Origin of the sequence: Mesorhizobium sangaii, from assembly GCF_014207355.1 — a bacterium.
GTDB classification, from domain to species: Bacteria; Pseudomonadota; Alphaproteobacteria; order Rhizobiales; family Rhizobiaceae; genus Mesorhizobium; species Mesorhizobium sangaii.
Genome location: NZ_JACHEF010000001.1, coordinates 1,249,524 through 1,307,194 on the forward strand (window position 1 = coordinate 1,249,524; position 57,671 = coordinate 1,307,194).

General features: G+C 61.4%; 41 protein-coding genes and 1 pseudogene (2 of these 42 cut by a window edge). 30 read left to right on the forward strand and 12 right to left on the reverse strand.

Features of this window, described 5'->3' with window-relative positions; translation table 11 throughout:
- The 16 genes from tssF to HNQ71_RS06260 all read left to right on the forward strand — a co-directional run.
- Positions 1 to 1,823, forward strand: the 3' portion of a protein-coding gene (gene tssF, locus HNQ71_RS06185) for a type VI secretion system baseplate subunit TssF (RefSeq protein ID WP_184871651.1). The gene continues 52 nt to the left of window position 1, outside the view; the window shows 1,823 of its 1,875 coding nt (coding positions 53–1,875); its start codon lies beyond the left edge, outside the window; it ends in the stop codon at positions 1,821 to 1,823.
- Positions 1,787 to 2,854 carry a type VI secretion system baseplate subunit TssG gene (gene tssG, locus HNQ71_RS06190; RefSeq protein WP_184871652.1) on the forward strand — a complete coding sequence of 356 codons (1,068 nt, stop codon included), beginning with the start codon at positions 1,787 to 1,789 and terminating at the stop codon, positions 2,852 to 2,854. Before tssF ends, tssG begins: the two co-directional genes overlap by 37 nt.
- The gene (tagH, locus tag HNQ71_RS06195) at positions 2,851 to 4,320 is read left to right on the forward strand and encodes a type VI secretion system-associated FHA domain protein TagH (RefSeq protein ID WP_184871653.1); all 1,470 of its coding nucleotides are present in this window, start codon (positions 2,851 to 2,853) and stop codon (positions 4,318 to 4,320) included. Before tssG ends, tagH (HNQ71_RS06195) begins: the two co-directional genes overlap by 4 nt.
- Positions 4,321 to 4,323: 3 nt before the next feature.
- The gene (tssJ, locus tag HNQ71_RS06200; RefSeq protein WP_184871654.1) at positions 4,324 to 4,776 is read left to right on the forward strand and encodes a type VI secretion system lipoprotein TssJ; all 453 of its coding nucleotides are present in this window, start codon (positions 4,324 to 4,326) and stop codon (positions 4,774 to 4,776) included.
- A 39-nt stretch (positions 4,777 to 4,815) separates the two neighbouring features.
- Positions 4,816 to 6,150 carry a type VI secretion system baseplate subunit TssK gene (gene tssK / locus HNQ71_RS06205; RefSeq protein WP_184871655.1) on the forward strand — a complete coding sequence of 445 codons (1,335 nt, stop codon included), beginning with the start codon at positions 4,816 to 4,818 and terminating at the stop codon, positions 6,148 to 6,150.
- Between the two features lie 4 nt (positions 6,151 to 6,154).
- The gene (gene icmH, locus HNQ71_RS06210; protein ID WP_184871656.1) at positions 6,155 to 7,477 is read left to right on the forward strand and encodes a type IVB secretion system protein IcmH/DotU; all 1,323 of its coding nucleotides are present in this window, start codon (positions 6,155 to 6,157) and stop codon (positions 7,475 to 7,477) included.
- Position 7,478: 1 nt separating this feature from the next.
- On the forward strand, positions 7,479 to 11,018 hold the full coding sequence (gene tssM / locus HNQ71_RS06215; RefSeq protein WP_184871657.1) for a type VI secretion system membrane subunit TssM: 3,540 nt from the start codon (positions 7,479 to 7,481) through the stop codon (positions 11,016 to 11,018).
- A complete protein-coding gene (gene tagF / locus HNQ71_RS06220; protein WP_184871658.1) occupies positions 11,000 to 11,542 on the forward strand; it encodes a type VI secretion system-associated protein TagF in 543 nt (180 codons plus the stop codon). The genes tssM (HNQ71_RS06215) and tagF overlap by 19 nt, the downstream gene beginning before the upstream one ends.
- Before the next feature lie 158 nt (positions 11,543 to 11,700).
- Complete coding sequence (locus tag HNQ71_RS06225) at positions 11,701 to 12,687, forward strand: DUF2169 family type VI secretion system accessory protein (protein ID WP_184871659.1); 987 nt, start codon at positions 11,701 to 11,703, stop codon at positions 12,685 to 12,687.
- Positions 12,688 to 12,698: 11 nt separating this feature from the next.
- Complete coding sequence (locus tag HNQ71_RS06230; RefSeq protein ID WP_184871660.1) at positions 12,699 to 13,787, forward strand: beta-ketoacyl synthase N-terminal-like domain-containing protein; 1,089 nt, start codon at positions 12,699 to 12,701, stop codon at positions 13,785 to 13,787.
- Positions 13,787 to 14,173: a PAAR-like domain-containing protein gene (locus HNQ71_RS06235; RefSeq protein WP_184871661.1), complete on the forward strand. Its 387-nt coding sequence runs from the start codon at positions 13,787 to 13,789 to the stop codon at positions 14,171 to 14,173. Before HNQ71_RS06230 ends, HNQ71_RS06235 begins: the two co-directional genes overlap by 1 nt.
- Positions 14,166 to 14,684, forward strand: a complete 519-nt coding sequence (locus HNQ71_RS06240) for a hypothetical protein (protein ID WP_184871662.1) — start codon at positions 14,166 to 14,168, stop codon at positions 14,682 to 14,684. Before HNQ71_RS06235 ends, HNQ71_RS06240 begins: the two co-directional genes overlap by 8 nt.
- 28 nt (positions 14,685 to 14,712) lie before the next feature.
- Complete coding sequence (locus tag HNQ71_RS06245; protein WP_184871663.1) at positions 14,713 to 15,177, forward strand: hypothetical protein; 465 nt, start codon at positions 14,713 to 14,715, stop codon at positions 15,175 to 15,177.
- Between the two features lie 27 nt (positions 15,178 to 15,204).
- Positions 15,205 to 16,185, forward strand: coding sequence for a hypothetical protein (locus HNQ71_RS06250; RefSeq protein WP_184871664.1), 981 nt, complete (start codon positions 15,205 to 15,207; stop codon positions 16,183 to 16,185).
- 60 nt (positions 16,186 to 16,245) lie between these two features.
- Entirely contained in the window at positions 16,246 to 16,707 is a 462-nt protein-coding gene (locus HNQ71_RS06255; RefSeq protein ID WP_343068110.1) for a DUF6484 domain-containing protein, read from the forward strand.
- Positions 16,708 to 16,716: 9 nt separating this feature from the next.
- Positions 16,717 to 17,967 carry a TIGR02270 family protein gene (locus tag HNQ71_RS06260; protein ID WP_184871665.1) on the forward strand — a complete coding sequence of 417 codons (1,251 nt, stop codon included), beginning with the start codon at positions 16,717 to 16,719 and terminating at the stop codon, positions 17,965 to 17,967.
- A gap of 85 nt (positions 17,968 to 18,052) precedes the next feature.
- On the opposite strand, the gene HNQ71_RS06265 is transcribed toward HNQ71_RS06260, so the two are convergent.
- Complete coding sequence (locus HNQ71_RS06265; RefSeq protein ID WP_184871666.1) at positions 18,053 to 19,141, reverse strand: HEAT repeat domain-containing protein; 1,089 nt, start codon at positions 19,139 to 19,141, stop codon at positions 18,053 to 18,055.
- A 109-nt stretch (positions 19,142 to 19,250) separates the two neighbouring features.
- Entirely contained in the window at positions 19,251 to 21,578 is a 2,328-nt protein-coding gene (locus HNQ71_RS06270; RefSeq protein ID WP_184871667.1) for a type VI secretion system Vgr family protein, read from the reverse strand.
- Positions 21,579 to 21,827: 249 nt separating this feature from the next.
- On the opposite strand from HNQ71_RS06270, the pseudogene HNQ71_RS35635 reads away from it, so the two are divergent.
- The 9 genes and pseudogenes from HNQ71_RS35635 to HNQ71_RS06310 form a co-directional block, all read left to right on the forward strand.
- Positions 21,828 to 22,049: pseudogene (locus tag HNQ71_RS35635) on the forward strand (FHA domain-containing protein); the annotation flags it as partial.
- A 48-nt stretch (positions 22,050 to 22,097) separates the two neighbouring features.
- Complete coding sequence (gene tagH, locus HNQ71_RS06275) at positions 22,098 to 22,889, forward strand: type VI secretion system-associated FHA domain protein TagH (protein WP_343068111.1); 792 nt, start codon at positions 22,098 to 22,100, stop codon at positions 22,887 to 22,889.
- Positions 22,890 to 23,222: 333 nt separating this feature from the next.
- Positions 23,223 to 24,710 carry a type VI secretion system protein TssL, long form gene (gene tssL, locus HNQ71_RS06280; RefSeq protein WP_184871669.1) on the forward strand — a complete coding sequence of 496 codons (1,488 nt, stop codon included), beginning with the start codon at positions 23,223 to 23,225 and terminating at the stop codon, positions 24,708 to 24,710.
- Between the two features lie 22 nt (positions 24,711 to 24,732).
- Positions 24,733 to 28,296 (forward strand): type VI secretion system membrane subunit TssM, encoded by a 3,564-nt coding sequence (tssM, locus tag HNQ71_RS06285; RefSeq protein WP_184871670.1) that lies wholly within the window; start codon positions 24,733 to 24,735, stop codon positions 28,294 to 28,296.
- Between the two features lie 130 nt (positions 28,297 to 28,426).
- On the forward strand, positions 28,427 to 29,200 hold the full coding sequence (locus tag HNQ71_RS06290; protein ID WP_184871671.1) for a protein phosphatase 2C domain-containing protein: 774 nt from the start codon (positions 28,427 to 28,429) through the stop codon (positions 29,198 to 29,200).
- Positions 29,201 to 29,205: 5 nt separating this feature from the next.
- A complete protein-coding gene (locus tag HNQ71_RS06295) occupies positions 29,206 to 31,698 on the forward strand; it encodes a serine/threonine-protein kinase (RefSeq protein ID WP_184871672.1) in 2,493 nt (830 codons plus the stop codon).
- A gap of 111 nt (positions 31,699 to 31,809) precedes the next feature.
- On the forward strand, positions 31,810 to 32,220 hold the full coding sequence (locus HNQ71_RS06300) for a DUF1036 domain-containing protein (RefSeq protein WP_184871673.1): 411 nt from the start codon (positions 31,810 to 31,812) through the stop codon (positions 32,218 to 32,220).
- Entirely contained in the window at positions 32,217 to 34,547 is a 2,331-nt protein-coding gene (locus HNQ71_RS06305) for a peptidoglycan DD-metalloendopeptidase family protein (RefSeq protein ID WP_184871674.1), read from the forward strand. Before HNQ71_RS06300 ends, HNQ71_RS06305 begins: the two co-directional genes overlap by 4 nt.
- 202 nt (positions 34,548 to 34,749) lie before the next feature.
- The gene (locus HNQ71_RS06310; RefSeq protein ID WP_184871675.1) at positions 34,750 to 36,396 is read left to right on the forward strand and encodes a caspase family protein; all 1,647 of its coding nucleotides are present in this window, start codon (positions 34,750 to 34,752) and stop codon (positions 36,394 to 36,396) included.
- Positions 36,397 to 36,435: 39 nt separating this feature from the next.
- Here HNQ71_RS06310 and HNQ71_RS06315 read toward each other — a convergent pair whose 3' ends face one another.
- The gene (locus HNQ71_RS06315) at positions 36,436 to 36,972 is read right to left on the reverse strand and encodes an OmpA family protein (protein WP_184872254.1); all 537 of its coding nucleotides are present in this window, start codon (positions 36,970 to 36,972) and stop codon (positions 36,436 to 36,438) included.
- 191 nt (positions 36,973 to 37,163) lie between these two features.
- On the opposite strand from HNQ71_RS06315, the gene HNQ71_RS06320 reads away from it, so the two are divergent.
- Positions 37,164 to 37,742 carry a DUF6931 family protein gene (locus HNQ71_RS06320; protein WP_184871676.1) on the forward strand — a complete coding sequence of 193 codons (579 nt, stop codon included), beginning with the start codon at positions 37,164 to 37,166 and terminating at the stop codon, positions 37,740 to 37,742.
- A gap of 35 nt (positions 37,743 to 37,777) precedes the next feature.
- On the opposite strand, the gene HNQ71_RS06325 is transcribed toward HNQ71_RS06320, so the two are convergent.
- From HNQ71_RS06325 to HNQ71_RS35455, 6 genes are all read right to left on the reverse strand, one after another.
- Positions 37,778 to 39,022: a caspase family protein gene (locus HNQ71_RS06325; RefSeq protein ID WP_343068059.1), complete on the reverse strand. Its 1,245-nt coding sequence runs from the start codon at positions 39,020 to 39,022 to the stop codon at positions 37,778 to 37,780.
- A 19-nt stretch (positions 39,023 to 39,041) separates the two neighbouring features.
- The gene (locus tag HNQ71_RS06330; RefSeq protein WP_184871677.1) at positions 39,042 to 40,151 is read right to left on the reverse strand and encodes an OmpA family protein; all 1,110 of its coding nucleotides are present in this window, start codon (positions 40,149 to 40,151) and stop codon (positions 39,042 to 39,044) included.
- A gap of 257 nt (positions 40,152 to 40,408) precedes the next feature.
- Entirely contained in the window at positions 40,409 to 44,404 is a 3,996-nt protein-coding gene (locus tag HNQ71_RS06335) for a hypothetical protein (protein ID WP_184871678.1), read from the reverse strand.
- A 25-nt stretch (positions 44,405 to 44,429) separates the two neighbouring features.
- A complete protein-coding gene (locus HNQ71_RS06340) occupies positions 44,430 to 45,632 on the reverse strand; it encodes a TIGR03032 family protein (protein WP_343068060.1) in 1,203 nt (400 codons plus the stop codon).
- 327 nt (positions 45,633 to 45,959) lie between these two features.
- The gene (locus HNQ71_RS06345; RefSeq protein WP_184871679.1) at positions 45,960 to 46,358 is read right to left on the reverse strand and encodes a hypothetical protein; all 399 of its coding nucleotides are present in this window, start codon (positions 46,356 to 46,358) and stop codon (positions 45,960 to 45,962) included.
- 51 nt (positions 46,359 to 46,409) lie between these two features.
- Entirely contained in the window at positions 46,410 to 46,535 is a 126-nt protein-coding gene (locus tag HNQ71_RS35455; RefSeq protein ID WP_281391357.1) for a hypothetical protein, read from the reverse strand.
- Positions 46,536 to 46,788: 253 nt separating this feature from the next.
- On the opposite strand from HNQ71_RS35455, the gene HNQ71_RS06350 reads away from it, so the two are divergent.
- Positions 46,789 to 48,186, forward strand: a complete 1,398-nt coding sequence (locus HNQ71_RS06350; protein WP_246461355.1) for a caspase family protein — start codon at positions 46,789 to 46,791, stop codon at positions 48,184 to 48,186.
- 76 nt (positions 48,187 to 48,262) lie between these two features.
- Here HNQ71_RS06350 and eglC read toward each other — a convergent pair whose 3' ends face one another.
- Positions 48,263 to 49,654: an endo-1,3-1,4-beta-glycanase EglC gene (gene eglC, locus HNQ71_RS06355; protein ID WP_184871681.1), complete on the reverse strand. Its 1,392-nt coding sequence runs from the start codon at positions 49,652 to 49,654 to the stop codon at positions 48,263 to 48,265.
- Positions 49,655 to 49,874: 220 nt separating this feature from the next.
- Complete coding sequence (locus HNQ71_RS06360; protein ID WP_184871682.1) at positions 49,875 to 52,451, reverse strand: glycosyltransferase; 2,577 nt, start codon at positions 52,449 to 52,451, stop codon at positions 49,875 to 49,877.
- A gap of 86 nt (positions 52,452 to 52,537) precedes the next feature.
- Here HNQ71_RS06360 and gmd point away from each other — a divergent pair, with 86 nt between their 5' ends.
- Positions 52,538 to 53,578, forward strand: a complete 1,041-nt coding sequence (gene gmd, locus HNQ71_RS06365) for a GDP-mannose 4,6-dehydratase (protein ID WP_184871683.1) — start codon at positions 52,538 to 52,540, stop codon at positions 53,576 to 53,578.
- A gap of 25 nt (positions 53,579 to 53,603) precedes the next feature.
- On the opposite strand, the gene HNQ71_RS06370 is transcribed toward gmd, so the two are convergent.
- Positions 53,604 to 53,954, reverse strand: coding sequence for a hypothetical protein (locus HNQ71_RS06370; RefSeq protein WP_184871684.1), 351 nt, complete (start codon positions 53,952 to 53,954; stop codon positions 53,604 to 53,606).
- A gap of 277 nt (positions 53,955 to 54,231) precedes the next feature.
- Here HNQ71_RS06370 and HNQ71_RS06375 point away from each other — a divergent pair, with 277 nt between their 5' ends.
- Both HNQ71_RS06375 and HNQ71_RS06380 read left to right on the forward strand, forming a co-directional pair.
- Entirely contained in the window at positions 54,232 to 56,988 is a 2,757-nt protein-coding gene (locus tag HNQ71_RS06375) for a hypothetical protein (protein WP_184871685.1), read from the forward strand.
- Positions 56,985 to 57,671, forward strand: partial view of a UbiA family prenyltransferase gene (locus HNQ71_RS06380; protein ID WP_184871686.1) — the 5' portion only. Its footprint extends 225 nt past the window's final position; the window shows 687 of its 912 coding nt (coding positions 1–687); it begins with the start codon at positions 56,985 to 56,987; its stop codon lies beyond the right edge, outside the window. The genes HNQ71_RS06375 and HNQ71_RS06380 overlap by 4 nt, the downstream gene beginning before the upstream one ends.

Genomic DNA, 57,671 nt, shown 5'->3' on the forward strand with positions numbered 1-57,671 from the left:
GCCTTGCGGCGGAATTTGCCGACATGCATCCGGCGGTGGCGCGTAACCTGTCGCTCGACACGGTCCCGTGTCCGGACCCGTATGTCGAGCGGCTGCTGGACGGCGTCGCCTTCCTTGCCGCGCGCACCCGGCTGAAGGTCGATGCCGAGCGCTCGCGATTTTCACGCAGCGTGCTTGAGGTTCTCTATCCCGATCTGGTCACGCCGGCGCCGGCAACGGCGATGGCCGTGCTGAAACCCGGCCAGCAGGTCCAGACCATGCTCGCCGGCCACGTCGTCAAGCGCAACACGCGGCTGGTTTCCAGCCTGCAGCCCGGCCTGTCGACGCGTTGCACCTTCTCCACCGCTCAGGAAATGACCCTGTGGCCGATAGCGATCACTTCGGTCAGCTATTTTCAGGATCGCAGTGCGCTGGCGATGGCCGGCATCGGGCCGATCGGCGGCGTCGGCGGCGCGGCGGCGCTCCGCATCGTGCTGGCCCGGACCGGAAAAGGCAGGCTCGACGAATTGGCCCTCGACCGGCTCGACCTCTATTTTGCTGGACGCACCAAGGCGCCGCTCCTGTTCGATGCGATTTTCGGCGCGTGCTCTGCCGTTGGCGCACGCCCGGAAGGCAAGACCAACCCGTTGTCACCCCTGCCGGCACCCGAAATGGTCGGAATCAGCGACGACGAGGCCCTGATGCCTCGCACCCGTCCGACATTCGAGGGGTACCGCCTGCTGCGCGAATATTTCATGATGCCCGAGCGCTTTCACTATGCGCGGGTTTCCGGGCTTCAGCCCGTTATGCGCCGATGCGCCGCCGGTCTCGAGATCATCTTCTTGTTCAGACGCGCGGTGCCCGAACTGGCTGACCTGACACCCGCGGACTTCGAGCTTTTCGCGACGCCGATCATCAATCTGTTCGAACGTGAGTGCAACGTCATCGAGGTCGATGCGCGCAGGACGCGGCAGGTGTTGCATGCAGACCGAACGCGGGCGCGCGACTTCGAAATCTATCGGGTCATCCGCGTCGAGGACGCCGACACAGAAGGCAATGACGCGGAAATCCCCGAACTCTTCAGCCTGGGGCAGAACCGCGGCAGTGGCTGGGTCTATTCGACCGAACGGCGCCCACGCAGAGCAACGGAGGAGGAACGGCGCGACGGCCTGACCCGCACCTCATACACCGGGGACGACGTTTTCCTGGCCATATCCCGGCCGCTCGCAAGCCCGGCTAACCGGCCGCTCAAGCGTCTCGACGTCATGGCGCTTTGTACCAATCGTGATCTGCCGATCCTCGATGACAATCCGACATTGACGCTGGAGGCCGGCGACCCGGTCGAAACTGTCAGGCTGCTTGGTGCGCTGCGTCCGCCGCAGCCGGCCATCCCCGCGGCGCTGCCGGCTGGGGCCGACGGTGAATCGCGGGCCGACGATCTTGCCTGGCGGCTGGTGGCGCAGCTCGCGCTCAACTTCCTCAGCCTTGCCAAGGAAGGCCGCGGCATCGACCCTCTGCATGCTCTGCTCGACCTCTATGCCGACCGCGGCGATCCGAGCCTTGCCCGCAATGTGCATTCGATCGTGCGTATCGACTCGCAGCCGGTCATCGAACGGCTGCAGATCGATGGGCCAATGTGCTTCGGACGCGGTACCGAAGTGACGTTGCACGTTGATCAATCGGTACTGGCCGGCCAAAGCACCTTGCTGCTTTCGGCCTTGCTGGCGCGGCTGTTTGCCCGTCACGCCGGAATAAACGGCTTCGTGCGAACCCGCACGCGGCTGCTGCAGAAGCAGGAGGATGTGCCATGGCCGATGACGCCCGGCAATCGCTACCTGATCTAGACAAGCCCAGCCCGAACCGGGCCGAAGGTCTGTCCGAGACGTTCGACTTCTTCGAACTGCTGCGCCGTCTCGAACAGCGGAGCGGTCTGTTCGGCCATTCCGGCCGCCCCGACCGCGAGCCGGCACGGCTCGGCCAGCATGTGCGCCTCGCCTTTTCGGCGCGGGACCTGGTTCAGTTCCGTGAAGCCGACGGCGAGGCGCCGGCCCGGGTCACGGTCGCAAATCTCGGCCTGCTGGGACCCGAGGGTCCCATGCCGCTGCACCTGACGCGCTGGGTGCTCGACCGCCTGTCGCAGCGCTGGTTCGCCGGCACCGACGCACAGCTGACCAGCGACACGACGTTCGTGGACTTCGTCAACATTCTGCAGCACCGCATGATTGCCCTCTACTACCGGGCGTGGGCGGACGCGCATCCGGCCGTGCAGGTCGAACGCGCGGTCGGCGGACGTGTTCGCGCCATGCTGGAAGCCATGGCTGGGATCGGACTTCCCGGCACCCAGGACGCCGATCTCGATACGGTGAAGCTTCGCCAGGCGGCTTCGCTCGCCAGCCAGGTCGACGGCCCGGAACGGCTGACGCTGTTCCTGGCGGAAGCATTCAAGGTGCCGGTGCAGATCAGGGAGTTCATCGCTGCCTGGATAACCGTGCCGACCAGCCTCCAGACCCGCCTTGCAAAGGCCTATGCGGGGCTCGGCCGGGGGGCGACGATCGGCCCGCGCGTTTTCAACCGCCAGAGCAGGATCGAACTGCGTGTCGGCCCGCTGGGATACGAGGACTTCAAGGCCTTCCTGCCTGGCGGCCAGCGGCTCAAACTGTTCAAGCAGGCCGTTCGGGACATGATCGGGGAATCGCTCGACGTCGACCTGCGCATCGTGCTTGCGCGTGAAGCCGTGCCGCCGCCGCGTATCGGAGCGGTACAGCTCGGCCGGACCACCTGGCTTGCGCGGCCCGCCGAAAGGGGCGATGCTGACGACATGCGGCTGCGGACAATCGTCGGATGGCGGCCGGAAATCGCGGGGGTCGCGGCATGAGTCTGCTGCTGACGCTGGAGCAAGGGCCACGCACCCAGGCGGTACGGCAGACCCGGCTGGACGAGGGTGAGCTGGTGATCGGCCGAAGCGCCGACGCGGGCTGGCAGATCGATGACCCCGACATGTTCGTTTCGCGGGCTCACTGCATGATTTCTGGCGGGCGAGACGGATATTTCGTCACCGACACGTCGAGCAGCGGATTGTTCATAAACGGCTCTGACAGCCCGCTCGGCGCCGGCAAGTCGACGCGCCTTCAAAACGGCATGCGGCTGAGGCTGGGCGACTACATCGTCTATGTCGACCTGCAAACGCCGGTCGCTCAAGCACCCGCAGCCGGCCAGCCGGTTCCCGAACGCGTACCGCAGCCCTCTCGGGCGCCGGTGAGCATCGGCCGCGATGATTTCTTTTCCGCCAAGGTCGAAGAAGAGCCGCGACGGCCACGTCCGGCCGATCTGCCGAACCCGTTCGAGCAGCCGGTTCCGGGCGCGTTCGAGCGTGCCGCCTCCCAGCGCAACTCGCCTGCTTTCGATGACCCGTTCAGCCTTGATCCGGTTTCAACGCCTGTGTCGACAAATGCCGCCCCTTATTTCGAACCGGGCCGCGTGGCGAGCCAAGCGGACCCATTCGGCCTCGACCCAGTGCCGTCCCCCAGCCGCGGCGTCGAACCGGCAGCCGGAAAACCGTCCGATTTCAATGATGATTTTGGTTTCGGACCGGCGGCAGTGCCCAGTTCGACAAACGGCGCCAGCTCGACCGGACAGCGCGAGCGCATCGCCCAACGACCCCAATCCGCCAATCCCTGGGATTTGCCCGTGCAAACGGCGGATACCCCTCCCCCACCACGTGCGGTCGCTGCTGCCAAACCCGCCCGCGCGCCGGTCGCGCCGCAGCCGGGAGAGTCGGCGCTTCGCTCCGCATTCCTGCACGGCATGGGCGTCGAGGAAGCCGATTTCCCCGGACGCGATAGCATCGCGGAAATGGAGAAGTTTGGCCGCGAATATCGGCTGATGATGGAAGGCCTGATGCAGCTCCTGCGCAAGCGGGCCGAGGAAAAGGGAAACGCCCGCGTCGCCCAGACCATGGTCGGAGCCTCCGAAGTCAATCCGCTCAAGTTCCTGCCGACGGTCGACGATGCCATCGTCACGCTTATCGCAGAGCGCAGCCCCGGATTTCTTGCCGGCGAAGCGGCAATCGCCGACGCGGTTCGCGATCTCGCGCAACATCACGTGCGCGCCTGGCGCGGCATACAGGCCGCCCTGCGGCGGATGATCGACCGTTTTGACCCGGCCGAGATCGAGGAAGAGCTGAAATCGAATTCGGCGATCGGCACCCTGCTTTCAGGCGGGCGCGGCGCCAAGCTTTGGGAGCTTTACCAGAAACGCCATCGTGAAATCGCCGAGAGCGCGGAAAAAAGCTTCCTTGGCGAAATTGGCGCTGATTTTCGGGATGCATACGAGGAGGAGTGAGAGATGATCGATCGACGCGAATTTGTCGTTGCCCTGGGCGCGACGGGGCTGCTTGCGGCTTGCCAGAGTGGTCCGCCAAAACCATCGGTGATCACCGTCAACGTGACCGGCGGGGCCGGCATGAACCCAGGACCAGGTGGCGGCGACCGGCCGGTGACGGTTCTCGTGATGCGGCTGAAAAGCGCCGGCAAATTCAATTCCGCCGACTATTTTGCGCTGCAGGGGGATGCCGGCACGGCGCTGGCAGGTGATCTCATCGGGTCCGACCAGATCGCTGTCGGGCCGGGGAAATCCGCATCTAAAACCATCACCGTCGAGCCGGACGCGACGGCGCTGGGCTTCGTTGCGCTGATCCGAGAGCCTGGCGGCAGGAACTGGCGGACAACCAAGTCAGTATCGCCGGGATCGAAATTCACGATCAACGTCACGCTTGGCAGCGGCGGCATTTCCGCCTAGCGGCCAGGGCAAGGGGAGCTCAATGCAGAGAGTAGCGGCATGAGCGATGCAAACAGGGTGCTATGGTCCGAGGGGCTTTTCCTGCGGACCCAGCATTTCCAGCAGCAGGATCGCTTCTTCGAGGCGACGGTGCGCGGCGCGTTGCAGGCCGGGCAACTGCATACGTTCGGCTTTCAACAGCTGACGCTGGACCAGGTATTGCTGGACGCCGGCCAGGTTTCGATCCTGTCCGCACGGGGCATCTTCCCGGACGGAACACCCTTTTCCATTCCAGACATGATGGACGCGCCGAGACCGCTGCCGGTGACCCCGGACACGGGCGCCGGACCGGTGCTGGTCGCCTTGCCGCTGGAGCCTGCCGGCGGTGTCGGCTTCGATCCGGCGCATGCCGCCGCCTCGGGGGCACGATATCACGGGCGGATCGTATCGGTGCGAGACGCCGTCCAGGGCGGTTCAGACCCTGAAGAAATCGAGATCGCCCGCCCGCAGGCGCTGCTGCTTGCACCCGGCAAGTCGGTCGGCGGCTACACGGCCTTGCCGATAGCCGACCTCAAGGGCGTTCGCGCCGACGGCGGCGTCTCCCTCGACGAGACCTTCCTGCCGCCGACACTGGTTACCGGCGCAGTGGCCTGGTATCGGCAGCTGCTGCTGGAGGTTGTCACCGGCCTCGACCAGATCGCCGAGGCGCATGGGAAGATGGTCATGGGCGGGCCTGGGCGCAGCGTCGAAGATCTGCTGATGCTCAACCTCGCCAATGCGGCGCGCCCGCGGCTGGCCCACATACTGGCCCAGGATGTCTTCCATCCGGCCGAGCTTTACCTGGAACTTGCCGGGCTTGCCGGTTCGATGGCGACTTACGGATCGAGCGCACGACGGCTGGGCGAGTTGCCCGCCTACGATCACATGGCGCCCGGCCCCGCCTATTCGGCGCTGGCGGATGCGCTGCGCTCGCTCATCCTCAGCCTGCGTTACATCGAGCCGAAATCGCGTGCGCTGCCGGTCATGCGGCATTCGACCAATGTCTGGAAAATCCGCATCGACAACCCGAAGCTGCTGGTGGCCAGCCGGATCGTCATCCGGGTCGGTTCGGAGCTGTCGGAGGACGCGCTGCGCAAGATATTCGTCAACCAGGCGACCGTCGGCTCGGCCGACCAGTTCGAGGGCCTGTGGAAGTCGCGCTTGCCCGGTATTCCGCTGAAACCGCTTCATTCGCAGCCGCGCGAAATCCCTTACGATGGCGATCGGCTATGCCTCGAGCTGGACCAGAAAAGCGAGTACTGGGCGTCGCTGCTCGATGCTCCCGGCTTCGTCATCGGCGTTTCGGGCGTGTTGCCAAGCGAGCCGCAGGTGGACTGCTATTCGGTGAACAGGTGAGATGATGAGCCGCGATGATCCTTTCGGACTGTCGGAGGATCGCGAACGCACTCGCATTCGATTGACCGGCGCGCCGATGCCGCGGCCCATGGCGCCACTCTTGCCGGGCGCGGTTGTCAAGCGGTCCCGCACCCACCCGAACGCGCTTGTCAACGCATTCGCGGCCTTGCTCGAGTTCGCTCCCGAACTTGAAAGCGCGCTGGCACCGGACAATCCGGAAGCATTGCGTACCCGGTTGCTCGAAGAACTGGTGCGGGCCCGCGACACGGCAATGACGGCGGGATCCTCAATGGAGCGGGCCGACCAGGCAGCATGGGTCGTGGCGGCGCTGCTCGACGATCTGGCCCTGAACACGCCATGGGGCGGGGCCAGCGCCTGGCCGCGGCAGCCGCTTGTTGTCATGCTGCGCGGCGATGTCGATGCCGGAACGCAGTTCTTCACACGTCTCGACGAACTCGAGCGCCATCCCAACCGGGATCGCGAATTGCTGGAGTTGCAGTATCACTGCCTGGCGCTTGGCTTCCGTGGCAAATATCGTGTGGCAAACCGGTCAGGCGACCGCTCGATCAATGCCGTTCGTGTGGCGGCGGCACGATTCTTGCGCGATGTCGACGCCGAAGGCGCGCCATTGTCGCCAAACTGGAAGGGCGTGATCGCATCCGACGAGCCGCAACGCTTCATCGTTCCGATCTGGGTCATGGCGCTCGGTGCGGCGGTCGTTGCCACGGCAGTCCATGTCGGGCTCTCGACGGGACTGAGCAGCCAGGCGGTCGAGCTCTCCGCGCTTGTTCGCGCGCTGCCGCCGCCCGCACGCGGCGACATCACCCGGGCTTCGCCCAAGGTCGATGCCCCGCCGCCGGAGAAGGTGGAGTTTGCGCTGTTGCCGGAATTTCAGGCCGGGGCGCCGGCCGAGCTGAAATCTGCCCTCAGCGGCACCGAGAGCGTTTCGCTGACCAAGCTGATCATCCAGGCCTCCAACCCCGAACTGTTCCAGTCGTCGCGGCCACAACTGACCGATGGCTTCCAGCCCCTGATCGGGTCGATTGCCAAGGTGATCCTGGCCAATCAGGAGCTGATTGGAAACATCACCGTTATCGGTCATACGGACAGCGTTCCCCTGCAGAAGACCAATCCGCTATCGACCAACCAGCGGCTGTCCGAGGCTCGCGCCCAGACGATTGCCGACATGCTGGTCCAGAACGGAGTGCCGCAGGCCCGCGTCCATTCCGAGGGCCGCGCGGCCACCGATCCAGTGGCCACCGACAGCACGCGCGAGGGGCGAGCCTTGAACCGCCGCGTCGAGGTGCTCGTCGAAAAGAGGCTGTGAGATGTTCATCCTGCGCTTCCTCTGGGCAGTTCTGACATCGCGCTGGCTGTGGACGCTGATCGGCATCACGCTGCTTTCCCTGGTCATCTGGATGTTCGGTCCGATCGTTAGGGTCGGTCCCTACGCACCGTTCGACTCTGAAAATGTGCGCATCGTCATCATCGCGCTGCTGGTCATCTTCTGGCTAATCTGGCTGATCGTCGCCCAGCGCCGGGCGATCCGCGCCAACCGCATGTTCGTCGCCGAGATCGCCGCGCCAGCGGTGGAAAAGCCGCTCAGCCCCGGCGAAGAGAATGTCGCAGCCGTGGGCGCCAAGTTCGCCGAGGTGATGGCTGAACTGAAACGCCGCAAGTTGGGCGGACGCAAGTTTCTGCGCGAGATGCCATGGTATGTGATCGTCGGGCCGCCGGCCACCGGCAAGACCACCGCCTTGCGGCAGTCCGGGCTGAATTTTCCGATCGACCTCACCGACGACCTGCAGGGGGTCGGCGGCACGCGCAACTGCGACTGGTTCTTTTCCGAAAACGCGGTTCTGATCGACACCGCCGGCCGCTATGTCCAGCAGGAGAGCCAGCCCGATGTGGACGCGGCCGAATGGTTGGGCTTCCTCGACCTATTGAAGAAGCACCGGGGCCGCCGCGCGCTTAACGGCGTGATCGTCGCGCTTTCGATCGACGTGCTTTCGGAAGGCGACGAAGCCATCAAGGCGCACGGCCGCAAGATCCGCCGCCGGTTGGCCGAGCTCAACGACCGGCTCGAAATTCGCCTTCCAGTCTATCTGATGCTGACCAAGGCCGATCTGATCAGGGGGTTCGAGGCCTTCTTCGGCGGCTTGTCCACCGCCTCGCGCGAGCAGGTATGGGGAACGACCTTCGCGCTGGATGCACGCGTGGATGCCAAGACCATCGAACGAGAGATTTCGACGCTGGCGACGGAACTCGAGCGGAGGTTGGTGCCGCGCCTGGAGGATGAGGACAAACTCGCCGCCCGTGCCGAGATCTTCAGGTTTCCCGCCCAACTGGCAAGCCTGTCCGAACCGATCCAGGTGCTGGTCGAGGCGATGTTCGGCGAAAGCCGGTACGAAGAGGTCGCCTGGCTGCGCGGGCTCTATCTGACATCGGCGACGCAGGAAGGGGCGCCCATCGACCGGCTGACCGCGGCGCTGTCTTCTTCCTTCGGCCTACCGCCACGGCGGGCCCTGCCCGCGCCAAGGGTCGAGAAACGCAGCTTCTTCCTGAAGAACCTGCTCACCGAAGTGATCTTCAAGGAAGCGGGCCTTGGTACGTTCGACCCGCTGGCGCAACGCCGCCGCGCCTGGATCTGGCGGGGTGCCGCGGCCGCATGTGCCGTGGCGGGCTTGTTGGCCAGTGCGGTGTTCACCTGGTCCTACTACGACAACCGCAATGCGATCTCGGCGCAGGCAGGCCAGTTCGAAGCCCTGCAAGCGCCGCTGACCTCCGTTGCCGCAACCCCTGCATCGGTGGAGCAGCCTGCCATGGACGGCGCACTCGGTGCGATGGACGCGGTCGCAACTGCCCGGACAGCACCGCCGGGCGCCGCCCATGACCTGCTGGGGCCATCGGCCTCGGCGGAACTGGTGCGGGCGCAGACAGACACCTACGACCACGCTCTGCGCAACGTCCTCGAGCCACGCATGGTCGCACTGCTCGAGGCGACCATGTGGCGGCAGATCCGCGATCCGGATTTCATGCTCGGGGCGCTGAAGACCTATCGCATGATGACGGGCCTGTCGCAGATGGATCCCGATTTCGCCCAGAACTGGTGGGTCAACAGCTTGCCAGAATTTGCCGCCGCGGCACCATTTCCGACCGCCGATGCCGAAGAGCACCAGCTTGCAGCGATCCGCCGCATGACGGTCGACGAAAGCTATATCGCGCCCGACCAGGCGCTGGTTGCCGAAGCGCTGAAGACGGTGTGCACGATTTCGCTGCCGGCGCGTGCCTACAAGCAGTTGCTGGCCGATCCGGCAGTGGCCGGGCTCAAGGAGTGGATCCCGGCCAATTTCGCCGGCCCCAACGGGGGCAAGGTGTTTGCGCGGCGTTCCGCCAAGACGCTTCGCGTCGGCATTTCCGGAGCCTTCACCTATTCCGGCTTCCACGACGTCATTCTCGACCGCATCGACGATGTCGCCGCCCAGGCGGCGCTCGATCGCGCGGTTTTCGCCGGCGGCTGCTCGGAAAACTCCGAAACCTCGGTCTCGGCGCTGTCCGAGGACATTCTGAAGCTCTACTATGACGACTATATCGCGCAATGGGACAGCTTCCTGCGCGACATGAGGCTGGCGCCACTGACCGATCTCAATGTCGCCGGCGAAAATCTGAAGGACCTGTCGAGTGCCGATTCTGCGCTGAAGCGGCTGCTTACGGCGGTCGTTCAGGAGACCGAGTTGACGCGCTCCGAAGATGACGCGCCCGCCGACAACAAGGCGGCGGCCAAGGGCGCTTCGAAACTGCTCGGCAAGCTTGGCAAGCTCGGCAAGCTGGCGACAAGCGGTGCGAAACTGCTTCCCCGCGCCGGATCGGCCAGCGAGGTGGACCTGACCGGCAATCTGGTGGCCGAACATTTCAAACCGCTCAAGAGCACCATCGCCGAGGTCGACGGCCAGCCGCCGGCACTGGATGCGGCGGTTGTCGCGCTGACCGCGCTTTCGAACGTGCTGCAGACGGTCACCGCGAACCCCAACCCGCAAGATGCCATCAAGAAGCAGGGCGGCCTTGCCGAACTGACCGGTGCGGTCGCTAGGCAGGCACAGATCCTGCCCGACCCCATCAACACCTGGCTGGGCGGGATTGCCGGCGACACCAGCAATTTGACTCAGAAGGCGGTCACCTCGGAGCTCAACGCTATCTGGCGGGCCGACATACTGCCATTCTGCCAGGCCGCGCTGACCGACCGCTATCCGTTCAGCGCCGAGAGCGCCGTGGACGTCAATGTGCGTGATTTCGCCCGCCTGTTCGGACCGGCCGGGTTGATCGACGGTTTCATCAACGACCACCTGATCAACTACGTCGACACGACCAGCCAGCCATGGAAATGGCGCGCCGATTTCGGCCTCGATGCTTCGGCGCTGGCGGCGTTCGAGCAGGCTAGGCACATCCGCGACGATCTCTTTCCCGGTGGCACCGGACCGGTGATGAGCTTCACGCTCGAACCGAAGGACCTGTCTCCCAACGTCACGCGCGTCACGCTCAATCTCGATGGCCAGAGCCTCGTCTACTACAACAATGCCACGCGGCCGCAACCAATGACGTGGCCCGGCAAGGACGGCACCGGGGTCATTTCGCTCGCCTTCCAGCCGATCGACGGATCGCCGGAAATTCTGCTCAACGAGACCGGCAGCTGGGCATGGCTGAGAATGCTGCGCAGCGGCCGTTTCGCCGGCACTTCGCTGACCGATGTCTACAGCCTGCGCCTGGGCACGAAAGGCATGTATGCCGATTTCGAGCTCAAGGCCGCCAGTGTCGAAAACCCCTACAATTTGGAAATGTTCAAGAAGTTCACATGTCCGCCGCAGATCTGATCCTTCCTGGCTTTTACGGCAAAATGCCCGCCACCGGCGATTTCGTCACACGGCGGCTGCCGGGGGATTTTGTGCGCGTCTGGGACCGCTGGCTGGCGCAGCATCTCGTCCCGTTGTTTGGTTCGGAATTTTGGCCCAGCACAACCGCGTTGCGTTTCCTGGCTGGCCCGGCTTCCTTCGGCGCGTCGGCAGGTATCATTTTGCAGAGTGCCGACAGGGTTGGCAGACAATTCCCTTTGACCATCGTTGCGCAGCTTGCCGAAGTGCCCGTTCAGTTGGCCAACGCCGAGGCTTGGTTTGCCAGCATCGAAGAAGCGGCCATCGCCGCCCAAGGCGGCGAGCTGACGCCCGACGAACTGGATGCCGCGCTGGGCGCCCTGCCCGTGCCGATTGTCGAGCCAAGCGAAGAGCTCATCAGCGACATGGTGATGTGGACCGCCCGTTCGGACATTTTCGACATCGATCTGCAATCTCCGCAAGCGACGCTGGAACAGATCTTTGCGGCGAGCTGGGAGACCAGTTGATGCGACCGGATCAAATGACAAGCGTTGTTCACTGGAGCGAAACCGCAGGGTGCTCCGGCATCCTGTTTTCAAGAAGGCTCTAAGCCAATGATTTGCCAGCGCCTGAGGATGCGCAAATAAGTATGTGGGCAATATCCAACAGCACCGGCTTTCCGGCTATGGGAAGCTGGGTCCAGGACAAAGCCGCCAACAAAATCTGGCTGGTCTGTGTCAAGGCTACCTTCGACATCGCGTCGGATGGCACGACCAAGCCGTCGGATGATCAGGTCCCTCTGTTTATCCAGGGCCAACCGCTTGACGGCGACTTCGAGAAGAGCCTGATCTACGAGTCCGATTTCTTTGGCGTGAAGCCGTGCACGGATGTACTGGTCAACGGAACTGCGTGGGCTCCGAACGGCAAGCCAACGACTGCACTCGACGTTGGGTTCCGGGTTGGCCCCGTGCAGAAGCGCTTGCGCGTCTTCGGCGACCGTTGGTGGACAGTTAGCCTAGCCGGCGGCCGCGACGTGATCGCCAGTCCAGAATATTTTGTCAAGATGCCGATCCGCTACGAAGCAGCGTTGGGCGGCTGGGACCGCAGCGCGAGCAACCCCAAGGATCATCGCCTCGACGACAGAAACCCGGTCGGCCAGGGCTTGATCTCCAATCCGAACGGACGCCTGGGCCGCACGCTGCCGAATATCGAGGACCCCGCCAACCTGGTGACAACTTGGATGAGCCGGCCGGAGCCCGCCGGGTTCAACGCCATCGCCTGCCACTGGTCGCCCCGGCGCGAACTCGCCGGCACCTATGACGATACCTGGATGAAGACGCGCTTCCCGCTCTGGGCGGAAGATCTCGACCCACGTTATTATTGCTGCGCTCCGCGCGATCAGCAGGTGAACGGTTACCTGAAGGGCGGCGAGCCGGTGCAGGCGATCAACATGTCGCCGGATGGACCAATCCGGTTCAGCCTGCCGAGGCTGATTTTCGGCTTCTCAACACGCCTCAAGCGCGAGACAATCCACCACAGGGGAAGCCTTGCGACCGTCATTCTGGAGCCGGACCAGCGACGGTTGATCATGGTGTGGCAAGGTTCGCTGATTTGTAACAAAGACGTCGATTACCTAGACAGCACGACCGTCCGCCTGAAGAAGCTCATGTAACGGGATCGCCCATGCCGCTGCCAAGCAGTTCGATCTACGTGCCCAAGAAGCCAATCTATCTGGCCGCAATCGGCGCGCGGACTGGAGTCGGGCTGACAGCGGAAAGTTCAGCGGCGGCTGTGCGGGCGGGTATTTCGGCGATATCCGAACATCCAAACTTTATCGACCAGCTCGGCGAGCCTATGCGCCTGGTGCGCGATGCCTTGCTCGAGCCCGACGTGAAACTCGCCGACCGCATGACGGAGCTTGCCGTTTCGGCGCTTTTGCAATTGCCGCAGATCGATGGGACAGCCGACAGGCCGCTGAACAGCCTGCTGGTGGTTTGCACACCCGAACCGCGTCCCGGCCTGCCCGCCAAAATCGCTGAAACCGTGGGCGCGGCCATCTCTCAGCGGCTTCGACGGACCAATCTGCGGGTACAATCCCTGGCACAGGGCCATGCTGCCGGGCTTGTTGGGTTCGGCCTCGCGGCAAAGGCCCTGGATGAGGGCCGGGCGGATGTTGCGGCGGTGGTTGGGGTCGATTCCTATCACGACATCAATACGCTCGGATGGATGGACGAGACGGGCCAGCTCAAGTCGGAAGTCAATCGCGACGGCTTTTTCCCCGGCGAGGGAGCTGGAGCCTGTCTTCTGGTGCGGGCCGATGTGGCAAAGGCGCTGCGCTTGACCCCGCTGGCGCGGCTGACGGCGATCAGCACGGCGCTGGAAACGATAACGATCAACAGCGAAGAAGTCTGTGTCGGCGAGGGCCTGAGTGCCGCGTTCCTGGGACTTGCGCCCGTTGTGGAGGCGGCGAACCAGCAGATCACCGATACCTATTGCGACCTCAACGGCCAGCGCTATCGCAGCGAGGAACTCGTCTACTCCGCAATGCGCGCCAACCACCTGTTCGCTCCGGAAGTCGAGACCACCCATCCAGCCGACTGCTGGGGTGACGTTGGTGCGAGCTCCGGTCCGCTGTTTGTGAGCCTCGCTCTGGCCGCCAGTCAGAAAGGCTACTGCCGTGGAAGCCGAGCGGCCCTCTGGGCCGGTTCCGGGACCGGCCGGCGGGCGGTGGCGCTGCTCGACTTTCCAGCCGCGAATCCGGAGGCTGCCTGATGGTTTCGGTGAGTGTCAATCCGCCTAAAACCCCTGTGACGGAAGGGAGCATGGACATGGCACCTGCAACGCTTCCGAACGTTTGCAAGATGCCTGGACCTCCCGCTCCCTTCGTGCCTGTGCCTTTGCCGAATTTCGGCCGTTCGGCTGATCGGTTGAAGGAGTGCACGTCCACGGTTTTTATTGAAGGCAAGAAGATCGCGATAAAGGGCAGCTATTATATGAGTGCGCCATCTCCCGATGTGGCCAGCCAGGGAACAGGCGGCGGTATCGTGTCGTCCAAAACGCAGGGCATGGCGGAATTCGTGGCGCCCGGGTCGATGGACGTGAAGGCCGAGGGCAAGAACATCCAGTTGCTCGGCGATGCTATGAGCAACAATGGCTAAGGGTCAATCCGCAACCGTACCCGGCAACCAGCAGGCGCCGCTAAGCGGTGACGACCTGGAATGCGGCGACTTTGGAACCTACGCCAAGCTGAACAAAAAGAACGCCGAAACGGTCAACATGGAGCGCGATCATGTGCCATCTGGAGGAGCTCTGGTTCGAAGGGCACTGAAGAGCAAAAGAGGCATGTCGACTGCACAAAAAGATTGTGTCGAATCGGCGGTAACGCGGCACGGTCAGACAATAGCCATTCCGGCATGGATCCACGAAAAGTATAGCCAAACATACAAAAGCAAAAATACTGAAGCACGCATGAATCGAGACGGCGCCAGTCCGGAAGCAATGAATAGAGCTAGGGGAAGAAACACAGCAGCTATTCACGCTGGACTTATCAAAGAAGGTCTTCATAAATGCGCAGCAAAATATGCTGCAGCAGTTGAGGAAATAAAAAAAGTAGATATACAAGAGAATATCAACAAAGCTATCAAAAAATGTTGCAAAAAATATAGATAGTAATTCCAAAGCAGGGAGAAGAATATCAATGAGATATCAAGAGTGGATTGAGCTGTTTGGTCGGACGACAGAGGACCCATCTATTATATCAAAACTTGCTGCAATGGGCTTAGGAAAACCTCCCGTAATTAAGAAGAATCGCATCTCTGCGGACGTCGAAATGCCAGGTTTGATGCTCACTTTTACAGCTGAAGCGCTGTACCCTGACCTGAAGGAACCTGTTGGTGAAGGAACTGGTGTACTGACGCAACTCACCATTTCCATTGGCGATCCTGACCGGGGGATCTACCAGGGGCAGTTGCCCTACGATCTAAAAAAGACCGACTCGCGAAAGGAGTTGCAGAGTCGATTTGGCAAACCGCACGAGTCGAATGAAACATTTTTCTGGGATGAGTGGAGATTTGAAGACATCACCTTGGTTGTTACGTTTCTCGAAGACTGGAAGGGGATTGAATTGATCACTCTGATGTCGCCCGGGGCAGCCGAGGTATGACCAGGCGCAGCGTGGTTCATTGGTGACATGACAAGGGACCAGATTACCGAACTATTGGGCCGGCTTTCCACCGATCCCGTTGTCACGCGTATGCTCGACGATTTCAAAATTCGGCGGCGGCCGGAAATTGAGTACGAACCGGAGGCCGTTGACCGCCGAATTGTCGAACCTCGCGACTGGTTGGTTAATCGCCGGCTTGGCATCGAGTTCGGATTTGAGGATGAGGCGGTTTTTCGCAACGCTCATCCAGACGATGCTCCCAGCGGGAAAATGCTTCTGATCCAGCTCTGTTTTTATGGAAACCACGACGGGATAAACCGGTACAACGGAGCCCAGCCATTTGATCTCTCGTTTGACGACAGCAGGGAAAGTGTGCGGAGCAAACTAGCCGCGTGGGAAGTGTCCCGCAGATCTTACGTCCGCGACACTTGGGAACTACCAGAATGGACGATGGTAGCCGCCTATGCTGACGGTGGCTCGTGTGTTGACTCTCTGCTTTTTCTTCTTCGACAACCGCCAATGCCCGCCGACCTTGATGAGGTCGCAATCGTTCCGAGTCTCGATAACATCATCAGCATCCTCGGGAAGTCGCTGTCCGACCCGGAGTTGAGGTTGATTTTGGCACCCTTGAAGCTGGACAACAACTTGCGGAATGTGGGTGAGCGCTGGGTGGCCAATTTTCGGATTCACGCAGGGGTTCAATTGGATTTCGTCGAATCCGGATCGAGCCGAGGGGCAAGCTTAGCGCAGGTCACGCTTTATCGCGAAAACGAGATGGCGGCGGCAGAGTGGCCCGGGGAACTACCATTTGGCCTGACATTCAAGGATTCTCCCGAGCAGATGTTCGCCAAGATAGGAAGGCCGCCTGAACGGCACGACGACAGCGATTTCACTGGCGTGGCGATGTGGTTTTTTCCGCTGTTCAATCTCAGCATCAGATACGATACAGTGGAGAATGTGTTGCTCATGGTGAGATTGCTTCCGCCAGAAGGTGAACTGGTTTCGTAGCTTGCTTTCATGAGTTTGCCAGGATGGCCTGGCGCAGGCTAAATTGCACGCTAATTGGAGGTGGCGCGCGTGAACGACCGTCTCGACTTTCCGCGAATTGGTTCTGGCCTGACCGATGGGTTGGTGATCGCCACCTTCATCGGCCGGGACAAGGCTGGCGAGCCACTGGTTTCAATTCCCGACGGGATGGAAAGCAGGATTCTCAGCGCACGCACTGCGGCACTGCTCGAGGCGGCGGATTTCGGCGCCGAGGTCGTGGTGATGTTCGATCGCGGCGATCCGGACCGCGCGGTTGTTCTCGGTCGAGTGATGAAGCCGAAACCGGTGGCCGCCGAAGACGTGGCCGTGACGCTCGATGGCGAGCGGATGGAGCTTTCGGCCGAGCGCGAAATCGTGCTGCGCTGCGGCAAGGCCAGCATCACGCTCACCCGCACTGGAAAGATCATCCTGCGCGGCACATACATCCTGAGCCGATCGTCCGGCGTGAACAAAATCAAAGGCGGCTCAATCCAGCTCAACTAGGCACCGAAAATGCCCCGCGTCATAGAGCACATCATCGACCAGCACGCCGGGGATGCGGCTTTCCTCTGGCTGCAGCGCGATGAGGCAACCGACGCGCCCCACCACCGGCGCAAGGAATTGGACAGACTCGACGAGCGGCTCGAAGCGCATATCGATGGCCTACGCGTTGCTGGCGAGTGGGGTTGGCGGGCCGCCGAAGCGGCATTCGAGCAGTATGGGGAGCCGGGTGAAGCTTTCGTCGCTGCCGTGCTCGCCTTTGAGAACCACTCGGAAAGACGGATCGCGCGAGTTCTCAATTCCATTGCGTCGTCGGCCGAATTGTCACGCGCAGTGATCGCGGCTTTGGGCTGGGTCGAACCAAGCTTGTTACGGGGCACGGTGCAAGCGTTGCTTGGTGACTCAGACCCACAGAAGCGCCTTCTTGGCCTTGCTGCATGCTCAGTGCACAGGGTCGACCCTGCGGCGCGTCTTGTCGAATTCCTCGACGACGCCGCGCCGACCAGAGCTAGAGCGCTGCGCCTCGTGGGCGAGCTTGGCCGCGCGGATCTTCTCCCCGAAATTCGCCGGGCATTGAGAGACCCAGACGACAGTTGCCGGTTCTGGGCCGCATGGTCGGCCGCGCTGGTCGGCGATCGCCGCGACGCTCCCCAGGCGCTATGCGAACAAGCCGGAACAGACAACAGGCTTGGCCGGAAAGGACTTCAGGTTCTGCTGAGCGCGATGGACACCGAAAGCGCCTTGGCTTGGCTGAACAATATGAGGGGGGACCCTAGCAAAGCGCGGTTGCTTGCCGCCGGCGCCGGTGTTTTCGGCGATCCGTCATTTGTTCCCTGGCTGCTTACCCAGATGCGCGATTCGAAACTCGCAAGGGTTGCAGGCGAGAGCTTCTCCATGATTTCCGGAGTCGAGCTCGAAACGGAGGGGCTGGCGACGTCGGCACCGAACGCCGTCGAACATAGCGAGGACGAGGATATCGACGACGAGACCCACCGTGACTATTATCTTCCTTGGCCGGACCGGTCCAAAATTATCCAATGGTGGCGTCAAAACGAAGCCAACTTTAGCCGCGGCAACCGCTATCTTCTGGGCAGACAGTTGGCAGCAGGCAATTTAGAGGCCGTGTTTGCGACCGGTGCTCAACGGCAGAGGCGAGCGGCTGCGCTTGAAATGGCACTTGCCACTCCCCGCGCCCCACTGGCAAACTGTTCACTCCGGACAATTTCATCGGCCGCCAACGCCGGATGGCTTCTAAGCGCTTGATCTATTTGCGCTACAATGTTCAAAGGCGTAGGCGTCAGACGTCTTCCGACAGAAAAGCACCGAGCAGCTTCCGATGGCAGACCGTTCACCTAGCTTGAGCGTAGAAGCCCTTGCTCAGCGCCCACTCCTTAACTTTGTCAGCGAGCGGTAGCCTCACGCTGTCATCGCCGAAGTGTTCTTCAAAGGTTCGCCCGGCTCTAACGGGATCGAGGGTGAACAGGTCGTCCGCTTGGCGTGCCTCTGGAAACAGTTCCAGCAGCGATGCCCCCGCCGCCACCGCAAGCGCCGGGTTGCTCATCTGGACTACCAGCCAAGGCAGGATCGCACGGTCGCCCATCATTCCGGCCCCGCGCACCGCCAAAGGTGCAGTTTCCGACGATCTGAGCAATGCGCCCATCCAGGCGCGGATGTCATTGTCGGGCGCGGCCTTGACCGCTGACCGCAACGCGGTGAGCGCGTGATCCCCTCCGCCTGTTGCTACCTTCCTCAATTCGGGAGTTGCGAGATCGCCCGAGCCGAGTTCACCTAGCGCCCAAGCCGCCCAGAACCGCACCGACTCTTCCCGGTCGTCAAGGCCGCCTCTCAAATCGTTGAAAAGAGCGGTCCGTTTGAGCTTACCGGCCAGACGTAGACCAACCGCCCGCACACGTGGCTCCGGGTCGCGCAACAGCCCCGCCAACCTCTGCATCGGGTCAACCCCGTGCTCGACACAGGCGGATACGGCCAGGAATCGCTTAAATTCATCATGTGCGTCGATCCAGTCTCGCACCAGCGAACTGATTGCCGCCGGCTTGTGCCACGCGAGTGCACCTATCAGACCGCGCACACCATCGCCCGAGATGCGGCCCAACTCGATGGCTTGCCCGACGCGCTCGGTGTCGGCGAATTCGATAGCCGCCCAAGAAACCAGGAAGAGTTCACCCTTCTGCGGGAATTCGTCGTAGGCGGCAAGAATGAGTGGCCAAGTTGCATGACCTGCAACGCGAACTCCGTCGAGGTCTATCTCGAGTCGCCTATCGACGCCCGCAACAATGTCATTATCCGGCAAATCTTCCGCCAAGAGGACGTCACGCTGAGCCCAGAGAAACGCCGCTTGCTGGATATGCTGCAGAACGATATCAGGCAAGATTGGGGCCTTGAGCGGAGTTGCTGACTTCTCTTTGTGCACCGACATCAGAGGCAAAGCCTCAAGATCGTATGACCCGCGGCAACTACGCGAATGAGGGATTCGCTGACTGCACAGTCTGAGACTATCTCGACTGGATCACTGGGCATCTTGGCACCTAGTTTTCGTTGATCTTTGAGCCCTTCATGGTGATGTCGCTTGAGGCCTTGATGCCGATCTTGCCCGATCCTTTGATTGTGATGTCCTTGCCCGAGATGACTATGGTGCCATCCTTCTTCATGGCGATCGAGGCACTGCCACAGGTCAACGAAATCGAATCCCCGGCGTCGATCACAAAGTTCTTGCCGATCTTGAAACTGCCGTCTTCGGCGACATCCACAGCGCTGGCCTTGCCGACCTTCAGGGTGTGCCCGCCGCCAACATCGGTGGCGTCATCGGCGCCAATTTTGGCCGATCTGGCCTTGCCGATCTGTGATGCATGGGTACCGCCGACGTCAAAGTTCTGGTCGGCGCTGATCCTTACGATTTGACTGGCTCCGACTGACCAAGTATCGGCCGCGCCGATGTCGTGGCTCTGTGCCGCACCAACGGTGACCGACCGTATGGCACCGATGGTATTCATCTGTGCCGCGCCGACGGTTCGGGTCTCCGCGGCGCCGACCGTATCGATGCGTGCTGCGCCCACCGTGATGGTCTGGACGATCCCCACTGTCTGAGAATGGTTTGCGTCGATGTTCTCCGTCGAGTTCGACACGACATGGATGGTCTCGTTGGCCATGACCGTCAGCGAACGGTTGGCGCCCACCGTCTCGGTGTCGTTCGAGCCGATGTTGGTGGTCTGGTCGACGCCGACCTTGACCGTCTTGTTGTTGCCGACGTCCTCGTCGAGGTTGTGGCCGACGGAGTGCTTGGCATCGTGGTCGATGCGGTCGGACTGGTCGTGCTGGACCAGCTTGGTGCGGTCGTGCTTGATCAGAAGGTTGTGGTCCTTCTGCGCCTGGAAATTGACCAGTTCGGAGCCGGCCTTGTCCTCGAACATCAGCTCATTATAGCCGCCGCCGCCTTTGGAGGAGTCCGACTTCCAGCCGGATTGCGTGGCGCTGCCCGGCAAGCCGTAAGGCGGCATCTGGGAGGCGTTGTAGACCCTGCCGGTGATGATCGGCAGATCCGGGTCACCCTCGATGAAATCGACGATCACCTCCTGGCCGATGCGCGGTATCTGGATGAACCCCCAGCCGCTGCCGGCCCAGGTCTGCGAGACGCGCACGAAGCAGGAACTGTTCTCATCCTTCTTGCCCAGACGATCCCAATGGAACTGGACCTTCACGCGGGCATATTTGTCGGTGAATATTTCCTCGCCGGATGGACCGACCACCGTCGCGGTCTGCGGCCCGCGCATGATTGGCCGTGGCGTGATCCGTGGCGGGCGATAGGGCACGGCGGTCGGCGCCACGCCGAGGATCACCTGGAAGTTCTCGCTGTCGACGTCGGCAAGGGCTCTGTAGCCCGGGTCGAACAGCCTGTATTCGGCGCTGACCACCAGATACTCCTGGTTTTGGTCCTCGCGTGGAAAACCGTCCAGTGTGAACTTGCAGCCCGAATAGAGGCCGCGCACGGTGCCGACAGCGGCGATGCGCTGGTGCACGGCCTGGATTTCCTCGCGGCGGATCGCGGCCAGGCTGTCGCCCCGGCCCACTTCGAGATGCGCACCGGGCTGGCGGTAGTTCTCGCCCGCGGCCAGCTTGTGGCTGAATGGCTGGGCCGACTTGGCCATCAGGTCGGCGCCCGGCTTCTTGAAATCATAATCGGTATGAGCGTAGGCGCCCGGGCGCACCGAACTGCCCGGTATCCATTCGGTGATGTATTCGACATCGCGCCGGGAACCCTGACCTTCAAAATGATAGGGCACTTTCTCGTAGCCCGGCGCAGGCTTCAGCTTGCTCATCGCGTCGACCAGGACAAGCGTGTGCTTGCCCTCGTCATGCTCGAAGAAATACAGGATGCCCTCATGCTCGAGCAGTCGCTGCACGAAATCCAGATCGGTCTCGTCATACTGCACGCAGTATTCGCGCGGCGGGTAGGATCCCTGCAGGCGCAGATCGAATTCCGCGACGCTGTATTTCTTGAAGATGTCCTTGACGATGTCGACGACGCTCTTGTTCTGGAAAATACGGCAATCGGTGGTGTTGCCGAGAAACCAGAGCCACGGCCTGACGACCGCTTCGTAATAGGCCAGCCGGTCCTCGATGCGGGTGAGCCGGAACTCGGATACGATGCCGCTGAACCAGCGTTTCGGATCGGATTCACCTTCGACCGAGACCGGACCACCCAGCATCTTCAGCGGGTCGATATTGGCGTCGGTGCTTACGAAGCCGGCCGTATAGGCGAAGCAACGGCTGATCTCATCGCGCCCGATGAGATGCGTGAAGGTCAACAGGTCGGCGCCAACCGGTGTCTGCACAACCGTGGCACGTTCGTTCGGCATGGGTCGTGCCCCTCCTGGACGCGGCCGCCGGCGCGATGGATAGAAGTTCCCGCACGCTGTTCAGGAACTTTTTCGACCCGCCGCACCAGGCCATCCGGAGCCTACCACATGTTGCCCTGCGGACCAAAGAGGGCCGGTGGCGCCTGAAACTTGCCCTGTCGAAGCAACGGCTCGGAACGCGGCTGTGCTGTTCTACGCGCAAACTGCTAGAATGGTGCAGTATCGATCAACGATCTGCGGCGATCCTGGATGTACATCAGTCTGCAAATCAGCAATGTCGACGCCTTGCCCGCCGGCATCTCGACCGGCTACGCAGCGCGTGATCGCGGCTTCGAAATCGGACGCGATGGTTGTGACTGGACCTTGCCAGATCCCGACAAGTTCATCTCGGGCCGACACTGCGAGGTTCGATACGAGGCAGGCGCCTTCTGGCTGCACGATGTCTCGCGCAATGGGACCTTCATCAACGGGTCGAGCCAGCGCATGACCGGGCCGCATCGGCTGGGCCATGGCGACAGGATGCTGATCGGCCGTTATGTCATCGTCGTGTCGATCGACGAAGAGCGCGCGACGGCAGGCCATCTTCAAGCCAGCCAAAATTCGACGCCGCGGGAAATGCCGGTCGCGACGGGCCGGCCGCTGGAATTCGGAGGCGGGGCTCTCTTCGAGCCGGCGCAGCAACGGTCCGCGCAGCGCGTTCCAGCGTCGGCGTCCTCGGCGTCCCCGACACCCCTGCCCTCAACCAGGGACGAGGTGCTGCGGGAGATCGCGATCGGAGCCGGCATTTCGCCGGAACTGCTTCAATTGCGCGACCCGCATGAAGTTGCCGCCGAAATCGGTGCGGTCCTGCGGGCGGTGGTCGAGGAACTGACCTTGCTGCTGAAAGCCCGCGCGGCCGCGAAAACGTTGGCCAAGAGCACCCAACGAACGATGATCAGCGCCGCGGACAACAATCCGCTGAAGTTCGTTCCGGGAACCGACGACATCCTCGAAATCATGTTCGCCCGTCGCAGGGCCGGCTATCTTGATGCCAGGCGCAGCATCGAAGATGCATTCCGCGATCTCAAGACGCACGAATTTGCCACCTATGCAGCCATGCAAGCCGCGCTCTCCCGGCTGCTAGACGACCTGTCGCCCGAGGCGATCAGCAGGAAACTCCCGCCCACGTCGTTTACGTCGAAGAAGAGCCAGGCCTGGGACGCCTATGTCGCGACATGGCGGACCATGGAGGAAGCACACGAAAACGGCATGCTGGACATATTCCTGGCCTATTTCAGCGAGGCCTACGCCAAAGCCGACAAGCAAAAATAGGCGATCCCAAGAAACGCGTGGCCAGGAAGCGCATGGCCAAGCAACGCATGGTTCAGCAGTCGGAGAAGAAAAGTCCCTTCGACCCCTGGCATCCGGTTCCAATCGACGATTTCTGAGATTACGATCACGCACGACAGTTCGCCAAGCGGGTAAGACTCATTGAGCTGGGGGTCTGCGGCAAATGTCATGTGACGGCGGGATAGCGTTTTCTAGTCAATCGTCCTCCGGACACTGCCACGGCCGGCAGGGGTCGTATTTCCATTCCCCGGCCAGCAACCGTTTTGCGCCCATCTCGCTCGATCGCGGCCACACCGCCTGCACGGACGGTCGGCGATGAACTCGAAGGACGACCCCTTCGGCCCGGCGGGCAAGACCGTCATTCGCGCAAGTCCACGGCGCGAGAAAAAATCGCCACCAGTTCCTGGGCTACCTGCTGCTGACGGAGGCCAACCCCCTCCGGTCAAGGATTCAACGGTGTTCGATCCCGGTGTCGGACGGCATACGCCGCCGGGCTGGGCATCGGGAACCGTGATCTATCAAGGTGCGGATTTGGGTGCCGCGGCGCCGACGCCAGCCATCGAGCAGACGGTCCTGCTCGGCCCCACCGACACGGTCAAATACGCCGCGGCAAACCCTATTCTGGCGGCGGCGGCACCAGTGCTGATGCTGCTCGGGCAGCTCAGGTTGATGCCCGTCGAAAGACAAGCGGAGCCACTGGCGCAACACGTCGCCGACGCGATTGAAAAATTCGACCGAACGATGGAGAAGACCGGCGTTCCCGAAGAGGATGCGCGGATCGCGAAATTCGCTCTGTGCGAAACCGCCGACGATCTCATCGGCAACCTGCCTTGGCCCAAGAATGACGACTGGGCGCAAAACGGCATGCTGCGGCAGTTCTTTCACACCGAAGTCACCGGCACGGGCTTCTACGAAGCCCTGAACACGATACTGGCCAATCCCGAGACGCACTACGATCTGCTCGAACTGATGCATGCCTGCCTGTCGCTGGGTTTCGAGGGCCAGTACCGAGGCGTGAGGCGCGAAGACAACAATCTCGAACGCGTCCGACGCGACGTCTACGAGACGCTTCGCTATTTCAGGGCGCGTGCCGGCGAGGACATCTCGCCGCGCTGGCAGGGCCTGGCGGCGACGATGGCGCAGCCGTCGGCCCGCCTGCCGCTCTGGGTCGTTGCGGCAGCGGCGACGGCGCTGCTGACAGCGGCGTTCTTCGCATTGCGGGTCTTCATCACCAACGAGGGCGACGCGGCCGCCGGTGAATTGCTGGCACTCAACCCATCGACACCAGTCGCCATCGAGCGCGCCAGCGTGGCGCCGTTGGCCGAGCCGGTGAAAGCCACCCCGCCTGCAACCACCGCGCAGATTGATCGCATTCGTTCGGCACTGGCCAAGGAAGTCGAAGGCGGCGGACTGACCATCGGCACGAAGGGCAACTTCATCGTGGTGGAAATCAACAATGCCCTGCTGTTCCAGTCCGGCAGGGCCGAGGCGAAGCCGGAATTCCAGCCCATTGCCGCCGACATCGCCGCGGCGCTGCAGCCCGAGCCCGGGCAAATCCGGATCGTCGGCCACACGGATAATGTGAAACCGCGAAAGTCGAGCCCGTTCAAATCCAACTTCGACCTTTCGGTCGCCCGGGCCAAGGCTGTCGAAACGATGATGGCACCGAAATTCAGCGATCCCTCGCGGCTGACAGTCGATGGCAAGGGCGAGGACGAACCGATCGCCGACAATGCGACGCCGGAAGGCCGCGCCAAGAACCGCCGTGTCGATGTGATGATCCCCAGGGAGGAAACATTGTGAGCACGGCCTGTTGGAAGCGCCCATGACGCGTTGGCTGCTGCGGATGTTCAGCCTTATCGCGCTGGCCGGCTTCGCGGCGGCAGTGTGGTTTGGCGGGCCCTTGATCCGGTTCGCCGATACCCGCCCGTTGGGGCCTGCCTGGTTGCGCGCTACCATCATTGGCATGATCGTGGCGGCGCTGGCGCTGTTCTACGGGCTGCGTTTCTGGCAGGCGAGAAAGGCGCAAAAAGCGCTCGAGACCGTCGTTGCACACAATGACGACCGCGATGACGATTCGCGGGTGCTCGAAGCCCGCATGAATGAGGCCGTGGCAGCGCTCAAACGGACGAGCGGCAAGCGCAACTTCCTCTACGAGATCCCGTGGTACGTGGTCATAGGCCCGCCGGGTGCCGGCAAGACAACGGCACTAGTCAATTCGGGTCTGAACTTTCCGCTTGCCGGTTCGGGGGACGCCCAGCCGGTGGCTGGCGTTGGCGGAACACGCTCTTGCGACTGGTGGTTTACCGACCAGGCGGTGCTGATCGACACCGCCGGACGCTACACGACGCAGGACTCCCATGCCGAGAGCGACAAGAAGAGCTGGCTCGCCTTCTTGTCGCTGCTCAAGCGGTACCGCACCAGACAACCGATAAACGGCGTCATCCTGGCCATCAGCCTTGCCGATCTGATGAGCTTCGACCATCAGCAGCTAGACGTCCACATCGTCGAGATACGCAGCCGCCTGAGGGAAATCCACGAGACGCTGAAAATCCAGTTTCCAGTCTACCTGCTTTTCACCAAGGCCGATCTTGTTTCCGGGTTCATGGACTACTTCGGCGATTTCGACGAACCGCGCAGGCGAAAAGTGTGGGGCGCGACATTCCAGACGGCGGAGCGCGACAGGAACATGGCCGCCGAGGCGCCCGCTGAATTCGACATGCTGGCCAACCGACTGGCAGACGAGATGGCCGACCGCCTCCAGGAAGAGGCCGATCCGCTCACGCGCATCTCCATCTTTGGCTTTCCGGCTCAGTTCGGCGCGCTGCGGGGGCGAATTACCAGTTTTGTCGCCGGCCTGTTCGATCCGGCGCGCAGCCAGGTGAATGTCAGCCTGCGTGGACTCTATTTTTCGTCAGGCACGCAAGAGGGAACGCCTATCGATCAGCTGCTGGGCGCAATCGGCCGCAATTTCGGCAGCAACTCCCGCTCTCACCTTTCCGGAACCGGCAAAAGCTTCTTTCTGCATGATCTGCTGACGGACGTCATTTTTGCCGAATCCGGATGGGTTTCTTACGACAAAGCGGCTGCAAGGCGTGCGGCGATCGCCAGATTTGGCGGCCTCGGCGCAATAGCTTTGGTCGCTGCCGCTGCATTGGGTACGCTCGGCCTGAGCGTAGCGGCCAACCGGTCGCTGATCGCCTCCACAAGTCTGGCCATGGGCCAGTATCGCCAAACGGCGGCCGCGCTGCTCGAAAGCACGACGGTCACCGATGTCGACCTCGAAAACGTCATCGGGCCACTCGACCAGTTGCGCGATCTGCCGGCCGGGTTCGAAACCGGTGACTTGCCGACACCGATCGAGGAGACGTTCGGCCTCAGTCAGCGGGAGAGACTTTTTTCGGCATCCAAAACAGCTTATCGGCAAGGGCTGGAACGAATGTTCCGATCGCGCCTGCTGATCCAGGCCGAGCGGACGATCCAGGCCAAGATGGCCGATCCCGTCGCGCTCTACGAACCGTTGAAAATCTATCTGATGCTTGGCGGCAAGGCGCCGAAGGTCGATGACGCGTTGATCGTTTCCTGGATGAAGCAGGATTGGGAGCAGAACCGATATCCAGGCGAAAACAACCGGGAAGGACGGGAGCAACTCGAAAAGCACCTGCGCGCCATGCTGGCATTGGACGACGCCTATGATCCCGTTTTCGAACTTAACCAGCCGCTTGTCGAAGCCGCTCAACGTTCTCTCGGGCGCATGAGCCTTGCCGATCGAGCGTCCGCATTGATCAGGTCGGCGATATACGCGGCAGCACTGGACGATTTTTCTGTTTCCCTGAAAGCTGGCCCGGAAGCGCAAGTGCTGTTCGAGCGCATCAACGGCAGCGATCTGTCAGGCCTTCGTGTTCCCGGTATCTACACCTATGCCGGCTTCCACACCTTCTATCTCCGGCAACTTTCGCGCATTGCGCAGATGCTGGTCGACGAGCAATGGGTTCTCGGCGGCGGCGGTGAGCAAGGCGACATCGATCGGCAATTGCGCAAGCTCGGCCCAGAACTTCTCGATCGCTACGGGAAGGAGTTCGCAGCCGCGTGGAACGGCGTCCTCGACCAGTTGAAGTTCAAAGCGATGCTGACGGACAAGCCGCACTACATCGCGCTTTCAGCCGCTGCCTCGCCAAACTCGCCGATAAACCAGCTCTTTGCGGCGATCGCCAACGAAACGGCGCTGACGCGAGACCCCGGTGACGGCAACGGTGCTGGCGCCGAGACCGAAGCAGGCACGGCCCAAAACCAGCCGCAGAACACCGCAGATCTGGGCAAGGGCCTGGCTCGCATCGGCCTACAAATCGCCACCGGCAAATCGCAAAGCCGCGCCGGCACAAGGGGGGCCGACACACAGAACCTCAATCCGGGGGCGAACATCGAAGCGCAGTTCAGACCTTTCCAGGCGCTGGTGAACGGCCCCGCCGGACACCGCCCAATCGATGCCCTGACCCAGAACTTCAGCGATATCTATCAGAGCCTGCAACTGTCGGCCGAAGTTCCTTCGCAGACGGAGCGCGTCAACTCGAACCTGCAGCTGCAGATAGCCACCCTTCGCGCCAATGTCTCGCGCCTGCCCAAGCAACTCGGCCGGATGGTCAACGCGACGGCGGATGAGTTCGAAGGCAACGTCGCCGAAACCTCGGTGGCCAACTTGAACCAGATGCTCGACCAGACGGTCACGGCTCCCTGTGAGGCGGCGATCAATGGCCGTTATCCCTTCGCCGGGGACGGCACCGAGGATGTTGCCATGGCGGATTTCGCGAAACTTTTCGCGCCGGGCGGCTTGATGGACCGGTTCTTCGCACAAAACCTCGCATCGCTGATCGACATGACCGGCCAGGACTGGAACTGGAAACAGGATGCGCGCTTTGGACGCGACCTGTCGAAATCGACCCTGAAAGACTTCCAGCTGGCTGCGGAAATCCGCAGCGCCTTCTTTCCAGCGGGCGGCTCGGTGCCCTTGGTCAGCGTCACTTTCACTCCATTCTCGCTGCATGGCGATGCCGATACGGCGATACTCGATGTCGATGGCCAGATCGTCCAGAGCAACCAGACGGGTAACGCGCCAGGCACGGTGACCTGGCCGATCGGTACGGCTTCCGCCTCCGCCAGTCTAAGCCTGACGCCGGAAATGCCAGGCCGCGAATCCGCCATCAAGTTCGAAGGGCCGTGGGCACTAAAGCGGCTTCTGGACAAGGCTGCCGTCACCGGCAGCGACAGCAACATGCAGGCACGCTTCGTGATCGGCGGCCGCGACGTTACCTACACGATCCAGGCAGGCTCCGGCGCCAACCCCTTCTTGCTCCCCGCGCTTTCCGGGTTCAGCTGTCCGAAAGCGTTTTAAGATGGGGATCCGCAGACCACGCAGAGACCTTAGTTTTCGATACTTTAATGTTCGAGCCTGTGGCAAAGTAACAGGAGCGAGCGCCTGAAAGTGCGCCGCAGAGGACGCTTGAGAAGCGCTTGGTGGCAAAGTGAACACTGTCGCCCTTCCCTTTGAGAGCTTCGGCGTGAGCCACAAAGGCTGTGTCCGTGAGCTCAATGAAGACAACTATCTGGTCGAGCCGCAAACTGGCCTCTGGGTGGTAGCCGACGGAATGGGTGGACATGACGCGGGAGAGGTCGCTTCGGCCAGCATCGTCGATCATCTGGCAACGATCGGCATTGCCAGCTCCGCACCTGATCTTCGGGCGCGCTTCGAGGACAGGCTGAGCAGGGCCAATGCCGAGATCCGCGGCATATCCGAATCCCGCGGCATAACCATCGGCTCCACTGTTGCCGCCCTGCTGGCAATGGATGGGCGGTTTGCCTGCCTGTGGGCGGGTGACAGCCGCGTCTATCTGATCCGCAACGCCTCGATCTCGCAGATCTCCAAGGATCACACCGAAGTTCAGGAGCTCGTCGACAGAGGCATGATCAGCGAAAGCGAAGCCCGCACCTGGCCGCGCCGCAATGTCATCACGCATGCGGTCGGCGTCAGCGACGAGATCGTCATCGATTTCCAGCAAGGCGAAATCATGCCGGGGGACATTTTTGTGCTGAACACCGATGGACTGACGGCGCATGTCACCGACGCCGAGATCGAGGCGGCGACCGTGTCCGCGACACCTCAGGCGGCCTGCGAAAAACTGCTGGAAATGGTGCTGGCGCGCGGCGGAACAGACAATGTGACGATCGTGCTTGTGAAGATCGGCGACGGACGCGAGGGGCAATCGCCCCGTCCAGATCTCTACAAGGCGGAGGGTTGAGGCCGATGAGCGCCGACGACAAGACGCGAATATCGGGGGGCATGGCCAACACCGCCGTAGGCACGCAACTCAGCGGCATCTACGAGCTTGACGAGCGGATCGCATTCGGTGGCATGGGGGAGGTCTACCGCGGTCATAACATCCAGACCGGCGACCACGTCGCGATCAAGATCGTCCTGCCCGAGTTCGCCCGTGACCAGACGATCCTGTCCCTGTTCCGCAAGGAGGCATTGATCCTCAATCGCCTGTCGCATGATGCGGTCGTGCGGTATCACGTCTTCACGATCGATCCCGGGATCGGCCGCCCCTACCTTGCCATGGAGTTCGTCGACGGCGAGTCGCTGTTCGACATCATGCGACGTGGCCCGATGCCGACGGAAGAGGTGCGCAAGCTCTGCCATCGCCTAGCGTCCGGCTTGAGCGCGGTGCATCAGGCGGGCGCGATACACCGCGACCTCTCTCCGGACAACATTATCCTGCCGGGGGGCCGGGTCGACCGCGCAAAGATCATCGATTTCGGCATTGCACGATCGGCGACCGTGGGCGGCGAGACCTTGATCGGCGGAAAATTCGCGGGAAAGTACAACTACGTTTCACCCGAACAGCTCGGGCTCTACAGCGGCGACGTCAGCGAGCAGTCCGACATCTATAGCCTGGGACTGGTGCTGGTAGCGGCCTTGCGTGGCAAGCCGATCGACATGAGCGGGTCCCAGTTCGAGGTCATCGAAAAGCGTCGGACCGTGCCTGACCTCTCCGATATCGACGACGATTTTCGCGACATTGTCGAAGCCATGCTGCAACCGGATCCGCAAGACCGGCCGATTAGCATGGCTGAAATCGCCAGGATGACGCGAAACGACAGTGAGGAGACAACGCCGCCGACTTCCATCACGCCGCGCGATCGGCCGGCCTTGCCGCGAGCCGGGGAAACCGTCGCGCCTGACACCAAGACCCAGGGCCGGCCAACCAGTGCCGAGCGGCACGACGCCGCATCCGCGACGGGTTCAGGTGGACAGCCCTTCGTCCCGCATGTGCGGCCCGCGCATTTGTCCCAACCGCGGCCTCCGGCGCTCGCCGGCTCACCACGCCCGGTCAAGGCCGATGTGCCTGGAAAATCCACAAAGACCCGAACCATCGCGATCGCTGCCTTGGCGACGCTGGCGGTCGCCTCCGGGGCGGGCCTGTATCTCAGCGGCTTCATGACGCCTGCGATGCCGACGGCCGGCAAGCCATCGCTTTCCGCACCAGAGCCATCAAAGCCCGCGCCAGAAACGTCAGAGCCGGCACCCACGGACAATGCCGCGAACGCCGCCCCTGAACCGGCAAAGGCAGTTCCGCCGGCAGAGCCAGTTCCGCCCGCGCAGCCGGAGGTCAGCGCACCACCGGCTGACAATCAGCGAGATGCCACGGCGGCTCAAAAGCCGCAGCAAGCAAAGCCCGCCGAAGTCCCCTCGCAGACCGAAGAACCCCCGAAGCCATCCGCAACGACGGCGCAGCCGCCGCCCGAGAAGGCGTCGCCGGCAATCCAGCCCGATACGACGGCCAGCGACAGTCAAACGTCGGCCCCGCCGCCTGTCTCGACCGCTCCAGCCCCGCCGGCAGCAGAGAAGGTCTCGACGCCGCCGCCGGCCCAGCCAGAGGTTGTCGAGAGCCAGAAGCCCGAGCCCCAGGTCAGCCAGCCGGTAGCGCCCGAGGCGACCGTGCCGGCGCCCGAGGCGACCGTGCCGGTGCCAAAGCCCATGGCAAGCCAGCCGGATGTCGCGAACGCCGACACCCAAAAAACTGCGTCACCAGCACCCAAACAGCCGGACCAGCCTGTCGTCGTGTTGGACGTGCCCAAGCCGGAGGTTCCCCCGACCGTCGACGACATCGCGCAACGAGTCTCCTGGGTTCGCGACTTCGGAGGCGGCGACTGTTTCTATGCCACCATGACGTCGGCAACGGACAAGGCCGCCGCGATCGAAGGATTTGGAACTGAGGTTCAGCCATTCGAGCGGATGCTGGGCGATTTCCAGGCAAGATTCCATGTCGAGCCGGATATCAGCGTCCGCCTCATTGAACCAAGCCAATGCGAAGTCACCAACTTTCTGCGCTTTCTGGGGCAGACGGCGGCCGACAAGCCGCAGCTTGTTCTCGATCGGACATCGGTACCGAACGGTACGCCGATCAGCGGCACGCTGGTGACGCGTGGCGGGCTCATTTCCAGCGTCCTGTTGATCGATCACAAAGGCATGGTGTTCAATCTGGACGAGCGCGTCGTCGTAAAACCGGACAAGGTCACCTTCAGAATCCCGATTGGTCTCGGCGCCGCCGACCAGGCCGCCGGAAAGGCGGTGCCGCAGATCATAATGGTGATCACCGGCCCGAAGGATATTCGGGCGGCGGCGTTCTCCACGCCCACGCCAGCCTCGGTGCTGCTTCCCAAGATTCTCGAAGAAATCGAGACCGACGGATCTCAGTTCTCAGCCACCGCCAAGTATTTCCGGCTCGGCGGATAGCATGGGCGCCCGATGGAACGCCGCCGCTCGTGTTCGCCGCAATCGTCTGCCGACCTGCCGATAAAGCAGCGTGGCCCGATTCGAACCGCCCTGCTTGCCCTGACGGGCCGCATGAGGCTTACGGTCATTTCGGGCGCCGCCCTGCTGGCCGTGCTGTCATCCACCGAAGCGCGCGCCGAATTCACGGTCTGCAACCAGACGCTCGATGTCGTCAATCTCGCCGTCGGCCAGAAGGTCGACAATGCGGACCAGACCGATGGCTGGTGGACCATCGGCGCAAACCAATGCGTGAACGTCATCCGCGAGGAACTGACGAACCGCTACATCTACATCTATGCAACGGACGTGTTCGGCCATGCGATCCTCACCGGATCGACCGAAATGTGCATCGAGCGGCGACGTTTCTCGATACGCGGCATCGACGAATGCTGGCAGCGCGGCCACATCGCGGCGCAATTTCTCGAAGTCGACACGCTTGAACAGGTGCGGTGGACCTTCTTCCTGACCGGAAGCAATCCGTGACGCACAATATCGACACGAGCTTCAGGCAGAAAAAGCAGGCGCGCGCTGCCCTTCGCAGGCGCACGCTTTGGCGCAGGCTCTTGGCCGGCCTAGCGGTGGTTGTCCTGCTTTCGATCGCCGCCGGTTTCTATCTTACCGCGGACTATTGGTCGTTCGGCGACGAAGACGAGGAGCTGCACGCCGTCGAAGGCGTGGACGATGTGCCGGCCGATGCGTCCGTCTATGTGCCCGCCATTATCGACCTGGCGGGGGACCCGATGTGGATCACCCTGGCGCCCGATGCCGGCGCCGCAACGAAAGGCCGCGTGATCCCGCGCCCGGCCGAACTTGATCAAGCCGACGTTTCGCCCCAGATCGAAATCCTGTCCGACGTGATGCTTAGCGCCAGCGAAAAATTCATGACAACGATACCGTCGACGCAGGAGGATTTCGCCTTCTTCCAGGCGCAGCGAAAGACCACTGCCGCGCCAACCGGCGATCTGCAGAACGATCTTGAGCCATCGCCCGCCGCAGGGGAACCCGCGCCAGCTTCGGACCAGAAGGCGGATGCCGACGATCCCGAAGCCGGCTGGGGTGAAACGATCGATGCGGGCGATGCGGCGCTTCCCGCCTTCCAGAAGACCCAGATCGAAAACAACACAAGCGTGGCAGTCGTAACGAATGAGTATCAACGGTTCGAAGCGACCGAAGACACGTTCGTGAAGATCCTCAACGACCGCAGCCTGGACAGCGTTGCGCTCGATGCACATTTCTCCGCGGACGACGCCAAGCTGGCGGGCGAGGCCCTGAAGGCGCTTTTCAACCGCGACGGTCTGGAACCGGGTTACGTCGTTGCCATGCGCGGTTTCAGGCCGACGCGCGAGACGACCACGATGTCCCTCATGCAGGTTTCGATCTACGCCAAGAACGTGTTTGTCGGCACGCTGACCCGCAATGCAGCGGGCGCGTTCGTGTCGGGTGTCGATCCCTGGGTCCGCGAAGATCTCTTCAACTATTCGGGCGCACAGGCGGAAGGCACGCACAAAAGGCAGTACCGTCTGCTCGACGCGATCTACTCGACGGCAGCCCGCAACAGTGTTCCGACCGGCGTGATCGGCGAAGCGATCATGTATCTCTCGAGAGGACAGGACCTGGACGCCTTTGCAAGCGAGGACCAGCGTCTTGTGCTGATCTATTCGCAAACGCCGCGCGGCAAGGACGAAGGTGCCGGGCGGGTGCTGTATGTGGGCGTCCAGGGCACCGAAAAAAGCCTCGACTGTTTCGTCTTCCAGCAGAGCGACGGCCAGTTCGCGTGCGTTACCGGTGACGATCTGGTTCGTTCGCTGACAGTCACCAACGGCATGGTCACGCCGGTCAACGGAGTCATGACCTCCACCTTCGGGCCACGCAAGCATCCAATCCTCGGGACCGTTCGCATCCACAAGGGCGTCGACTGGGCGGCGCCGGTTGGCACGCCGATCGCAGCCGCCTTCGATGGCGAGATCACTTTCCAGGGCGATGGCGGCAGTTATGGCAACCTGGTGAAGATCTCGCATGGAAACGGGCGCGAGACGCGCTATGCGCATATGCAGAAATTTGCCATCGCCGCCGGTGTCGGCACCAAGGTGAAAGCCGGCGACATCATTGGCTACATCGGCACCACCGGCCTCTCGACCGGACCTCATTTGCATTTCGAACTTTATCAGAATGGCGAGGCCATCGACCCCCTGGGCACGGTTACCGCGATCGCTTCGGACGATTCCGCCGTCGAAACGCTCACCGACCGTATCGTCCATGTCGAAAGTGGTGGCAGCGCTCGCGCCAAGAATCCAAATTCTTCGGCGACCGGCGCCGGCCAGTTCATAACCAAGACCTGGATCAGGATGATGAATACCTACCGCCCGGAACTGGCGCGCACTCTGTCGACCGCCGACCTGCTCGCTCTGCGCTACGACGCCACGATCTCGCGTGAGATGGTGCGCAACCTGGCGCGCGAAGGCGAGGCCTATCTTCGGGCGCGCGGCCACCAGATCACGGCCGGCCGGCTGTATCTCTGTCATTTCCTGGGCATGGAAGGCGCACATCAGGTGCTGTCGGCGACAGGTTCGGCGCAGTTGAGCGCTGTGCTCGGGTCGGCCGTCATCCAGGCCAACCCGTTCCTCACCGGCAAGACAGCCAGTTATGTGGTCGACTGGGCCGAAAGGAAAATGGGCCAAAGGCTCAGCCGTGTGGCCACCGACGCCGGCCCGCAGACAACGACCACCGAGATCCGCCAGACATCGCCGGAGTTCGAAAAATACAAGCAGGCCATCACGGCCCTCATAAGCTCGGCACAGAATACGCTTTGAACCTGCCGGCGCGGCTCGCGTCTCTCAGGTATTCCTGCTGCCAAGTGATACCATGGACTTTTTTTTCGGGCGCTTGTGAACCAGAACTGTGGTCAGGATCACATACGCCCAGGAGCCATTGTTGGCACAGGCGACCCTGTCGCTGACGAACCTGGCATGTGCAGACATCAACAGCGCGCCCCGGTGGGCGGAGGGCTGATCCATGAAAGCGTTCGCAGTCTTTCTGAGCGGGATTATCCTGCTCTTCCTTGCCGCATTCGGCGCCCAGGCTGCCGCCGGCGCCGAGGCTGCCGCGCCCAACGCCAAGCGCGTCGCGCTGGTGATCGGCAACAGCAAATACGTCCATGCGGTTAGCTTGCCCAACCCCGCCAACGATGCCCATCTCATCGCATCGACGCTGCGCGATGCCGGGTTCGAGGTGATCGAAGGGGTCGACCAGGACAATCAAGGCATGCACAGCCTGATCAGCCGGTTTACCGAACAATCCTATGACGCGGACCTCGCGGTCATTTTTTATGCCGGTCACGGCATGCAGGTCGACGGCAAGAACTACTTGATACCGGTCGACGCCGAATTGACGTCGCCGGCCTATCTCAAGACCCGTACCATTCAGATCGACGACTTCATGGCTGCGTTGCCGCCCGACCCGGCGGTCGGCGTCATCATCCTCGATGCATGCCGCGACAATCCGCTGGCAAGAACGCTGGCCGCCTCGATGCCGAAGAGCCGCTCCACCTCGATGGGTACCGGTCTGGCGCCGGTCGAAGCAAAATCGGACGGTATCGGAACCGGCGGCCTCCTGATTGCCTACGCAACGGATCCCGGCGCCATCGCTTTCGACGGCAACGGGGTCGACAGTCCTTACTCAACGGCGCTCGCCAGGCATCTGACCGAACCCGGCGTCGAAATACAGGGCGCGCTGACGCGCGTGCGCGGCGAAGTGACCGAAACCACGCAAGGTCGCCAGAGGCCCTGGCACAACGCATCGCTGGGGCGCGAGGTTTTCCTGGGAAAACCCGTCGCGCCAGTGGCGCCTGCTGCAAATCCCGTGGCCGACGCATCGAACGCCGCAGCGACATCCGCTCCTGTCCCTGCTGCCAGTGATCCTCCTTCGTGGGAAGTCGAGCAACGCCTTTGGGACGAGGCCTCGAAGCGCAGTTCCATCCCGTTCTACGAGGCCTATCTCGACCAGTTTCCGAACGGTCGCTTCGCCACCGTGGCGCGGTTGAGCATCGACGAATTGAACGGCCCGAAGGCCCAGAATCGGCAGGTCGCGACACTCGATACGGACCAGACGAACGCCAGTTCCGGTTCGACCGTGCGCACCTCGGTCGGCGTTCCGGACGAGATGGAGCAGACACCGGGCACGGAGTTGACGGAAAGTGCGATCGGCCTCGATCGCGAGGGGCGCATCGACCTGCAATTGCGCATCGAAGCGCTGGGCAATGAGCTTGGGCGCATCGATGGAAACATGGGCCCACAGACCCGTCAGGCGATCGGCATCTGGCAAACGAAGAACGGTCTCCCGCAGACCAGCTATCTGACGCGCGAGCAACTTGCGTTCCTTGTGATCCAGACAGATCCGATAATGGAAGGCGTGCGCGCCAGATACGCCGCCAATCAAGCCCGCGCGGCGCTGCCGAAAAAGCAGATGGTGCAGAAGGTTCGCACGCCGAGGCCGGTGGCACAGAATCCTCGCAAACAACAGAAGGTTGTTCAGAAGCGGCGCAACCGTGAGACCGTAGCGCGGGTGGATTATCTTCCGCCGCGCCAGGACAACAACGACTTCCTCACCAAGGCGCTGATTTTCGGCACCGGTGTGGTCGTGGGCGGCGTGCTCAAGAACTGACAGCCGACATTCGAAGGACCGCCATGCGGTTTTGGGCGGCTATTGCGTCTTTATCCGCATTTCCACGCGGCGGTTCACCGGATCGTACGGGTTGGGGCTGCGCGGATTCTTTTCGCCCATGCCGATCGCGTTGAGCCGTGCTGTCTCGATGCCGTTGGCCGTCAGGAAGGCTGCCACCGATTGCGCTCGTCGTTGTGACAGGCCCTCATTGTATTGCACCGTGCCAGTGGCGTCGGTGTAGCCTTCGACGACGAAGTTGAACTTGCTCAACCGGTTGTCCTTCAGGGCCTTGGCGAACTCGTCGAGTTCAGCGCGCGCAGTCGGGTTGAGTTCGGCCGAATCCAGGCCGAAATTGATCATCATGTCGAGGCCAGTTTTTTCTCCCGGCGCGTCACCTGCCTTGCTCTTGCTTTTGCACTCCTCCTCGGAGCCGACACAAATTCCTCGCGACTTGCCGAGATCGGCCGCACCGGCAAAAAACTTCACAATGTCTTCTGATTTCTGAACGGGGTCGGCGAAAGCGTGGGTCGAGCAAAACACGACCGCCAACACAAAGGCTGAACTGCTCCACTGCATAGCGGCTCCTCCTGTTTGAGCACCAGATTTCGAGCGGCTGCGATCATACCAAATTCCCAGGCAATTGTCTGTCGACAAACGCTGGGGGCACGACAATGCCGAGAGTTGTTGCCGCGTTACGGGTTGAGACTTGACCCGCGCCGCGCCTAGGGCTTGAGTGGCCAGAGCTCCTCGATGAAAGCGTGGCGGTCATGGCCAATGGGCTCCGATTCAAAACGGCACGGGATCTTTTCATTGCTTGTCCCGCTATTGCCCGGGACATGAGAACCCCTCCAACCGAACAGCACTCGATCGAGTTTTGCCGCGGCCTCCTCGCCGGACGCGTCCCCGAGGAAGCGATTACATTCTGTGCCTACCTGCTTCCCGAGCGAGCCGCGGTCTGGTGGGCCCATGAATGCCTGAGCCACCTGACCGACCTGTTCGATGAGAGCGATCACGAATTGCTCGCGCTTGTTCGCGACTGGGTTGGTGAACCGGACAGTCCCCGCCATCGGGCAGCCGTCAGCACAGCCGCGGCGACACCGCCAACAACGCCGGTCGGCTGGATTGCCCTGGCGGCGGGATGGCGTGACAATGGTTCGGCCAGGGCTGCGACGATGGCATCGGCCTCGCAACCCTTTCCTGCCGCCCATGCAGTCAATGCCGGGATTTTGGCCGGACTGGCACGTGTCGCACTCGCGGACCGGTTTTCCGTTCTTTCGGCATTTGTCGAGATGGGCATCCAGATGGCCGAGATCGAGGCGCTGCGCCAATCAGCGGATGCATATTAAATTAGAGCGTCAGAGCGTCCGTCACCCGTCCTGCCTTACTTGCAGCCGCCTTGAGCCCATTTGGCCAGCGCCACCTTGAAGCGCGTTCCAAGCGGATGCTGCAGGCGCAAGACAGAGACATCGTTGGCGGCGAAATTTTTCGCCTGTTCGCACAGCCGCTCCTCGTTCCATTGGTGGCAGCCGTCGCAGTGCTTGCCCTCCCATACCGATTTGTCCAATCCCTCCACCGGACTGAAGCGCGGTTTGCTCTTGATGAGCTCGGCAATGCTTTTGCCGTCGATTTCCGGATCACCGAAATCGATAGGGTGGTTGAAAAAGATGGGGTCGTCCGAGGCAAGCTTCGGGATTTTCTGACGCAGCACATTGAGTGCCAGCTGGGCGTCGTCACCGGAGCCCGACGGATTTGCCGTGGCGTTGCGCACCTCCGAGCCGCCTTCCGGTTGCGGAGCGGTCGCCTCGCCGACGATCAGCGGCGCGTTGAGATCGATCTTGTGCAGCACGACCTCGGTGGTCAGCGAGACATTGATCCAAGGACGCTGCTTGCCGCCGGTTGCCTTGAAGACATCGGCGGTGACGCGGTTCATCGCTTCGGTGATGGAAACATTGGCTTCGCCCATATGCGCGAGCAGCGCCGAAGCGAACGGCGAATGTTCGCCCGATCCGTCATAGGCTACCTGGCTAGGACTGGTGGCGAACGCGACAAGCGTGCCGGCGCCACCGTTCTCGATCGGGATTTCGGCAAGGCCGCTTTTTGCTCCCTTGACGCCGGCGGTCTTTGCCAGCACCTCGGCAAGCGGGTTGTCACGACAGGCATCGAGGAAAATCAACCTTATGCTGGTCTCGCGCGACATCTGCCGCAGAACGAAATCCACCGGCACCGCCTCGAAGTCGAGCGAGGTCTCGTCCTCAAGCGCTGCATCGACCGGAAGCAGGTAGTTGCTGCCCGAAACCTGCAACCCGTGGCCAGCATAGAAGAAAAGGGCGATGTCGGCGCCGCGAACCTGCTTTGCAAACTGTGCAATCGTCGTCTGGGTCTGCAATTTGGTCAGGTCGAAGCCGGAAACGACTTCAAAGTCCAGGCTCTTCAGGCGTTCGGCCATGGCCTGCGCGTCGCGAACCGGATTGGTCAGCGCCGGTGCATGCTGATACTGGGAATTGCCAAGGACCAGCGCAACACGGCGTTCGGCACTGGCAGCCGACAAAGTCAAAAGCAGTGCCAGCGCGACAAGCCCGATGCCGCGCATAAGGCCACCGCAACGGGCAATCAGATCGAAATTCACCGGGACAACAGACCCTTCCTCAGTTGACGAGCTTGGTGGCGGAAAACTCGATCCGCCGATTGAGCGCCTTGTTCTTCGGCGTGTCGTTGGCGGCAACCGGATGATCCTCGCCGTAGCCGGTCGCCGTGATCTGCGTACGCGGAATGCCCGCGGCGACAATGGCGTCGGCAACCGCCTGAGCCCTGCGCTCCGACAAGAGCTTGTTCTCGACAGGCGACCCATCGGAATCGGTGTGTCCGGAAACCTCGACCTTCAGGCCCGGGCACTTGCCAACGACACCGACGACCTCCGCGAGCAGCGGGCGGCTTTGGCTGTCGAGCCGCGCGCTCGCCGTTCGAAAGTAGATAGCTCCGGTGCGCGACAGCACCGCGAACCTGTTGAGGCACTCCTCGTCGCTGAAGTTGGTCTTCGCCGCATCGGTGGCGACGGGGCCGACGTCGGCAGCACTCGCCACGACGGTTTGCACAGTGGCAGGTTTGCTGCCGTCAGCGGTGAACACGAAATCGAACGACACCGAAGCCGTCGGAACAATATTGGTCACATTGGCCGCCTGCTGGAGTTTGTCGACGTTCGGCAGCAGCCCGAAATCTTCCACATGCACGGCAACAGGAGCCTCCGACGCGACCGACACCATGTTGTCGCTGATCATGGTCACCACGATGTTGGCCGAGAGATCCTTGTCGACCCCGTGCAGGTTGAGGCGGAATGGAAGAACGGCCTTCACGCGCCGCTTGGTCGCGAGGTCGGCAAACGCCGCGGGATCCACCTTCGCGGTCAATTCAGCGGTCGGAAATTTGAATGTCTCGAAGAAAAGGAACCGCATGCGGACATTGCGAAGGTCGACCCCCGTATCGACCGAATTGAGGTCGAAGGAGACTTTGGCATCGCCCGCGGAACTGAGGCTGCCGGAAATATTCCTGATCTTGTTTGTTTCGACGATCGTGTTCTTCTTGACCGACTGATAGGTGAGTACCGAAGCGGTCGGATCGAGCGTCCAGTTCGGCTGCGCGTTCGCGCTTCCCAGTCCAGGCAAAAGCAACACGGAAAGCGCAACGATCAAGCCAAGCGTCTCTATGGCGAGCCAACTTGTTGACCGTGATTTCCACCAGAATCCGACGACTTCGAACATGGAACCCCCCTGCCTATGACAACAGACTTCCGTATCGACATCACGACCATGCGGTGTCGATGGAGAGCATAGAACACTTGATCTCGCTTGGCGAGCATCTGCTGATTGCGCGGCGCGCCATTTCCAGGTGACACGAATTTCGGATCCGCCACACGAAAGCGCGTCGTCTGAATGGATTCAGACGACGCGCTTTAGGTCTTTGTTTTATGCATGTCGTTCTCCAAAACCGGGGCCACTTTTGGGCCGACATGCATTAGCTAGAAGGCGATTTTCACTCCGAGCTTGGCGCCGACGGTGGAACTGTCGGAGGAAGCCTTGCCGCGGACTTCGCCGTTGACGGTGGTCAAATCCGACATCTTCAGGTTGAAGCCGGTCGACAGCGCGGCGGAAAAATCCGCATCGTCGAAGTCGATCTCCCTGGTGTCGATTTCGGTCGTGTTCTTGTAGCCGAAACGCTGCTGCAATTCGCCCCGCGCATAGGGGCTGATCACCATGCCGTTGCTTAGCGTGTAATCGCCATAGATGCCGGGCTCGAACTTGATCGCGCCAAATGAAAGCCGGCTCTTGCCGAACTCGTTGCCGCCGCTGTCGGTGTAGGGATCGCCACGGAACGAAACGCCAAGCAGGCCGCCACGCAGATCGAAACGGGTACGCTCGCTCAGCTTGAAGATGTGGCCGACCGATGCCGTCACCGCATAGCCCTGGGTGTTATAGCTGCCGGTGGTGCCGAGCACGCCGTTGGTCACATCGCTTCCGCCGATGAAGCCGGAGGCGGAGACCAGCGCGTAGTCGTAGTTCTTGCGGAACAGCGCGTAGCCGCCGAACATGCCGGCCTTGTTGGTGCCTTCGCCGATGGCGTCAAATCCCCGGAACCCGCCGAGGTTGACATCGGTCGAGGCATAGCCGGCGAAAACGCCGAGGTTCAGGCCATACTCATTGTCGAACTGGAAGTGTTTGGCGGCATTGAAATCCAGGCTGATGGCGGCCGAAAAATCATTGGCATCGAAGCTCGGGCCGGGGCCATTCAAACCACCGCCACTGATGTCGTAGCCGTCATGCTCGGTATGGGCGAACTGGCCGGAGGCGAAGACGCCGAAGCTGGACGAAACCGGCACCATTGCACCCCCGGTTGCGGGCGAGAGGTTGAGGTCAGCATCGATCGCATCACGGTTTATGCCGTAGAGGGCGTCGATTGCCACCGTGACCGCACCGGCGTTGGTGGCGCTGGTGGGCGCCGCGGCAATACCGAAATTGGCCGGCGTGGCACGCAGGAACAAGCCATTCGGGCCAGCTACGATTTCATAGGTGAAAAGCGAACCCGGCGTGCCGGGAATGCCTTTGACGTCGAAGGTCCCGGCAATCGGCCCGCTAGTCGAGACGATGAGGGGGATATCGGTCGCCTGGGCGAATTGCGGCGTGCCCAGCAGATTGACGATGATGGTGTTGGCGCCGGTGGCCGAAAACGCGCTGGCAATGAGTTGATCCGACTGCACCGTCTGCTGGTTTATGTCGAGGCCGATGCGGGCGCCGTTGAGGGTGAGGCCGCCGAGCCTCAGCACGTCGTTGGCGACGCCGTCCGTCATGTCGATCAGCGAATTCGTAGCTGTGATCGAACCAGACATGGTGAGGTTGCCGTTGATGAACAGCGTTGAATTCGTCGCGATGATCGAACCCGGCATGGTGACGTTGCCGTTGATGAAAAGCGTCGAGCCGTTGCCGAGATTGAGCTGGTTGATGCCTTGCGTGCCACCGCTGAAGCGGAGCGTGGAGGCGTCGGCCGAAAAATTGTCGAAGCCGGCGAAGTTCTGGCTCTTGCGGCCGGCAGCGAGGTCGGTGTCTGTGACGGTGCCGTTGGATCCCGTGCCGCTGAACAGGACCTCGTCGGCAAGGTTGAGCGGATCGACCGCGCCGGATCCGTTGATGATCAGCGTATTGGGGCCGAGGCCGGTGATGTTACCATCGATCTTGCCGCCGGTGAGTTCGACGTGGTCCGCGTCGATGCCGCCCTCGATGGTGCCGCCGGAAACTGAAACCTGGTCGAATCCAGCACCGCCGACAACATTGCCGGTGATGGTGCCGCCGCTGACGGTCACGTTATCGTTGCCCACCCCGCCGACAACATTGCCGGTGACGGTGCCCCCCTGTTGGTTGATTGTGCTGGCACCGGCGCCGGTGAGATCAATCGCGGTGCCCCCAGTGCCGGTGATTGAACCGGCGTTGGTGATCGTGACCGAGCCCGCCGTGTTCGCCAGAATACCCGTTGCACCTGCGATCGAACCGGCATTATCCACGCCCGCTGCGCGGCCGGTGCCGGACACAAGCTCGACGCCGACCGTGGAGCCGCTAACTGTCGCGCTATCTTGCACCGTAACCGTAGTAGCCGAACCAGTAGCGGCGGAGTCGTTGCGTGCGTAAATGCCCGAGCCGCCATTGCCCTTCACCGTACCGGTGGCGGTAATCGAAAGGGCGCCGGTGCCTCCGTGGAGGGCACGGATGCCATAGGTTCCGCCACTCACATCCGCCACATGGATTGTCAGGCCGCTGGCGTTGTTGAAAGTCTTGGCGTAGATGCCCCCACCATCCGTCCCCGTCACCGCGCCGGTGGCGGTAATTTCGAGCGCGCCGCCGCTACCGCGATGAATTGCGAGGATGCCGTATGCCCCACCGCTTACGTCCGCGGCCTCGATCGACAGGCCCGTAGCGTTGTCGTATGCCAACGCAAAGATGCCCCCAGCATCAATCCCCCCCGTCACCGGACCGCTAGCGGTAATGGTGAGCGCGCCGCTGCCATGGTGTTCGGCGAACATGCCGATGACGCCACTCACATCGGCAACGTTGATCGTGAGGCCAGTAGAGTTGACCCCCGTAAGGGCAAAAATGCCACTCGCATACGTACCCGTCACCGTGCCAGTGGCGGTAATCGAAAGCACGCCGGTGCCCTCCTGGTCGGCGCCGATGCCCAGACCACCGCTCACGCCGCCCGACGTGACGATCGTGAGATCGCTGCCGTAGTTTCGGGCGTAGATGCCTCCAGTCAATGCGCCGGTACCCCCTGTCACGGTACCGGTGGCAGTAATGGAGAGGGCGCCAGTGCCGTGGTGTTCGGCGGAGATACCATAGGTCCCGCCGCTCACGTTTGTCGTCTCAATTGTCAAATCGGTGCTGGAAATAACGTCGGAGAAGGTACGGGCATAAATCCCATCTCCCGCCGTTCCCGTTACTGTACCGGTTGCGGTGATCGACAGTGCGCCTGTGCCGTAGTGTTCTGCGTGTATGCCGGATGTCCCGCCGGAAACATTTACCGCCTCAATCGTCAGATCGGTGCCACCGGAGTTGTTGGCGTAAATGCCGTTATTGATCGTCCCCGTCACTGCATCGGTGGCGGTAATCAATAGTGCTCCGCTCCCGTCGTTGCGGGAGTAGATGCCGGACGTTCCAGTCACTGTACCTGAGGCCGTGATTGTTAGATTTGTGCCAGCGTGATTGCGAGCGAAAATGGCGGAAAAGGCCGAGGCTGCCGCCGTCCCCGTCACGGTAATCGACAATTCGCCGCTCCCGTAATTATGGGCATTGATCTGACCTGTCGCATTCGCCGCCACGATCGACAGATCAGTGCCAAAGTTCGCGGCGCCGATGCTGCTCAAGTCGCTCGTACTCGCCACCGTCCCGCTGGCAGTAATCGATAGCGCTCCCGTTCCCTGGTTAATGGCGTTGATGCCATTTCCCGCACCGCTTGCGTCCGCCGCGCGGATCGTCAGGTCGGTGGTTCCGACGTAGTTGTGGGCATAGATGCCTATTCCGCCAAATCCGGGACTCGACAGGTTGTTTCCTGTGACGGTCCCTGTAGTGGTGATCGACAGCGCACCGCTACTGTGGTTGCGCGCTACGATACCGCTAACAAAGCCAGTGATGGTCGAGAAATTGGGGTCTCCGGAAGCGTAGTCGCTAAATGTGAGTCCGCCAGTGCCCGTGAGGGTAAGGGCGTTGCCCGCGGCTGTGCTGATACTGAAGGTGTTGTCCGTTGTCACGTTGAGCACGGCGGGAGGCGACCCAGGCAGCGTCTGCGTCGTCGTCGTCACGCCGGTACAGGTGTAGGTGCCGCCGGCGCCGCTGCAGGCGGCATAGGCACGTCGCACATAGCCGCGATAGCCACCGAGGAAGGCGCTCGTCGCGAGCGCGGCGCCGAGCACCAGGCGATTGCGCAGGCCGAGCGCCGGCCCGTCCGTATTTCCCAGTTTCGTCCCCTGCCTCATGATCGCCTCCGCTTCGCGGTCTTGGTTATTGCGTGGCCGTGGCTCCCGTAACAGCTTCGGCAAGAGAATCGTTCGATGGCAATTGTGGTCGCCCGTCTTTCGCCGGATGACTGACGAATCCTGCCGCTTCGGGCGAGCGAAGGCTCACCGCCATGGGGCAGGCAAAGCCGGGGATGACGGCGAGGTCGTAGAGCTCGGCCACCTGGCCGTCGATGCGGAACCAGTCGACGCAGGTTCCCTTTTCCAGGTCGATGACCTGGATGCCGCACCACGGCTCGGAATCGGCGGCGGCGAGGCGGGCGTCAAGCGCCAGCCCCTCGAAGCGCCTGTAGCGCGGTTTGGAAAGACCGACGAAAGCGTAGCGGCCGCAAAACGCCAGCCCGCGCCCGAAACCCGGGCAGAACGCGACCGGTTCGAAGTGGCCCATGCCGCCGTCCTTCGGCAGTTCCACGATGCCGAGCTCGCCTGTGCCGGAGTTGAGCAGCCACAGCGCTCCTCGATGGAGACGCGGCGAATGCGGCATGGAGAGCCCCTGGCACACGACCGTGCCGGTCCCGACATCGATCACAACGCCGCCGTCGGCGCGCCGGTCGCGCCAGCCGTCGATCGTGTCGGAGCGGCTGACAGCCGTGGCATAGGCCGCCTCACCGTCGCGCATCGCCAGACCGTTCAGGTGGCAGCGGTCCTCGTCCACCAACGCCGAGATGAAGGGCGGCCGCCACACTTCCTCGAAGCTGTAGCGGTCCGACACGGTGGCGAGGCAGTTGAAACGGGTGTTGACGAATATCGGCCGGCCGGCCGCGCCGATGCCGACGTCATGCGCGTCGAGTTCCCCCGTAACGTGCACGGTGCGCGGTACATAGCAGGCGTCAAAGATCTCATTGGCCCGCTGGTGTGGTTCCAGCGCGTTGACGAAGCGCACGAGATGGAAGCCCGCCACCAGCATCAGCGCCCCGTCGGAGGCGTAGGCGAGCCCCATCGGGCGTAAAATCGGCGTCTGGTGAACGTTAAGCCCGCCGGTCATCGGGTTGCGGCCGATAAGATAGAACAGGCCGGACTGGTAGGAGGTAACCGCGAGCGCAACGTCCAGCGCCTTCAGCCGTGCCACCAGCCCAGCCGACATCGAATAAGTGAGATCGGGCGAGGCCTCGGCCGGTTCGCTCTCTTCCGGAAGGGGCTCGCCCGCAGCTTCGCCGCTTCCGCGCGCAGCCATGGTGCCGATCTCCACAACTCAACTAATTACGAATGTATGATCTCAGCTAACTTAGAATTTAGGACTGTATGGTCTCCGGCTAACGTATGATCTCAGCTTGACCAACAGGCAATCCTTAAATGGACTGACAGAGATCATGATGCGAGGAACTTTGGCCTCTGTTGCTGTTCGGCAACGCCAATAGTGATCGAGCAGCGACGTGACCTTGGAGCCGCATCTCGAAACGCGGCAGCATGTAGCTGCGAACCTGTTCATCCAGGCGGCGAAAATTCTCCTGATGCGACCCCACAATTGGGAGGGATCATGGTTACAGAACCAGCAAAGGAATTCTTTCCCCGGCCATTAGACGGTTTGGCTCCGTCGCTTCTTTCCGTCGTCATCCCCGGGTGTGCTCATCCTCGCCCCAGGATTATACTGAACGTGAATATGCGGAAACATAGGCCCCTGATCGTTCACGAGGACCAAATACTTTGCTTTTCCAAGCTCAGAGTTAAGCTCCTGCTGCAAAAAGTGTCCCATTAGAGTTGAAACTATACCAACTCCACGATCCGCCAGCTTTCTTGTTCTAATATCAACCGCGTTCCCGGAATGATGCAGAGACCAACGGGAGTGGTTATACCACTCTTTTCCAGCAGTGAACTCAAGTTCAACGCGCCTAGGCGCATATTGCTTGAAAACGCGTCGAATTATCGGAATGGCCTGCTGCATTGGCGGACTGAGGCGGCTTTCGATCTGTCTCATCGGAATCTCCGTGAAAAAGAAAGTGTCATTCCTATACCACAAGTACCGCAATCACGCGTTTGGATCGTGACCCACATGGCAAAAAACTGTGACCTCTGCCGAACGGAAGCACGGTTGTTCGGCGCTTTTGTAGGCTGCTCCATAAACCGGCAGCGCAAGGTTGATCTTGATCGGCATCGCGCCCTCCTCAGTCCATCCGAGAGCATACAAACCCGTTTTCCCTATCTTTGACACGATTCTTGGTATAAATTTTTGCTGGCCTTTGGCGGCACGGGGTCCATACGCTCAGGCATGACTGTATTTGCGTGGGGTGCGCTTCGAAGGTTGCAAGACCAGGATTGACGCAGACCGGAACGGGCATACTGATATGACCCATTGCCACAAACTCCTGCTTCGCATCCCGCTGCTTCTGCTTCTCGTGCTTCTTGGCATGGCCGGCGCCCGCGCCGCGGTCGAGCAGAACCCGTCGCCGCAACCCCGCAACCGGCTGGCGATCGTCATCGGCAATTCGAACTATCAAAGCACCCGGCTGGAGCATCTCCCCAATGCGGCAAACGATGCCACACGGCTTTCGGAGAGCCTGAAGCGGCTGAATTTCGAAGTCCTGACGGGAACCGATCTCTCGACCGAGGGTTTCGCCAAACTGCTTCGAGACGCCGATGCAAAGTTGCCGACCGCCAGTGCGGTCTTGATTTTCTATGCCGGCCACGGCGTGCAGTTGAATGGTGAAAACTACCTGCTCCCGGTCGACACGCCCGATCCCGAAAGCCTGGAAAAACTGGTGGCCAGCGCCATCAAGCTGAATGATGTTATCGCCAGGTTCGCACGACGGGACCGCCAGACATTCATATTCCTGGACGCGTGCCGCAACAATCCGCTCGGTCCCGGCGCCGGTGCAGGCAATGGTCTGGCGCAAGTTGACGTCGGTGAAAACACGTTCGTTGCCTTTGCCACGCAGCCCGGCAATGTCACCGCCGATGGCGGCGGCGAAAACAGCCCGTTTACCGTCGCGTTGCTGAAGAACCTCGAGATCCCTGGACTGAGCGTCTCCGACATGATGATCCGCGTCCGCAACGAAACCGAAGCATTGACGGTTGGCCGTCAAGTGCCGTGGGATCAATCGAACCTGCGCGAGCAGTTCTATTTCACCGAGCAGCAGGCACTCGATCCGGCACAGTTGAGCGCAAGCCTTTCGCGAATTCTGGCGGACCCCATCGCCAAGAAGAGATTGCAGGTCGAGCTTGCCTCCAGCGACCTGCAAACTGCGGTGCTGGTCGTCGGGCAGACGTTGCGGTCGGTCGAGATTCCCGCACCGTCAACCGGTGTCCCCGAGCCGGTTGGCACTCAGGTCGCCAATCTGTCGCCAACTGAAAGCGTTGAGGACGCTCGCCAAAACGTCGTCTCCGGCCTCGAAACCCTCATTGTCGGCGCATCGCCGGGCGAAGCGGAAAAGGACAAGGCTGGCGATCTTGCGCGCAGCATTCAGACGGAACTTCGTCGCCTGGGTTGCTACCGGATGCAGGTTGACGGCGATTGGGGCACCGGCTCCATCCGCGCTCTCACCGACTATTACAAAAACACCAAACAGGTCGCGTCGACGACGGAGCCGACTGTCGGGCTGCTCGGCGATCTGTTTTTGCGCTCCGGCAGAATCTGCAAGCAGCCGGTCGTCGTAAAGCCCAAGCCGGCTAAGGTCGCGTCGGATGCCGGCCCTTCGCAAACCAGCTCAGGCCGCAAGACCGCGAAACGCTCGCAGGCCGCCCCGCAACGCCCGGCAGCGCCCCCGCCGGACATTGGTGCCGGCATAGGCATTGGTGGCGTGTTCTAGGGATACTGGCGGTCAGGCGCGCTTGGTAACTGCCCTTGATTTCCTGACCGACCCACGATCCACCATCAGGTTGCGCCTAGACAATCCAATCGTGCAACGAGTAGGCATGGATGTAGTCGATCTGCATTTCCGCAGGTGTGGCAAGCCCGTCGGCGGGCGTTCCCGCGATGCCGCCAACCGCGAGATCGACCAGCATATACATCGGCTCGTGCATGTCGGCAGGCGTTGCGGCATGCGCGACTTCGACGTTGTCGAAATACCAGACGAGTTCGTTTTCCGTCCACAGCACCCCGTATTTGTGGAACCCTTCGGTATCCGCGACATAGGGCGTGGAGGATACTGTCGTATGAGTTCCCGTCTCGTTCGTGTGGCTTGTCAGAAGGAGCTTGTTTGGATCCTGACCGGTCATCTCTATGGCGTCCAGCTCCGGTGGCCAGGAGCCGTCCGCCGGCAGAAGCCAGAAGGCCGGCCATGCGCCCTGTTTTTCGGGCATGTCGGCCCGAATTTCGAAATAGCCGTAGGTCTGCGCGAAGGAGTCGTGCGTCGTCAACAATCCTGACGTGTATTGGTAGTTGTTTATGTAGGGCTTGATAGCGTCAGGGGCCTTGGCGGCGGTAATCGTGAGAACGCCGTTGTCGATGCTGAACGGCTTGACGGAACTCGTCGGGGCATAGTTGGCATCGACATACCATTGAAGCTCGCCGTTGCCGGTGAGCGAGCTGCCGTTGGCGCCTCCCCACCAGAAGTTCGTGTTCCAGGTGCCGCTCGAGCCATTCCACAGGTTCAGTGTGTTGAACTCGTCCGCGAAGGTGAGTTGCAGATGCGACCTGTCCAAGGCGAGATCGAACTGGCTTGCGGCGAACTGGTCGATCGTCTTGTTGGCGAAGACGAGAAACTCGTTGCCGGATAGATCAAGTCGGACGTTCGCTCCCGACTGGACCATGTTGGCGTGCACCTGGTCGAAGGAGGTGAAGCCGTAGCTCCCGACGCGCACCGTATCGTCGGCGCTGAAGTCCAGGATCAGGTCACTGCCGTTGCCGGGGGCGACGACGAAAATGTCTGCCCCGGAGCCGCCCTTGAGAACATCGTCGCCCTTCAAGCCGTCGAGCGTCTGTTGGCCGGAGCCGCCGGTGATGATGTTGTTCAGCTCGTTTCCGAAAGCATAGTGCTTGTCGCCTGTGACCGTCAGGTTTTCGAAATTCGCCGGGAGCCTGTAGTTCATCCAGGTCGAGATGGTGTCGACACCCTCGTTGGCCAGCTCGACCGCCTTGTTCTTCGTGGAATACAGATAGTAGATATCATCGCCCTTGCCGCCATACATCGTGACGCTGACGTTGCCGTCGCCATAGAGCGAGTCGTTGTAGATGCTGCCATAAAGCGCCGGGCCGGAATTCGTGGCCGAGTACCATTTTGTCGAGGATCCGCTGTAGGGGAGTGGAACGCCATAGGCGTTCAGGACGGTGGTCATTGTGGTCTTGCTCCTCGACTCGATGCCAGCCCCAGCATCTATGGAGGGTACGAGAAGCCAAAGTCTTTTTTGGTCTTCGACTTAGGAGGGTTACCGAAAGCTTAACGCCAGCTCACTGCTGTTCCGCAACGCCCGATTACCATCGCAAACCGGCCGCTGGATCGAACTGCGACCGCACGCGGCTCATCCCACGCGTCTCGGGACGGCGCCCTCGCCTGCTCTAGGTATTCAGGATGGAATTCCTGTATCCTTGGACGTCTTGAAGGCGATTTGCGATCACCTTGCCGACCGCCTCCGGGCTGTGCACTTGAGCCATGTAGGTCCGGGCGCGCTCGCCAACCGCGCTGACGGCCTCCATATTATCCGCAAGTTGCGTCATGATCCGAGCAGCTTCGTCTATGTCGGGATCGGCCCATTTCTGCCCTTCGATGAAATAGGGGTATTGGTCGGGCTCCACGCCGATCAAACGGTATGGAATAGGAAAACCAGTCTGCGTGCTGACAAAGTCCTTGCTTCCGGAAAAGTCCGTTGCAATGACCGCTTTGCCCATGGCCATGGCTTCGGCAATTCCCAATCCAAAACCTTCCGATCGATGCAACGAAATGAAGACATCGCATGATTTCGTCAGGCAATAGGTTTCGGCTCGAGTCAGAATTTCGTCAATCAAGACAACCCGCTTGTCGGTCTGCGCCAGGCCACGAATTGAATTCAGAATTGCTCGTTTGTGAGGGCTATTGCCCATTGTCTTGATGATCAAGGAAACCCGCCGATCGCGGTCCTGTCCGAACGCGCGAAGATAGGCCTGTAACACGGCATCCGGGTTCTTTCGGTCCGGGTAGGACGAAAAATCGAACGCAAACAAGAATGCCGTGGAATCCTTTGGAATCTGGAAGCGCTCCCGGTTCGCCTCGATGTTTGGCGGAACGGAAATAGCCACTGGAATGTGCACGACGGGACGGTCCGTACCAGCTATGAACGCGTCGCGGACGAAGGCCGTCGGGGCCCAAATCTCGTCCACATGCTGCAAGCTGGTCAGCCATTGCGGATGGATCAGAGGCAGTTCCCAGAAAGGCCGGACGATATTGTATCTGTTGTGCAGAACACCGACGCCGACGCCCTGAATGGTTGACCCCAGCATGTCGGCGTTTACGCAAAAAACGTTCACCATTTTGGATGGCCGCGCAGCGATGCGGTGCGTCAGGGCTCTGTCCCTGTGCGACGACAGAACCTGCTCGTCAAAATTCGTGACATCGTAGTTGATGCCCGCGCTCTCAATCGATCGGGCCAGCGAACGCATGGCTTCACCGACGCCCGTCTCTGAAGAAGGGTAACCGATGAGGGATAGACCAGGCGCAAGCGTAGCCTGGGTCGTCGTATCGAAATTCGTGGGCCAGGCATGCCGGAACATCGCATCGAGAAATTGTTTTCGCCTGGCTGGCGGCACCATTCCATAGAGCCAGCGAATGTGAGGTTGGGCTCTTAGGAGAGTTCGATAAGCACGACGCGCGACCCGCCTTGCAATCATCGAGGTTTGTTTGCCGGAGACGTCCGCCATTGCGTTTGGGTCGGTCTTCGCAGACCCAAGTTGGTTCATTCTTTCGGCGACCGTTTTCGTGAACCTGGAAGGAATCCCGGCCGACGATGCGCCGCCGGACATATACCAGTCAGCATAGTTTATCTGGGATCGTCCCTCCTGGAGGGGGAAGTAGGATTGCAGGTCGCGCCTCGTCGTCCAGAGTGCGTGCGCAAGCTGCGTGACCACGCCACCGGGATTCGGATTGATGTCGGCTGGACGGTCGAGATGGTCGGGCATCAGGGTGAAGGGATCGCCCTCGAAAGGCTCGAGCTTCTCGCGATAGACAATTCGCGCCAGGCTCGGAATATCGGTGCCGTCGGAAAACGTCCCGAAGCCATAAGGCACGGCCGAAAACCTTCTTGCCCCAAAGGCCTCCAACTGGTCGTGATAGTCGGCCAACAGGTTTTCCAACTCCTTGGTCGACGTTGGCTTCCACCGCTGCTGGTGCTTTGACAGGACACTCTGGTCGCCGGGAGTGATCCCGCTGAAATGAAAGAAGGCGAGTGGAGAGCCGTTGACCTCGTATCGTTCACTCGTCTTTTTGATCGTGCGAGTATCCAGGTTCCAGTACGCCACGTTGTAAGCTGGATCGCGCAGGATGTGCGTGCCCGAGCAATAGGCCGGCCACAGGTCCATGAACTTCTGGTCGACGAAAATCCCATCGCTCAGCCGATTGGCGACACACTCGTTTCGCAGGCGCGTCTCCCACCATTCCAGCAAGGCTGACGTCTCGTCCGTCCTGGCCAGGGCCAGAAATCCCAGATTGTAAATCCCGGCTTGCATGAAGGTCAGGTCGTTTGGGCCTTCGGGATGGAGGTTGGGAGCCAGCGCATGCGGCGTCAAGATGGACGTCGCCCCCTCGTCGAACGCCTGCAAGATCTCGTCGAAACGGCGATAGGCAAGGATATCCGGATCCAGGTAAATGACGCGGTCAAAACCTTCGGCGAAAAGCCGCCGGAATACGGTCGGCTTGATCGCGGTGTTGAGTTCCATGACGTCGTAGCGAAAACTGAAGGCCCGACGATCGGGCAGATCGAGATCGTCGAAGAAAATATGGGCGTCGAACTCGGGAAAGGCGTCCTTTTCCAGGTCTTCCCGATGTGTGTCAGCGATGGCAAGTATGCAGGAAAAGTCTGGATGGTGGCGAGCAAACGAAGACGCAAGCGCCCGGGAATAGTGGAGATAATTCCAGGACGAAATCGTAAAAAACGCATTCCTCATGCTTAGCCCGAATCTTCCTTTGCCTTCGCGTCAAAACGTTGCCATAGCGCACGACAAGGGCAATCCACAATCACAAGGGACAGGCTGTGGCAAATAAGACTGCGTTGATAACGGGCATCACCGGGCAGGATGGCGCCTACCTGTCAAAGCTGCTGCTTGACAAGGGATACCGTGTGGTCGGCTCCATGCGCCGTACGTCCGGCATCGGGACGTGGCGCCTGCAAGATCTGCAGGTTCTGGACGAGATCGAATTCACGTCGATGGAACTGACCGAAGACTCAAACGTGCGTGGGGTGCTGGAGAAGATCAAGCCCGACGAAATTTACAATCTCGCGGCTCAAAGCTTTGTGGGCGATTCTTTTACACAGCCCATCTACACAACCCAGGTGACCGGGATTGGTGCACTGAGATTGCTTGAAGGCGTCAGGACCGTCGTCCCCACGGCGAAATTTTATCAGGCTTCAACGTCCGAAATGTTCGGAAAAGTGCAACAGGTTCCGCAGTCCGAGAAAACCGCCTTCTATCCGCGCAGTCCCTATGGGGTCGCCAAACTGTTCGCGCATTGGACTGTCGTGAACTACAGGGAAGCATACGGGCTGCATTGCTGCAGCGGCATCCTCTTCAATCACGAGTCGCCTTTGAGGGGCGTGGAGTTTCTCCCTCGAAAAGTGACGCTTGGCATGGCCAAATACGCATTGAGGGGCGAAGGGCCGCTGCGGGTCGGAAATCTGGAGGCGAAAAGAGATTGGGGCCACGCCAGGGACTACGTCGACGCAATGTGGAGGATGCTGCAAACGACGCCTGTGATGGATTTCGTCGTGGCGACCGGAAGAACGCACACCGTTCGTGATTTTGTCGAAATGGCCGCGAGCGCCTGCGGCATCTCTCTGGACTGGCAGGGAACGGGGCACAACGAGATGGCCATCGACCGAGCCACCGGGAACGTCGTTGTATCCGTCGATCCGGCCTTCTACAGACCATCGGAAGTCGACCTTCTTGTCGGCGACCCTTCCCTTGCGAAAGAAGTGCTGGACTGGAGTCCCACGGTTCGACTGGAGGATCTGGTCTCAGAGATGGTGGAGGCCGATATGCATCGGGTGTCCTCGAACCACGTTTCCGGGTTTTAGCAGACCGGGGGACGCAGGCGCTCGGTCAGACGGTCCAGGTCCAGTCGATCGGGTAGTTGAAAATCGGGGTGAACGTCACGCCGACCGCCTCCATATCCCTTCGGCCGTCGACGACCATCTCCTTCAATCGGTCCAACTGTGCCGCATGCTCGTCGGTGTCCCAGACACTCACTTGCACGATCGAGCCTTTCGGCGAGACGCCCGCATAAAAGTGAAGGAGCCCCGGCAGCCGTCTGAGGGCCGGGATTATGTACTCCGAAGTCTTCTTGCTCGCGGCGTCGACCTCGGCGAACCGGCTCGGGTCGTAGCTGGCGCGCGAGACGCGGACGACGGCGGTTGCCGGTAATGACTCGGCCTTGGTGGTTCTTTCTGTCATAGGGACCTTCCTCGCTGCGGTCTGCATCGCAGCCGCTGTCTGCTACTGATCATGAGTCCGCGCTGCTTGTGGCGGTGCGGGGGGGCGCCGATACCAATCAGATTTGCCCGCCTTGAGATGGGCGTCCTCAACGCTGGCAATTTTGCCTCCCTGGAAAGCCGGCGACCAGGCTTGGCTTCAACATTCCTAATGTTCCTGTTGACGCGCCATGGCGATCATTGTCGAGCGCCGCGCGCGCCACTATGAGCTTCGATGGAAAGTCTGATGGGGAATATTATTGGCGACCGCGGCAATTACGGCCCACGTCCATAGCCAGGCAATATCGACGCCGGCTTTCCGGCGCATTCGCGCTCGCGATGTCGCAATCGCGCTGCTGCTTGGGCTCCTCTGCCTGTTGGTCTACAACGCAAATATGCGGTCGATCACGGCGGCGGACAGCTATGCGGCGCGCTACCTGCCCTTTTCCATCTGGCAGAACCACAGCCTGACCTTGAATCCAATTTTAACCACGGTGGCTCAAGGACGAAAGCCGCCGGCAACGCCAGAGAAGGATGGCACGGCTCATTGGATCCTGAAGGTTGGAGGAGACCGATATGTATCAAAATTTCCCATTGCCGTTCCGGTCATCCTCTCCCCATTCTATCTGCCGGCAGTCATTTATCTGAACCACCATGGTGCCGATCCGCTGCTGTTCGACCAAGTCGCCCGGATCATGGAAAAGCTCTGCGCTTCTTCGCTGGCGGCGGTGTCCGTCGGTTTGCTCTATTTGCTCCTTCGGCGGCGGACCGATGAAGGGTTGGCCGCCATTCTGAGCCTGCTTTACGCATTTGGTACGACGACATGGGTCATCAGCAGCCAGGCCCTCTGGATGCATGGGCTCGCCCAGTTGCTGGTCGTGGCCACCATGCTTTTGCTCACCGGACCAGGCACGGCATTGCGGGTCGTCCTCGCAGGACTGCTTTGTGCGCTTATCGCGGCCAACCGCCAGCCCGATACCATATTGGCGGCAGGTCTGGGTATTTATGGCCTGTGGTGGGCTGGCCGCATGAGACCGTTTTTCGTCTTGTCGGGCATGGTCCCCGTCGCTTTGACCCTGGCCTATAATCTCATGATCGTCGGCAATATCGCGGGGGCTTATGCGCTGCATGTTCGGCCCGGCGATTTCAACCACGACATAGTGGGCGGCATCGCAGGCCTTCTTGTCAGTCCGACCCGAGGACTCTTCGTCTACTCTCCGTTCCTGCTGTTCGTTCCCATTTTTTGTCGTCGCGTCGTGCTTGAGCGCTCAGGACGAGGGCTGACGATAGCCATTGGCTGCGCCATGATCGTGCAAGTGTCGTTCTACGCCATGATCGATTGGCGGCAGGGCATCTCCTGGGGGCCCCGATGGCTCACCGACATGCTGCCCATGCTGATGTGGATGCTTCCACCTGTCGTAAAGGCGCTGTCCCGGAACGGGCGCGTGGCATTCGGCCTTGCATCACTCGTGGCGATCTCGATCCAGACGATCGGTGCCTTCTGGTACACCGGCATCGCCGACACGCCCATCGTCACCGCCCACGGACCAGGCAGAATGCGGCCTGCCTGGGACATCCACAACGCAGCGTTTGTCGCCGAACTCAGTCACCCGCATGTCCAGGCCGACTTGATCGTCGATCTGGATGGCAACATCGATGCGGTTAACGTTTTGCCGGTCGGTCAAGGCACCGGCGGCGGAGCGGGCAGGCAGCTTGAGGTCCTCGGATGGGCGCTCACCAACAGCCACTCTCCCAGCGACGTCGCCGTGCTGATCGATGGCCAATGGGGCGCCGCAACGCGGGAATTCTTTGCCAGGACCGATGTCGAGAAGGCGATGGGCCATGCGAGCCCGGCTGGTTGGCGCGTCACCATTCCAATCGACCAGGTGGGTCCGGGTGAGCATCTGTTGGCGGTACTGGTGCGCGCCACGGAGGGCGGCGAGCCGCGTCTCATGAAGCAGACCTCTTTCGTCCTGGCGCCGCACAATGAGGCGCTTGAGCATGTGACGGATCTGCCAAGTGCGGGGCGGCGCGCCAGGCAGATTCTCGCAAGCCATCAGCAGGCCGGCGGCTATTGGCTGACCTCCTATACAAGCGCAACGCGATTTGAGCAGCCGCGCCAGGAAATGAACACCTATCTGAACGCCGTCATGCTTGATGTCGCCGGCCCCGTGGCCGAAGCCGCCGGCGCAAGCGACATGCTTGCAAGGGCGCGCCAGTTCCTGGCCGCTCAGATCGAGCCGAGCGGTCTCGTTCGATATCACGGTCGACCAGATGCGCCCACGATCGGCACTCTTGGCTGCGCCATCACGCCCGATTCCGATGACACCGCCCTGGCGTGGCGGGTCGCGCCGAGCGAAAAGAGCGAACTGCTGCAACCCGCGCTTGCCATGATAACGCAGTTCAGACGACCTGACGGGCTCTACAAGACTTGGCTTGCGCCACGGGACAATTACCAATGCCTCGATCCCGGACGCGACGCCAATCCGGCGGATATCGGAATCCAGATGCACATATTCCTGTTTCTCGAACAGGTGGACAAACCGGCCGCGCGTTCCCTGTGCGACGCGCTCTCGAAAAAAGCTGGCGACGACGATATCTGGGTCTACTACGCCGGTGCACCGCTCATGATCTCTCTGCGGTTGGCAGAGCTGGAAAAGGCCGGCTGCTTGCCGCAACTCCCACGGGCGCAATTGCGGACCGACATTCCCGGCCAAGAGATCTGGCTGCGCGCCGCCGACCAGCTTGGGCAGCTGGAAAGCCATGCCGGCTCATATGCTACCTACCGGCGTACGGCCGAATTGCTGACCGATATCGCTGCGGATGACTTTTCCTTGATGAGCCATACGCCTCCGCTCCTGTATCACAATGACCTTACAGCGACGGTGAAACGATTCTATTGGTCGCAAGATTTCGGATATGCGCTGTGGTTGCGGCTCTATTTCGAGAACGAACGTATGCTATCAACGCTTCCTTGTGGTTCCGGCGGCCCGGAACAAAAATGTGGTGAGAAGTGACGCAAATCGCGAGCGACACGGTCGATCAAAATCGCCCCCGGGCGACACAGCTGTCCCGTTGGCTTTCGTGCATCCGTTTCGATGAAGTCGTCGCGCTTCAGGCCACTCCGATCATCGGTGCGGTCCTTTCGATCGGATCGCTGTCAGCGAGCCATGCGCTGACCGTAGCTATTTTGATAGCCGGCAACCTGTGCCTGATGGCTCACGTGTTTGTCCTCAACGACTGGTCGGGAATCGACGGAGATCTCAAAGATCCGGACCGAGCCAGCCGAACATTCGCGGCAAAAGGTCTGACGCGCAGGGAAATCGGCTATCTTGCCGGCTCATTGCTGGCGATCAGTCTGCTCCTGTTTGGGCTGATAAATACGAGGGCGCTCGTTGTTGCGATAACGATAGCAGGGCTAAGCGCCTTGTATTCCGGCCCGACCCTGCATCTGAAGGGTGCGCCGCTTTACAGCTCGGCCCTGCATTTTGTCGGCGGCTGCATGCATTTCCTGCTCGGTTATGCGGCTTTTGGCGCGATCAATGCACAGGGTCTCGTCGTCAGTTGTTTCTTTGGATTGGTATTCACTGCCGGCCATTTCACGCATGAGGCACGCGACTATGACGTCGACTTGCTCAACGGCATACGGACGAACGCCGTGGCGTTTGGCAAGACCAGGAGTTTTGTCGCAGGCCTCGTG

What these genes read in the sequence shown, in the direction of transcription:
- HNQ71_RS06265 (WP_184871666.1), bottom strand. Translation starts at nt 19,141, where the DNA reads ATGTCGGTGCACAAAGAGAAGTCAGCAACTCCGCTCAAGGCCCCAATC.
- HNQ71_RS06345 (WP_184871679.1), bottom strand. Translation starts at nt 46,358, where the DNA reads ATGAGACAGATCGAAAGCCGCCTCAGTCCGCCAATGCAGCAGGCCATT.
- tssL (WP_184871669.1), top strand. Translation starts at nt 23,223, where the DNA reads ATGAACTCGAAGGACGACCCCTTCGGCCCGGCGGGCAAGACCGTCATT.
- HNQ71_RS06250 (WP_184871664.1), top strand. Translation starts at nt 15,205, where the DNA reads ATGACAAGGGACCAGATTACCGAACTATTGGGCCGGCTTTCCACCGAT.
- icmH (WP_184871656.1), top strand. Translation starts at nt 6,155, where the DNA reads ATGAGCCGCGATGATCCTTTCGGACTGTCGGAGGATCGCGAACGCACT.
- HNQ71_RS06270 (WP_184871667.1), bottom strand. Translation starts at nt 21,578, where the DNA reads ATGCCGAACGAACGTGCCACGGTTGTGCAGACACCGGTTGGCGCCGAC.
- HNQ71_RS06310 (WP_184871675.1), top strand. Translation starts at nt 34,750, where the DNA reads ATGAAAGCGTTCGCAGTCTTTCTGAGCGGGATTATCCTGCTCTTCCTT.
- tagF (WP_184871658.1), top strand. Translation starts at nt 11,000, where the DNA reads ATGTCCGCCGCAGATCTGATCCTTCCTGGCTTTTACGGCAAAATGCCC.
- tssG (WP_184871652.1), top strand. Translation starts at nt 1,787, where the DNA reads ATGGCCGATGACGCCCGGCAATCGCTACCTGATCTAGACAAGCCCAGC.
- HNQ71_RS06335 (WP_184871678.1), bottom strand. Translation starts at nt 44,404, where the DNA reads ATGAGGCAGGGGACGAAACTGGGAAATACGGACGGGCCGGCGCTCGGC.
- HNQ71_RS06260 (WP_184871665.1), top strand. Translation starts at nt 16,717, where the DNA reads ATGCCCCGCGTCATAGAGCACATCATCGACCAGCACGCCGGGGATGCG.
- HNQ71_RS06235 (WP_184871661.1), top strand. Translation starts at nt 13,787, where the DNA reads ATGGTTTCGGTGAGTGTCAATCCGCCTAAAACCCCTGTGACGGAAGGG.
- tagH (WP_184871653.1), top strand. Translation starts at nt 2,851, where the DNA reads ATGAGTCTGCTGCTGACGCTGGAGCAAGGGCCACGCACCCAGGCGGTA.
- HNQ71_RS06330 (WP_184871677.1), bottom strand. Translation starts at nt 40,151, where the DNA reads ATGTTCGAAGTCGTCGGATTCTGGTGGAAATCACGGTCAACAAGTTGG.
- HNQ71_RS06300 (WP_184871673.1), top strand. Translation starts at nt 31,810, where the DNA reads ATGAGGCTTACGGTCATTTCGGGCGCCGCCCTGCTGGCCGTGCTGTCA.
- HNQ71_RS06315 (WP_184872254.1), bottom strand. Translation starts at nt 36,972, where the DNA reads ATGCAGTGGAGCAGTTCAGCCTTTGTGTTGGCGGTCGTGTTTTGCTCG.
- HNQ71_RS06295 (WP_184871672.1), top strand. Translation starts at nt 29,206, where the DNA reads ATGAGCGCCGACGACAAGACGCGAATATCGGGGGGCATGGCCAACACC.
- HNQ71_RS06240 (WP_184871662.1), top strand. Translation starts at nt 14,166, where the DNA reads ATGGCTAAGGGTCAATCCGCAACCGTACCCGGCAACCAGCAGGCGCCG.
- tagH (WP_343068111.1), top strand. Translation starts at nt 22,098, where the DNA reads ATGCTGATCGGCCGTTATGTCATCGTCGTGTCGATCGACGAAGAGCGC.
- HNQ71_RS06360 (WP_184871682.1), bottom strand. Translation starts at nt 52,451, where the DNA reads ATGAGGAATGCGTTTTTTACGATTTCGTCCTGGAATTATCTCCACTAT.
- HNQ71_RS06320 (WP_184871676.1), top strand. Translation starts at nt 37,164, where the DNA reads ATGGCCAATGGGCTCCGATTCAAAACGGCACGGGATCTTTTCATTGCT.
- tssM (WP_184871670.1), top strand. Translation starts at nt 24,733, where the DNA reads ATGACGCGTTGGCTGCTGCGGATGTTCAGCCTTATCGCGCTGGCCGGC.
- HNQ71_RS06225 (WP_184871659.1), top strand. Translation starts at nt 11,701, where the DNA reads ATGGGAAGCTGGGTCCAGGACAAAGCCGCCAACAAAATCTGGCTGGTC.
- HNQ71_RS06245 (WP_184871663.1), top strand. Translation starts at nt 14,713, where the DNA reads ATGAGATATCAAGAGTGGATTGAGCTGTTTGGTCGGACGACAGAGGAC.
- eglC (WP_184871681.1), bottom strand. Translation starts at nt 49,654, where the DNA reads ATGACCACCGTCCTGAACGCCTATGGCGTTCCACTCCCCTACAGCGGA.
- tssK (WP_184871655.1), top strand. Translation starts at nt 4,816, where the DNA reads ATGAGCGATGCAAACAGGGTGCTATGGTCCGAGGGGCTTTTCCTGCGG.
- HNQ71_RS06230 (WP_184871660.1), top strand. Translation starts at nt 12,699, where the DNA reads ATGCCGCTGCCAAGCAGTTCGATCTACGTGCCCAAGAAGCCAATCTAT.
- HNQ71_RS06350 (WP_246461355.1), top strand. Translation starts at nt 46,789, where the DNA reads ATGGCCGGCGCCCGCGCCGCGGTCGAGCAGAACCCGTCGCCGCAACCC.
- tssJ (WP_184871654.1), top strand. Translation starts at nt 4,324, where the DNA reads ATGATCGATCGACGCGAATTTGTCGTTGCCCTGGGCGCGACGGGGCTG.
- HNQ71_RS06370 (WP_184871684.1), bottom strand. Translation starts at nt 53,954, where the DNA reads ATGACAGAAAGAACCACCAAGGCCGAGTCATTACCGGCAACCGCCGTC.
- tssM (WP_184871657.1), top strand. Translation starts at nt 7,479, where the DNA reads ATGTTCATCCTGCGCTTCCTCTGGGCAGTTCTGACATCGCGCTGGCTG.
- HNQ71_RS35455 (WP_281391357.1), bottom strand. Translation starts at nt 46,535, where the DNA reads ATGCCGATCAAGATCAACCTTGCGCTGCCGGTTTATGGAGCAGCCTAC.